The following is a 57,671-nucleotide window of genomic DNA, read 5'->3' on the forward strand; positions in this document are numbered from 1 at the left end:
GTTTTCGTTGTTTCGCAAAAACTACCCCCGCGGTGGGGCAATAACCCACCCCGTTCCCCCGGGCCCCTCCCCCCGCCCCCCCCACCCGCCCCCCCCCCGCCGGGTGGGGGGGCCAGGCCGGTTCTCAGGACGTATGCCCCGGTGCGGGAGCGGCGGTGGCCGCTCCCGCACCGGGTCGGATCACGCCGCTTCGGTGGGCAGCTCCGCGCGGATCTCCCGCGCGGCGGCGACCAGGTTCTCCAGGGAGGCCCGGGTCTCGGGCCACCCCCGGGTCTTCAGGCCGCAGTCGGGGTTCACCCACAGGCGCTCGGCCGGGATGGCCTCAAGTCCCTTGCGGAGGAGGGCCGCTGCCTCTTCGGTGCTCGGGATGCGCGGGGAGTGGATGTCGTAGACGCCGGGTCCGGCCTCACGGGGGTAGCCGTGGGCGGCCAGTTCGCGGGCGACCTGCATGTGCGAGCGGGCCGCCTCCAGGCTGATGACGTCGGCGTCGAGGTCGTCGATGGCCTGGACGATGTCGCCGAACTCCGCGTAGCACATGTGGGTGTGGATCTGGGTGTCCGGCCGCACCCCGGAGGTGGCGAGGCGGAAGGACTCCGTCGCCCACTCCAGGTACGCGGCGTGCTCGTCGGCCCGCAGCGGCAGCGTCTCACGCAGTGCGGGCTCGTCGACCTGGATCACCGAAGTGCCGCTCGCCTCCAGGTCGTCGACCTCGTCGCGCAGGGCGAGTGCCACCTGGCGGGCGGTCTCGCCGAGCGGCTGGTCGTCGCGGACGAAGGACCAGGCGAGCATGGTGACCGGGCCGGTGAGCATGCCCTTGACGGGGCGCTCGGTGAGCGACTGCGCGTACGTCGTCCACCGCACCGTCATCGGCTCGGGGCGCGAGATGTCCCCGGCCAGGACCGGCGGCCGGACGTAGCGGGTGCCGTACGACTGCACCCAGCCGTGCTGGGTGGCGAGGTAGCCGGTGAGCTGCTCGGCGAAGTACTGCACCATGTCGTTGCGTTCGGGCTCGCCGTGCACCAGGACGTCCAGCCCGGCCTTCTCCTGGAAGGAGAGGACCTCGCGGATCTCGTCCTTGATCCGCTCCTCGTACCCGTCCTCGTCGATCCGGCCCGCGCGCAGATCGGCGCGGGCGGTGCGGAGTTCGGTGGTCTGGGGGAACGAGCCGATCGTGGTGGTCGGCAGCAGCGGCAGCCCGAGGTGGGTGCGCTGGGCGACGGTCCGCTCCGCGTACGGCTGGGAGCGGCGGCCGTCGGCGTCGGTGATGGCCGCCGTACGGGCCCGGACGGCCGGGTCGCGGGTGATGACGGCGTCGGTACGGGAGGCCAGGTCGGCCCGGTTGGCGGCGAGTTCGGCGGCGATGGCCTCGGTGCCGCCGGACAGGCCGCGGGCCAGGACGACGATCTCCTGGATCTTCTGCTGGGCGAAGGCGAGCCAGCGGGCGATCTGCGGGTCGATGTCACGCTCGGCCCGGGCGTCCAGCGGGACGTGCAGCAGGGAGCTGGAGGCGGAGACGTCGACCCGGTCCGCGAGGCCGAGGAGGGTGCCGAGGGTGGCGAGCGACTTCTCGTAGTCGTTGATCCAGATGTTGCGGCCGTTGACGACGCCCGCGACCAGCCGCTTGCCGGGCAGTCCGCCCGCCGCCGCGAGGTCGGCGAGGTTGGCTGCGCCCGACTCGGTGAAGTCCAGCGCGAGCCCCTCGACCGGGGACTTGGCCAGCACCGGCAGGGCCTCGCCGAGCCGTCCGAAATAGGAGGCGACCAGCAGCTTGGAGCGGTCGGTGAGGGAGCCGAGCTCGCGGTAGGCGCGGGCGGCGGCGTTCAGCTCGGCCGGGGTGCGGTCCTGGACGAGGGCGGGCTCGTCCAGCTGCACCCACTCGGCGCCCGCGGCCCGGAGGTCGGCAAGGACCTCGGCGTACACGGGCAGGAGCCGGTCCAGCAGGGTCAGCGGCTCGAAGTCGGCGGCCACCCCGGGCGCAGCCTTGGCGAGCAGGAGGTAGGTGACGGGTCCGACGAGGACCGGGCGCGGGGTGTGCCCGAGCGCGAGGGCCTCCTTCAACTCGGCGACCTGCTTGGCGGAGTCGGCGGTGAACACCGTGTCCGGGCCCAGCTCGGGCACCAGGTAGTGGTAGTTGGTGTCGAACCACTTGGTCATTTCGAGCGGGGCCACGTCCTGCGTACCGCGGGCCATGGCGAAGTAGCCGTCGAGGGCGTCGGTGCGGACGGCCTCGCGGTGCCGCTCGGGGACAGCGCCGACCATGACACTGGTGTCCAGAACGTGGTCGTAGTACGAGAAATCACCGGTCGGCACTTCGTGGACTCCGGCCTCGGCGAGCTGCTGCCAGGTTCCCCTGCGCAGTTCGGCGGCGGTCTGCCGGAGGGTGTCCGCGTCCACGCGGCCCTTCCAGTAGCCCTCGATGGCCTTCTTCAGTTCACGGTTCTGACCCTGGCGGGGGTAGCCGTACACGGTGGCCCGTGCTGCCGCGGCTGCGGGCTTCGCTGTCACGTGACTCTCCTTCGCGAGCATGGATCCAGCTGATCCCGGGACGGGACGCGGACGCGAAGGGGTGACGAATCGGGCGGAAAGCCGACACGTTGACCGTGTCCGTCCACCCGACGGTTACGCCGACCCGCCCACGAGGTCACCGGGAACTCCGCACACGAACGGTCGCGTGCGGGCAACGGGCAGGTCTTCGGACTCGCGGGCACGCCTGCCGGGGCAGACACCTACTGGCCGTCGCTTCCCAGGCCCGGCCGGGCCCAGTGCGTATGACGGCGGTCGTTCCCACTCACCGCTGCGGGGCAGTCCCGGATTCCCACCGGGTTCCCTCTTACGACACCCTGCCTGGCGGACAGGGCGAACCAGCTGCACCGGTCACCCTAAGGGGGCGACCGCCGGGCGCACACCGTTGTTCACACTTCGGACGGTGATATGAGACACGACCTCCGAACGGGTGACGCGGGTTCCGCTCCTCTTCGCCGGTTCGCTGACTTGCGGTCAGTTCGTGCGGGCATGGTGACCCAGATGTAACCGAATGGCGTAGGCGAGCCGGAACCACAGAGCGTCACAGGCCGTTCTTCTTGCCAATACCCGGCCGCCGACCCGCGGCGGCGACGAATGAGGGAAGCGCCATATGAAGAAGACAGTCGGGTGGGCCCAGGACGGCGACGACTGGACGATCACCGTGAACGGCACCCTGTACCGGGCCGTCGAGCGGCCCACCGATGGGCGCGTGCACAACTATCTGGTGCGGGGCAACGACCTCACCGCCGAGTGCCCGAGCCTCGGGCACGGGCTCGGCGTGATCAGGGCGCACGAGTCCCGGAGCTGACCTCCGGCCGGGTCCGACGACGAGGTGCGGCGGCCGCCCGCGCCTCGCCCGGCCCGCCACTCCTTGTCCGGGCCCCCGCTCACGGGCCGGGGCCCATCAGCGGCCGACGCCGCCCGCGCCTCCGGGGTGCCCGGCCGGGCAGGCCGCAAGCGCCGCCCGCGCCGCCTGAGGCGTAGGCGCCCTCAGGCCCCCGCGCCGCCCGGCGTCCCCGGGCCCTGGCGCAGCAGGTACGTGTCCATGATCCAGCCGTGCCGTTCGCGGGCCTCGGCGCGCACCCGGCTGATCCGCCCGGCGACCTCGTCGAGCGGTCCGGAGACCAGGAGTTCGTCCGGGGTGCCGATGTAGGCGCCCCAGTAGATCCACAGGCCCCGGCCCGTCAGATGGGTGAAGGTCTCGTGGCCGTCGAGCATCACGACGATGTCGCCGTCGTCGTCCGGGAACCCCTCGGCGAGCCGTCTGCCGGGGGTGATGTGGATGGGGCGGCCGACCTGGTTCAGGGAGGTGCGGTGGCGGGCGGCGAGCGCCGAGACGCTGCTGATGCCGGGGATCACCTCATGGCCGAATTCCACCGTCCCCCGGTCCCGGATGTCCTCCAGGATCGCGAGGGTGCTGTCGTACAGGGACGGGTCGCCCCACACCAGGAACGCCCCGCACTCCCCCGGCGCCAGCTCCTCGATGATCAGGCGTTCGCAGATGTCGGCGCGGCGGTGGCGCCAGTCGTGCACCGCCGTCGTGTAGCGCCCGCGGTCGTCCTGGGTGCGGTCCCGCCAGGGGTCCTCGGCCTCCACGACCCGGTAGGGGCCGGTGAGGTGCTCGGCCAGGATGTCCCGCCGCAGCCGGGTCAGGGAGTCCTTCTCCCGGCCCTTGCCGAGTACGAAGAAGACCTGCGCCCTGCGCATGGCCTTGATCGCGGCGAGGGTCAGATGGTCGGGGTCACCGGCACCCATGCCGATGACGAGGATGTGGCGTGGTGGTGGCGCGTCGCTCATGTCGGCCGATCATGCCAGGGGCGGGCGCCCGATCGGGCCAGGGGGCGGGGCGGGCGAGCGCGCCCGGGGCGAGGCGGGGTGGACTTACTAGGACGTCCAACTATATGTTCGTGAGCAGAGGGGTGACCGGCCTGGAGCCGGGCACCTCAAAGGCCCGTGGTGTCAGGGAAGCCGGTGCGATTCCGGCGCGGTCCCGCCACTGTGACCGGGGAGTCCGTCCTCGCAGGACACGCCACCGACGGTGAAGGCGCCGTCGGGAAGGCATGAGGGCGCGCGCTGATCCGGGAGTCAGGATACCGGCCGCGGGATGTTCCGTGTTTCCACGAGGATGGAGCAGACACGCATGGCACCGGTCCGCACCCACGGCCCCGCAGGCCCGTTCCGGCGAGCGGTTCCCCCCGCCCCCTGACGGCCCCCGCCCTCCGCGTCCCCCTCGGCGGCAGCCCTTCCGCGCCTCCGCGCACCCGACCGGTGCGTGGGCCGGTGGCAGCCGTGCGCCATCCCCGGATCTCTCCTGACGATCTCACCGACGAGAGCAGGCTTCCATGGTCCGCGAACTCACCCACTTCATCGGCGGCAAGCACACGCCCGGCACCTCGGGCACGTACGGCGATGTCTACGACCCCAACACCGGACAGGTCCAGGCCCGGGTGCCGCTGGCCGGCCGGTCCGAGACCGAGGCGGCCATCGCCGACGCGGCCGAGGCGCAGCTCGAATGGGGCGAGTGGAACCCGCAGCGCCGCGCCCGGGTGCTGCTGCGCTTCCTCCAGCTGGTCGAGAAGGAGAAGGACGCCCTGGCCCGGCTGCTCTCCTCCGAGCACGGCAAGACCGTCGCCGACGCGCACGGCGACATCGCGCGCGGGCTGGACGTGGTGGAGTTCGCCGCGGGTGTCCCGCATCTGCTGAAGGGTGAGTTCAGCGACAACGCGGGCTCCGGGATCGACGTGCACTCGCTGCGCCGGCCGCTCGGCGTGGTCGCGGGCATCACCCCGTTCAACTTCCCGGCGATGATCCCGCTCTGGAAGGCCGCGCCCGCTCTGGCCTGCGGTAACGCCTTCATCCTGAAGCCGTCCGAGCGGGACCCGTCGGTGCCGCTGCGGCTGGCCGAACTCTTCCTGGAGGCCGGTCTTCCGCCGGGGGTCCTGAACGTCGTCAACGGCGGCAAGGAGGCCGTGGACACCCTGCTGGAGGACCCCCGCGTCAAGGCGCTCGGCTTCGTCGGCTCGACGCCGATCGCCGCGCACATCTACGCCACGGCCGCCGCCCACGGCAAGCGGGCGCAGTGTTTCGGCGGGGCCAAGAACCACATGATCGTGATGCCGGACGCCGATCTGGACCAGGCCGTGGACGCGCTGATCGGCGCCGGTTACGGATCAGCGGGCGAGCGGTGCATGGCGATCTCGGTGGCCGTCCCGGTCGGTGAGGAGACCGCCGACGCGCTGGTGGCCAAGCTCACCGAGCGGATCGCCGAGCTGCGGATCGGCCGCTCGGACGACCCGGACGCCGACTTCGGGCCGCTGGTGGGCCGGGACGCGGTCGACCGGGTGCGCGGCTATGTCGACCTCGGGGTGGAGGAGGGCGCCGAACTGGTCGTGGACGGGCGGGACTTCACCCTGGAGGGGCACGAGGAGGGGTTCTTCGCGGGCGCCTCGCTCTTCGACCGGGTCACCCCCACCATGCGGATCTACCAGGAGGAGATCTTCGGGCCGGTGGTCTCCGTGGTGCGTGCGGCGGACTACGAGGAGGCCCTGCGGCTGCCCTCGGAGCACCCGTACGGCAACGGCGTCGCCCTCTTCACCCGGGACGGCGACACCGCCCGCGACTTCACCCGGCGGGTCGACACGGGCATGGTCGGCGTCAACGTGCCGATCCCCGTTCCGGTGGCGTACCACACGTTCGGCGGCTGGAAGCGGTCCGGTTTCGGGGACCTGAACCAGCACGGGCCGGACGCCATCCGCTTCTACACCCGTACCAAAACCGTCACTTCGCGCTGGCCCGCCTCGGGGATCCGGGACGGCGCGAGCTTCACGATTCCGACCATGGGGTGAACGCCATGACCACCCTGCTCACCGACGACCAGCTCGCGGTCGTCGAGACGACACTCGACTTCGCCCAGGAGCACCTGGCCCCGCACGCCGTGGCCTGGGACCAGGACAAGCACTTCCCCGTCGACGTCCTGCGCAAGGCGGCGGGGCTCGGCCTCGGAGGTGTGTACGTACGGGAGGATCTGGGCGGCTCCGGGCTATCCCGCTCCGACGGGGTCCTCGTCTTCGAGGCCCTGGCCACCGGCTGCCCCTCGGTCGCGGGCTACCTCTCGATCCACAACATGGTGGCCTGGATGGTCGACCGGTACGGCACCGAGGCCCAGCGCGGCCGGTATCTGCCGGAGCTCTGCACCATGGAGCAGTTGGGCAGTTACTGCCTGACCGAGCCGGGCGCGGGCTCCGACGCCGCCGCGCTGCGCACCCGCGCGGTGCGCGACGGCGACCACTACGTGCTGACGGGGACGAAGCAGTTCATCTCCGGGGCGGGCTCCACGCACCTCTACATCGTGCTGGCCCGGACCGGCGAGGACGGGCCCGGCGGGATCTCCGCGTTCCTCGTCAAACGGGACGACCCGGGGCTCTCGTTCGGGGCCAACGAGAAGAAGATGGGGTGGAACGCGCAGCCCACCCGGCAGGTCGTGCTGGACGGGGTGCGCATCCCGGCCGACCGGCTGCTGGGAGCGGAGGGCGAGGGCTTCCGGATCGCGATGAACGGCCTCAACGGCGGCCGACTCGGTATCGCGGCCTGCTCGTTGGGCGGTGCGCAGAGCGCGCTGGACCGCTCGCTCGCCCATCTCGCGGACCGGGAGGCGTTCGGCTCGCGACTGCTGGACGCGCAGGCGCTCCAGTTCCGGCTGGCCGACATGGCGACCGAGCTGGCCGCCGCCCGGGCGCTGGTGCGGCAGGCCGCCGATGCGCTGGACCGGAAGGTGGGCGGGGCACCGGAGTTGTGCGCGATGGCCAAGCGCTTCGCCACCGACACCGGCTACTCGGTCGCCGACCGGGCGCTCCAACTGCACGGCGGCTACGGCTATCTGGCCGAGTACGGCATCGAGAAGATCGTCCGGGACCTGCGGGTCCACCAGATCCTGGAAGGGACCAACGAGATCATGCGCGTCATTGTGGCCCGGAGCCTGACGGGAGCCCTGCGATGACCGAGGAGCTCGTACGGGTGCGCGTCGAAGGGCGTACGGGGGTGGTGACCCTGAACCGGCCCAAGGCCCTCAACGCCCTGACCCACGCGATGGTGGAGACGATCGCGGCGGCTCTGGACCGGTGGCAGCACGACCCGGAGGTGACGACGGTCGTCATCACCGGGGCCGGGGAGCGCGGCCTGTGCGCGGGCGGGGACATCCGGTCCATCTACGAGGACGCCCGCGCGGGCGGCAGGGCCTCGGCCGCGTTCTGGCGCGACGAGTACCGGCTGAACGCCCGGATCGCCCGCTATCCGAAGCCGTACGTGGCCATCATGGACGGCATCGTGATGGGCGGCGGGGTCGGCGTCTCGGCGCACGGCAGCGTCCGGATCGTCACCGAACGGTCCAAGGTGGCCATGCCGGAGACCGGGATCGGCTTCGTGCCGGACGTCGGCGGTACCTATCTGCTGGCGCTGGCCCCCGGTGAGCTGGGCACCCATCTCGCCCTGACGGGCGCGGTCGTGGGGGCGCGGGACGCGCTGCTGTGCGGGCTCGCCGACCACTTCGTACCGGCGGACGAGCTGCCCGCGTTCCTCGCCGGGCTGCGGACGGAACCGCCCGCCCCGGTCCTCCAGCGCCATGTCCAGGAGGCGCCTCCCGGCACCCTGGAGGCCAACCGGGCCTGGATCGACCACTGTTACGGCGCCGACACGGTCGAGGAGATCGTGGAGCGGCTGCTCGCCTCGGACGCCCCTGCGGCCGGTGAGGCGGCGAAAACGATCCTGGGCCGCTCGCCCCTCGCACTGAAGGTCACCCTCGCCTCACTGCGGCGGGCCCGCGAACTCGGCCCGCTGGAACGGGTGCTGGAGCAGGAGTACCGCGTCTCGTACGCGGCCCTGGCCTCCGCCGATCTGGTGGAGGGCATCCGGGCCCAGGTGATCGACAAGGACCGGACGCCCCAGTGGTCGCCCGGCACGCTCGTGGAGGTCACGGACGCGGACGTGGCCCGGTACTTCGCTCCGACCGGCGACGAGGGGCTCTCCCTCGCCGCAGCCGACTCACCGCAGGAGGTGCCCTGGTGACCACCACCACGACCGTCGCGTTCATCGGCCTCGGCCACATGGGCGGCCCGATGGCCGCCAACCTCGTTCGCGCCGGACACCGGGTCCTCGGCCACGATCTGGTGGAGAGCTGTCTGGCGACCGCCGTGGAGAGCGGGGTCGAGCGGGCGAAGTCCGCCGCCGACGCCGCGTCGGTGGCCGATGTGGTGATCACCATGCTGCCCGCCGGACGCCATGTCCTCTCCCTGTACGGGCCGGAGGGGCTGCTCGAAGCCGCCCGCCCCGGCACCCTGTTCGTCGACTGCTCCACCATCGACGTGGCCGACTCCCGGGCCGCCCACGCGGCGGCGGCAGCGGCCGGTCACCGCTCGCTGGACGCCCCGGTGTCCGGCGGGGTGGTGGGGGCCGAGGCGGGGACGCTCACCTTCATGGCCGGGGGCGAGGAGGCCGCGTTCGCCGAGGCCGAGCCGCTGCTCTCCGTGATGGGGAAGAAGGCCGTGCACTGCGGTGCGGGCGGCGCCGGGCAGGCGGCCAAGATCTGCAACAACATGATCCTCGGCGTCTCGATGATCGCCGTCAGCGAGGCGTTCGTCCTCGCGCAGAGCCTCGGCCTCTCCGACCAGGCGCTGTACGACGTGGCGTCGGCGGCCTCCGGCCAGTGCTGGGCGCTCACCGTCAACTGCCCCGTCCCCGGGCCGGTCCCGACGAGCCCGGCGAACCGCGACTACCGCCCCGGCTTCGCCGCCCCCCTGATGGCGAAGGACCTCGGACTGGCCGCCAACGCCCTGCGCGCGGGCGGCATCGACGCCGAACTGGGGCTGCGGGCAGCCGAGTTGTACGCCCGTTTCGCCGAAGGCGCCGGGGCGGACCAGGACTTCTCCGGCATCGTCCAGGCCATCCGGGCCGCCTCTTCGAGCACCACCGCCGCACCCCAGAAGGGCAGCACCCCCGCATGAGCGAGCACAGCGACAAGGCGTCCACCCCGGGCCCGTACGGGACCATCCTGGTCGAGCGCCGGGGCCGTACCGCCCTGCTCACCCTGAACCGCCCCAAAGCGCTCAACGCGCTGAGCCTGGAGGTCATGCGGGAGACGGTCGAGGCCACCGAGGCGCTGGACCGCGACCCGGAGATCGGCTGCATCGTCATCACCGGCAGCGGGGAGAAGGCATTCGCGGCGGGGGCGGACATCAAGGAGATGCAGCCGCAGAGCTACATGGACATGTACCTCAGCGACTGGTTCACCGCCTGGGACCGGCTCGGCCAGCTCCGTACGCCCACGATCGCCGCCGTACGGGGCTACGCCCTGGGTGGCGGCTGCGAGTTGGCGATGCTCTGCGATCTGGTGATCGCCTCGGAGTCGGCCGTCTTCGGGCAGCCGGAGATCCGGCTCGGGGTGATCCCGGGCATCGGCGGCTCCCAGCGGCTGACCCGGGCGGTCGGCAAGGCCAAGGCGATGGACCTCTGTCTCACCGGCCGGAACATGGACGTCCAGGAGGCGGAACGGGCCGGGCTGGTGTCCAGGATCGTCCCGGACGCGGATCTCCTGGCGGAGGCGCTCAAGGCCGCGGACACGATCGCCGGTATGTCGGCGCCCGTCGCGATGATGGCGAAGGAGGCGGTGAACCGGGCCTTTGAGACCACCCTCGCCGAGGGCGTCCGCTTCGAACGCCGCCTGTTCCACGCGGTGTTCGCGACGGCCGACCAGAAGGAGGGCATGAAGGCGTTCACCGAGAAGCGGCCTGCGGAGTTCATCCACCGCTGATCTCCGTGGGCGGTTCGGAACGGCCGTCGGCCTCCACCGGGTACGGCACATGGGTGCGCCGGTCGGGGTCGACGGCCAGCCGGCCCCCGGCCGGGGGCCGGGCCCGCTGGGCGCAGTCCTGCCGCTCGCAGATGCGGCAGCCCAGCCCGATGGGGGTGGCCGAGCGGGGGTCGTCCAGGGCCAGGCCCTCGGCGTACACCAGGCGGTGGGCGTGGCGGAGTTCGCAGCCGAGGGCCACGGCGAAGTCGGCCCGGGGCGCCCGGTGGCCGAACCCGCCGCGCGTCACGGTCCGGGCCACCCAGAAGTACCTTTTGCCGTCGGGCATTTCGGCGACCTGGGTGAGGATGCGGCCGGGCGCGGAGAACGCCTCGTACACCGTCCAGAGCGGGCAGGTGCCGCCGAGCCGGGAGAAGTGGAAGTCGCTGGCGGACTGGCGCTTGGAGATGTTGCCCGCCCGGTCGACGCGGAGGAACGAGAACGGCACCCCCCGGTCGCCGGTCCGCTGGAGGGTGCTCAGCCGGTGGCAGACGGTCTCGAAGCCGACGCCGAAGCGGGCCTGGAGCAGCTCGATGTCGTACCGCAGCTCCTCGGCGGCGCGGTGGAAGGCGGTGTACGGCATGAGCAGCGCACCGGCGAAGTAGTTGGCGAGGCCGATCCGGGCGAGCCCCGCCGCCTGTTCGGAGGCGAGTTCGCCGCCCGCGACGAGGGTGTCGAGCAGCGATCCGTGGTCCAGCAGGGCGAGTTGGGTGGCGAGCTGGAAGGCGCGCTGGGCCTCGCTGAGCCAGGGCGAGAGCAGGAGGAGGCCGCTGTCGGGGTCGAACCGGCGGGCGTCGGCGGCCCGTTCGGGGCCGGTGGTGACGACGGTGATGCCGTGGCGGGCGGCGAGGCGGTCCTTGAGGGCGTCGGCGGTACGGCCCGCCGAGCCGGTGCCGAGGGCGGTCGCGGTGCGTTCGGCGACGGCGTCGAGGGCGCCGAAGTGGTTGTGGTGGGCGTAGAAGAAGTCCCTTACCTCGTCGTGGGGTTCGGCCGTCAGCAGGGACTCGCCGTCCTGCGCCGGGGCGAGCGCGACGACCCGTTCGGCGGCGTCCCGGTAGCGGTGGTGCAGGGCGACCAGGGCGCGCGCCACCTCCGGGTGGTCCCGGGCCACGTCGGCGGCCTCCTCCAGCGGGACCGGGGACCCGCACGCCTCGTCGCCGAGGGCGGCGCGGAGGTCGGTGGCGAGGCGTTCCTCGTCGGCCTCGGAGAAGAACTCCGGGTCGACACCGAAGACCTCGGCGATCCGCAGCAGCACGGGGGCGGTCAGCGGGCGGCGGCTGTGCTCGATCTGGTTGAGGTAGCTGGTGGAGAGGCCGAGCGAGCGGGCCAGCTCGACCTGGTTCATCCCGCGCTCGCGGCGCAGCCGCCGCAGCTTGGCATGGGCGTAGATCTTGCGTCCGGCAGGCCGTCCCATGGCGCGCGACTCCTCTCCCCCGCCCCTGCCTCCGCTCTGAGGCTTTCTGCGAAACTAGCATCCGCATCTTTCGCAACATTCGCAGATTCGCAGCTCAGGGCTGTACGGATTGTGCACAGTGGACCGGTCGCATCGGGCGCCGGAGCGGGGAAGGCTCCTCTCGTACGGCACAGCGGAGAACCCGCGCAGCCCGTACCGCACAGCGGGAAACCGCACAGCCGAGAACCGCGCCACCGACGTCCGCGAGGAGCCCCGTGATCGACCACCACGTCCGCGTCCACCCCAGCGCCGACCGGCTGCCCCGTGAGGAGCAGCTCGCCTGGAAACTGGCGGCCGTCGCCACCGGCACCCAGGACGCCCCCGGCCTCGACCCGCAGGCGGCCGCGATGGCCGTCAACCGGGTCGTCGACAACGCCTCCGTCGCCGTGGCATCGCTGCTGCGCCGGCCGGTCGCGGTCGCCCGCAGCCAGGCGCTGGCCCACCGCGCCGCCCCGGGTGCGGCCGTCTTCGGCGCGGCCCCCGGTGTACGGGTCTCCCCCGAGTGGGCGGCCTGGGCGAACGGCACGGCCGTACGGGAGCTGGACTTCCACGACACGTTCCTGGCCGCGGACTATTCGCACCCCGGGGACAACATCCCGCCGCTGCTCGCCGTGGCCCAGCACACCGGGCGGAGTGGCGCGGAGCTGCTGCGCGGGATCGTCGCCGCGTACGAGATCCATGTGGCGCTGGTCCGGGCCATCTGCCTGCACGAGCACCGCATCGACCATGTGGCCCACCTGAGCGCCGCCACCGCGTGCGGGCTCGGCGCGCTGCTGGGGCTGGACACGCCGACCACGTACCAGGCAGTCCAGCAGGCGGTGCACACGACGACGGCGACCCGGCAGTCCCGCAAGGGCGAGATCTCCAGCTGGAAGGCGTTCGCCCCGGCGTTCGCGGGCAAGGCGGCGATCGAGGCGGTGGACCGGGCGATGCGCGGCGAGGGGTCGCCGTCGCCGGTCTACGAGGGCGAGGACGGGTTCCTCGCGCGGATGCTGGACGGCCCGGACGCGGCGTACACGGTGGGGCTGCCTGAGCCGGGCGAGGCGCGGCGCGCGATCCTGGACACGTACACGAAGGAGCACTCCGCCGAGTACCAGGCGCAGGCGGTCATCGACCTGGCGCGGCGGCTGCGGGAGCGGACGGGCCCGACGGAGGAGATCCGGTCGATCGTGCTGCACACCAGCCACCACACGCACCAGGTGATCGGTTCCGGTTCGGGAGACCCGCAGAAGTACGACCCGGAGGCGAGCCGGGAGACGCTGGACCACTCGGTGCCGTACATCTTCGCGGTGGCGCTGGAGGACGGGGTCTGGCACCACGAGCGGTCCTACGCCCCCGAGCGGGCGCAGCGGCCGGGGACGGTCGAGCTGTGGCAGCGGATCTCCACGGTGGAGGACCCGGAGTGGACCCGGCGCTACCACGACCCGGACCCGGAGCGGCGGGCCTTCGGCGGGCGGGCGGTGGTGACCCTGGTGGACGGCACGGTGATCGAGGACGAGCTCGCGGTGGCCGACGCGCACCCGGCGGGGGCCCGCCCCTTCGACCGTACGGGGTATGTGGCGAAGTTCCGCACACTGGCGGAGGGCGTCGTGGCCGCCGGGGACCAGGACCGTTTCCTGGCGGCGGCCGAGGGGCTCGCGGAGCTGCCTGCGGACGGGCTGGACGCGCTGTTCCCGGTCGTGGACACGGAGGCGGTCGCCGCCTTCGACGCGGGGCTCCCGAAGGGGCTGTTCTGATGCTGCACACCCGCACCACCCCCGCCGATCGCCGCCGCGCGTTCCGCGAACAGCTCGCTTCCGGGCGGCTGTTGCGGATGCCGGGTGCGGTCAACCCGTACTCGGCGCGGCTGATCCAGGAGGCCGGGTTCGAGTCGGTGTATCTGTCGGGGGCGGTCCTGGCCGCCGAACTGGCCCTCCCCGACCTCGGGTTGACGTCGTCGACCGAGATCGCCGCGCGGGCCCAGCAAATCGCGCGGGTCACGGATCTGCCCGCGCTGATCGACGCGGACACCGGGTTCGGGGAGCCCATGAACGCGGCGCGCACCGTGCAGTTGATGGAGGACGCGGGGCTCGCGGGGCTGCATCTGGAGGACCAGGTCAACCCCAAGCGGTGCGGCCATCTGGACGGCAAGACGCTCGTGGGGCGCGCGGAGATGGCCCGCAAGGTGCGGGCCGCCGTCGACGCCCGCCGCGATCCGGAGTTCCTGCTGATGGCCCGCACGGACGCCCGGGGCCCCGAGGGGCTGGCGGCGGCGATCGACCGCGCGAAGGCGTACGTGGACGCGGGCGCCGATGCCGTGTTTCCCGAAGCGCTCGCGGACGAGGGCGAGTTCGAGGCGTTCCGGGCCGCCGTCGACGTACCTCTGCTGGCCAATATGACCGAGTTCGGCAAGGGCCCGCTGCTGGACACGACGACGTTGGAGAACCTCGGCTACAACATCGCCCTGTATCCGGTGACCTTCTTCCGCCTCGCCATGGGCGCGGTGGAGGACGGGCTGCGCACGCTGGCGGCCGACGGCACCCAGCGGGCCCTGCTCCCCCGGATGCAGACCCGCTCGCGGCTGTACGAAGTGCTCGGTTACGAGGAGTACGGCACGTTCGACTCGGCGGTCTTCGACTTCACGCTGCCGCCGGGCGCCTGAGCCGCCGCCCGGAGAACCCTGAGCCGCCCGGCCGGCCACCGGCCCGGCCGGGCGGCACCCCACCCCGCACGCCATCCCTCCCTTCCGTATGCCCGGAGGTTCACCATGTCCGCACCCGCACCCACCGCCACCACCACCCCCGAGATCCACCGCGGTCTCGCCGGGGTCGCCGTCGACACCACCGCCATCTCCACCGTCATCCAGGAGACCAACTCCCTGACCTACCGGGGCTATCCGGTCCAGGACCTGGCCGCCCGCTGCTCCTTCGAGGAGGTCGCGTACCTGCTCTGGTACGGCGAGCTGCCCGACGCGGCCGAGCTGAGCTCGTTCGAGGCGCGCGAGCGGGCGCTGCGGCCGCTGGACCGCACCACCGCCGAGCTGCTGGCCCGGCTGCCCGAGACCTGCCACCCGATGGACGTGCTGCGGACGGCGGTGAGCTTCTTCGGCTCCGAGGACCCCACCGAGGAGGACGGCAGCTCCGCCGCCCACCACGCCAAGTCCCTTGCCCTGCTGGCCAGGTTGCCGGTCGTGGTCGCCGCCGACCACCGCAGGCGGCACGGGCTCGCCCCGATCCCGCCGGACCCGACGCTCGGCTACGCGGAGAACTTCTTCCACATGTGCTTCGGGAGCGTGCCGGACCCCGAGGTGGTGCGCTGCTTCGAGGTCTCGCTGATCCTCTACGACGAACACAGCTTCAACGCCTCGACGTTCACCGCCCGGGTCGTCACCTCCACCCTCTCCGACCTCTACAGCGCGGTGACGGCGGCGATCGGGGCGCTGAAGGGGCCGCTGCACGGCGGGGCCAACGAGGCCGTGATGCACATGCTCAACGAGATCGGCGATCCGGACCGGGCCGAGGAGTGGCTGGACGAGGCGCTGGCGGCCAAGCGGAAGATCATGGGCTTCGGCCACCGGGTCTACCGGCACGGCGACTCCCGCGTACCGATCATGCAGGAGACCACCGACCGGCTGGTGGCGCGGGCGGGCGATCCGGAGGTGACCCGGCTGGCCACGCTGCACGCCGCGCTCCGCCACGCCATGATCGGCCGCAAGGGCATCCACCCCAACCTGGACTACCCCGCCGGGCTCGCGTACCACCTGATGGGGTTCGACATCGCGGCCTTCACGCCGATCTTCGTGATGAGCCGGATCACCGGGTGGACGGCCCACATCAGCGAGCAGCTGGAACACAACGTGCTGATCCGCCCGCTCGGCGTCTACAACGGTCCCGACCAGCGCACGGTGCCCGCGCACCCACCCCAGGCCGGCTGACGGCGGTCCGGTCAGTCGGGCTGCCGGTCGGCCTGTCAGTCGGACAGTCGGCCGGTCAGTCAGTCAGTCGGTCGGTCGGCTGGTCAGCCGGTCAGCCGGTCAGTCGCCGCCCGAACCGCATCCGCCACCGCCGCCGTCGTCGCCACCGCCGCCCCACGAACCGCCGCCGGACCCCGACGAGCCGGTGCTCCGGGGCGCCCGCCGGATCGGTGGGGGCGGGACGAGCTTCGGATAGCGGCGGTGGAGCACGGATGTCCCGTGCAGGGCGATGCTCCGTGCGAAGGCGTCGGCGTCGTCGGTGTTCCGCGCCGGATGCTGCTCGGCGGCCTCCCTGACCAGCCGCCCCGAGGTCCTGATCGACGGCGGGGTGAACGACACGGCCATGACCGCGGCGACCGTCGTGGCGAGGACCAGCGGGATCGGATTGCCGCGCCCGGCCGTGAACGCCGCGACGATCCCTACCCCCGTCAGAAGGGTGAGCGGGAGCAGCCCTCTCCGGAACCGGGCCCGCGCGGGGGGTCCGTCGAGCAAGCCGTCCCGGTGCAGTGCGTCGCGGATCTGTGCCAGCTCCGCCTGGACAGAACGTGTCCCGGCCAGCGAGCGGATCGACTGCGGCGGCTCGGCGTACAACCGCCCGCGACGGGCCTGCCGGTGCGCCCGTGCCTCGGCCATGACCGCACGGTCCAGCGGCTTCAGCAGCCTGTCGGGGATCGGCTCGCGAGCAACGATGGCACCGCCCCTGATGATGATGTCGTTGACGGTGATGCCCCCCTCGCCGGCCTGGAGCTCCTCGCACATGAGCAGTCGGCCCACACTGGCCGCCACCGCCCCGGTTGCCCGCTCCCGCAGATAGCCCAGCTCGTAGGCATCGAGTTCACGCTCGGGAACGGGCGGGTTCGCCACGGCGGCCCGGACCCGCCACGCCGTCCATCCCGCCCCTACCACTGCGACGCAGTACGCACCGAAGACAAGCCAAGGGACCATACGTAAGAGGAGGGCCGGGACGGACCGTTCGGTTCCCGGGACCGGCAGCCTGCCCGGCTGATCACAGGGAGCCGAGGCGGCGGGCACGAGCCGTCCGGGAACGAGTCCTACCGGGAGTCCAGGCACGATCCCCACCGGGAGTCCGGGGATGATCCCCACCGCGATGCGCGTTGTATCCGGTTGTGTCCGGCCCGTCCGTCGAGCCGGGCCCTCGCAACGGACATCAGGAGCTGGAGGCGGCGCTGTGCACGGTGAGTACAAGGTTCCCGGCGGCAAGCTGGTCGTGGTGGATCTGGACGTGGAGGGCGGGGCGCTGCGGAACGTCCGGGTCGCCGGGGACTTCTTCCTCGAACCCGACGAGGCGATCCTCGCGATCGACGCGGCGCTGGAGGGCGCCCCGGCCACCACCGACACGGCCGGGCTCGCGGCCCGGATCGAGGCGGCGCTGCCCGGCTCCACGGTGATGCTGGGGCTGAGCGCGGAGGGCGTCGCCACCGCCGTACGCCGGGCGCTGGCGCAGGCCACAGAGTGGAGCGACTACGACTGGCAGCTCATCCACGAGGCCCCTCAGTCGCCCGCGCTGCACATGGCGCTGGACGAGGTGATCACCGCCGAGGTCGCGGCGGGGCTGCGGCCGCCGACGCTGCGGGTCTGGGAGTGGGACTCCCCCGCCGTGATCATCGGCAGCTTCCAGTCGCTGCGCAACGAGGTCGACCCGGCGGGGGTGGAGCGGCACGGCGTGAACGTCGTACGCCGGATCTCCGGCGGCGGCGCGATGTTCGCGGAGCCCAGCTCCACGATCACGTACTCGCTGGCCGTCCCGCAGGCGCTGGTGTCCGGGCTCTCCTTCGCCGACAGCTACGCCTATCTGGACGACTGGGTTCTCGAAGCCCTCGCGGACATGGGCATCAAGGCCTGGTACCAGCCGCTCAACGACATCGCCACCGAGGTCGGCAAGATCGCCGGGGCGGCGCAGAAGCGGGTGGTGGGGCCGGACGGGGGCCCGGGGGCGGTGCTGCACCACGTGACCATGGCGTACGACATCGACGCCGACAAGATGCTGGAGGTTCTGCGCATCGGCAAGGAGAAGATGTCGGACAAGGGCACCCGGTCGGCGAAGAAGCGCGTGGATCCGCTGCGGCGGCAGACCGGGCTGGCCCGGCAGGCCGTGATCGAGCGGATGATCGACTCCTTCCGCAAGCGCCACGGTCTGACCAGGGGCAGCGTGACCGACGCCGAGCTGTCGCGCGCCGAGGAGCTCGTACGGACGAAGTTCGCCACGCCGGAGTGGACGGCCCGGGTGCCGTAGGGCCTCCTCCACGGGCCCGCTCCCCACAGGCCCGCATACTGGAAGGCATGGACAGAGCACAGCCAGGCTCCGGGATACGGGAACGGCTCGGCCGGGGCCTGTTCGCCCGGGTGGCGGGTCCCTCGGGGCCGGAGAACCGGGCCCGGATCCACGGCACCCCCGGCCCCCGCTGGTTCGGCCCGGACCGGCCGGTGCGGCGGGTGCACGGGGACGCGTCCATGTTCATCGGCGGGCTGCGCGCCCTGCTCCTCCAGTCGCTGCACCCCCTCGCGATGGCCGCCGTCGCGGGCCACTCGGGGTTCCGGGGCGACCCGTGGGGGCGGCTCCAGCGGACCAGCACGTTCCTGGCGGTGACCACGTTCGGGACGGCCGAGCACGCGCAGGAGGCGGTGGACCGCGTACGGTCCGTGCACGAGCGGGTGCGGGGGTTCGCGCCCTCCGGTGAGCCGTACCACGCGGCCGATCCGCACCTGCTGTGCTGGGTGCACATCGCCGAGGTGGACAGCTTCCTCCGCGCCCATCAGCGGTACGGGGCACGGCCGTTGGACGGTGCCGGGTGCGACGGGTACATCGACGACATGGCGACCGTGGCCCACGCCCTCGGTGTCCCCGACCCGCCGCACGACCGTGCGGAGCTCGCCGAACGCATCGCCGCCTACCGCCCGGAGCTGCGCGCCACCCAGGAGGCCCTGGACGCGGCCCGCTTCATCCTGCTGCGCCCGCCCCTGCCCTGGGCGGCCCGTCCCCCGTACGCCGTACTCGCCGCCAACGCCGTGGCAGCGCTGCCGCCGTGGGCCCGGGAGCCGCTGCGGCTGCCCCGGGTGCCGGGGGTCGAGGAGGTCTGCGTACGCCCTGCGGGGAAGGCCCTGACCCGGACCATCCGGTGGGCGATGACCCCGCCGCCCGCACCCGGGACGGGGCGGGGCGGGGCGGGGGCCTGAGCCGCAACGGGGCCGGGTGACCGGTTACTTGGGCATCAGCACCGTGTCGATGATGTAGACGGTGGCGTTGGCGGTCGGAACGTTGCCACAGACCACGTCGGCCGTGTCGTTGACCTTGTACGACTCACCGGAGCCCGCGGTGGTCAGCGTGCTCTTCTCCAGCGTCTCGAAGGTGCCGCTCTCCAACTGCTGCGGGGTGAGCTTCTCGCCCACGACGTGGTAGGTGAGGATCTTCGTCAGCATGGCCTTGTCGTTGAGGACCGCGTCCAGATCGGCCTTCGGGATCTTGGCGAAGGCGTCGTTGGTCGGCGCGAACACCGTGATGTTCTCCGCGCTGTTGAGGGTGTCGACGAGACCGGCCTTCTGCACGGCGGTGACCAGCGTGGAGAGCTCCGGGTTGTTGGAGGCGGCGGTGGCGACCGGGTCCTTGGCCATGCCGTCGAAGCTGCCCGCCCCGTCCTTGGGGACGGTGGCACAGGCGGGGCCGAAGGGCTGACCGGTCGTGGCGTCGTCACCGGCGGCCGGCTTCGACTCCTCGGGAGTCGACCCGGCGGCGGAGGAGCTGTCGGACGCCTGGTCCGAGCCGGAGTCCGAGCCGGAGTCCGAGCAGGCGGTCAGCGTGAGGGGCAGCATCACGGCGGCGACGACGGCGACGGCCGCACGGCGGTGGCGAAGGGCGTTCATGGGGTTCTCCTGGATCGTTGGTGGAGGAAACGGGATGAAGTGGTGCTACGGATAGGTCTGTTGGGGGAGGTCAGTCGACGGTGACCACGACCGAGTGCCAGCCGCTGGCCCCGTCCGGGACGGTCTTGGTGCGCTTCTCGGTCTGCACCTCGCCCGTGCCGTCGGTGGCGCGGACGGTGAGGGTGTGGCCGCCGGGGGTGGCCTTCCAGGGGTAGGACCACTGACGCCAGGTGTCGACGGTGTCCTGCTCGGCCAGTTGGGCCGGGCGCCACGGGCCGTCGTCGACGCGGATCTCGACCTTGTCGATGCCCCGGTGCTGGGCCCAGGCCACTCCGGCGACCATGACCGTGCCGGACCCGGGCCGCCCGAAGGGCTTGGGGGTGTCGATCCGGGACTGGGTCTTGATGGGGGCCCTGCGGGCCCACTTGCGCTTCACCCAGTACGCGTCGTAGGCGTCGAAGGTGGTGAGCTCGATGTCCTCGATCCACTTGCAGGCCGAGACGTACCCGTACAGGCCCGGGACGAGCATGCGGACGGGGAATCCGTGGACGAAGGGGAGCGGTTCGCCGTTCATGCCGACGGCGAGCATGGCGTCCCGGCCGTCCATGACGTCCTCGACGGGGGTGCCGAGCGTCATGCCGTCCACCGAGCGGGCGATGATCTGGTCCGCCTTTCCACCCCGGGACGGCGGCTTGACGCCCGCCTCCTTGAGCAGATCGGCCAGGCGTACGCCGATCCACCGGGCATGGCCGATATAGGGGCCGCCGACCTCGTTGGAGACGCAGCAGAGGGTGATCTCGCGTTCGATCAGGGGGCGGTCCAGCAGGTCCTGATAGGTGAGCTCCAGGTCCCGGCGTACGCCCCTGCCGTGGATGCGCAGCCGCCAGGTGGTGGCGTCGACCTTGGGGATCACCAGGGCGGTGTCCACCCGGTAGAACGTGTCGTTGGGGGTGGTGAACGGGGGGAGGCCGGGTACCCGCAGCTGTGCCCCGGCCGGGATCGGCCGCGCGGGCGAGGCCGGGGCGGGGAGCGTCGCGGCGTTGCGGGAGGCTACGGCGTCCTGGGCACTGCGGCCGTTCAGGGCCCGGCCGACCGCTCCCGCCACTGTGGAGGCGGCGGCAGCGGCGGTGGCGGCGATCAGGAAGCCCCGCCGGTCCCAGCCGCCCCCGTCGTGCGCCTCCTGTTCCTTCCCCGAGGCCTGTTCCTTCCCTGAGGCCTGTTCCTTCCCCGGGGTCTGTTCCTCCCCCGCGATCCGGCGCGGGCGGGTGAGCCTGCCGACGAGGACGTACAGGAGGAACGCCCCGGCGACCGCGCCGACCAGCGAAGGGAGCCCGTCGGCCGCCCCGGTGGAGTCCGGGCGGCTCACGGCCGCGGCCGCGCCGACCACGCCGAAGGCCAGGACGGCGGCGGAGCCCGTACGGCGGTGGCGCAGCGCCAGCACGCCGACGGCGAGGGCGAAGAGGGCGAGAGTGGTGACGATGCCGAGTTGCAGGACGAGCTTGTCGTTCTCGCCGAAGGTCCGGATCGCGAAGTCCTTCACCCCGGCGGGGGTCCGGTCGATGGCGGCCCCGCCGACCGCGGTCACGGGGCTCGACTCGGGCCTGACGGCGGCCGAGACGAGTTCGGCGACGGTCAGGGCGGCGAATCCCGCCAGCAGTCCGCTCAGGGCGGCGAGCGTTCCGCGGGTCAGGGCTGTCCGGGTGATCCTCACGGTCGTCATTCGGAGCCGTGGGGCGGGCGGATTGGTCGTTCACCCGATCACGTGAAACCCAGGGATCCGCCTGCGGTGGGTGCGTGTACCGGCGTACGGACAGAACGCGAACCGCCCCGGCGGGCGCGGGGCCTGCCGGGGCGGAACGGTGGACGGGGGGAGGGTGCCCGCCCTCACATCAGGTCAGGCGAGGCTCGCGATCGCCTTGTTGAACGTGGCGGACGGGCGCATGATCGCGGCGGCCTTGGCCGGGTCGGGCTGGTAGTAGCCGCCGATCTCGGCCGGGGAGCCCTGCACCGCGATCAGCTCGGCGATGATGGTCTCCTCCTGCTCGGCCAGCGTCTTGGCGAGCGGCGCGAACGCCTCGGCGAGCTTGGTGTCGTCGGTCTGCTGGGCCAGCTCCTGGGCCCAGTAGAGGGCCAGGTAGAAGTGGCTGCCGCGGTTGTCGATGCCGCCGAGGCGGCGGCTCGGGGACTTGTCCTCGTTGAGGAACGTGCCGGTCGCCCGGTCCAGGGTGTCGGCGAGGACCTGGGCCCGCGCGTTGTCCGTGGTGGTGGCCAGGTGCTCGAAGCTGACCGCGAGGGCCAGGAACTCGCCCAGGCTGTCCCAGCGCAGGTAGTTCTCCTTGACGAGCTGCTGGACGTGCTTGGGGGCCGAGCCGCCCGCGCCGGTCTCGAAGAGGCCGCCGCCGTTCATCAGCGGGACGACGGAGAGCATCTTGGCGCTGGTGCCGAGCTCCAGGATCGGGAAGAGGTCGGTGAGGTAGTCACGGAGCACGTTGCCGGTGACGGAGATGGTGTCCTCGCCGCGGCGGATGCGCTCCAGGGAGAAGGCGGTGGCCTCCTCCGGGGTCTTGACGGAGATGTCCAGGCCGTCGGTGTCGTGGTCGGCGAGGTACGTGGTGACCTTGGCGATCAGGTTGGCGTCGTGGGCGCGGCCCTCGTCCAGCCAGAAGACGGCCGGGTTGCCGGTGGCGCGGGCGCGGGTGACGGCGAGCTTGACCCAGTCCTGGATCGGGGCGTCCTTGGTCTGGCACATCCGGAAGATGTCACCGGCGCCGACGGCCTGCTCCAGCACGACAGCGCCGTTCGTGTCGACGACGCGGACGGTGCCGGTGGCGGGGATCTCGAAGGTCTTGTCGTGGCTGCCGTACTCCTCGGCCTTCTGCGCCATCAGACCGACGTTGGGCACCGAGCCCATGGTGGCGGGGTCGAAGGCGCCGTTGGCGCGGCAGTCGTCGATGACGACCTGGTAGACACCGGCGTAGCTGCTGTCCGGGAGGACGGCGATGGTGTCGGCCTCGTTGCCGTCCGGGCCCCACATGTGGCCCGAGGTGCGGATCATGGCCGGCATGGAGGCGTCGACGATGACGTCGCTGGGGACGTGCAGGTTGGTGATGCCCTTGTCGGAGTCGACCATCGCGAGGGCGGGGCCCTCGGCGAGCTCGGCCTCGAAGGACGCCTGGATCTCGGCGCCCACCGGCAGCGAGTCCAGGCCCTTGAGGATGCCGCCCAGGCCGTCGTTGGGGGTGAGACCGGCGGCGGCGAGCTGGTCGCCGTACTTGGCGAAGGTGTTCGGGAAGAAGGCGCGGACCGCGTGGCCGAAGATGATCGGGTCGGAGACCTTCATCATGGTGGCCTTGAGGTGCACGGAGAACAGCACGCCCTCGGCCTTGGCGCGGGCGACCTGCGCGGTGAAGAACTCGCGCAGCGCGGCGACGCGCATGACGGCCGCGTCGACGACCTCGCCCTTGAGTACGGGTACGGACTCGCGGAGCACGGTGGTGGTGCCGTCGTCGCCGTGCAGCTCGATCCGGAGCGAGCCGTCCTCGGCGATGACCGCGGACTTCTCGGTGGAGCGGAAGTCGTCGACGCCCATGGTGGCGACGTTCGTCTTCGAGTCGGCCGTCCAGGCGCCCATGCGGTGCGGGTGGGCCTTGGCGTAGTTCTTGACGGACGCGGGGGCGCGGCGGTCGGAGTTGCCCTCGCGCAGCACCGGGTTCACGGCGCTGCCCTTGACCTTGTCGTAACGGGCGCGGACGTCCTTGTCGGCGTCGGTCTGCGGGTCGTCCGGGTAGTCCGGGAGCGCGTAGCCCTGCTCCTGGAGTTCGGCGATGGCCGCCTTGAGCTGCGGGATGGACGCCGAGATGTTCGGCAGCTTGATGATGTTCGCGCCGGGCGTCCTGGCCAGCTCGCCGAGCTCGGCGAGTGCGTCATCGATACGCTGCTCGGCCTTGAGGTGCTCCGGGAAACCGGCGATGATCCGTCCCGCGAGGGAGATGTCACGGCGCTCCACCGTGACGCCTGCGGTCGAGGCGTAGGCCTCGATCACGGGCAGGAGGGAATAGGTCGCCAGGGCAGGGGCCTCGTCGGTGTGCGTATAGATGATGGTCGAGTCAGTCACCGGGTGCTCCGCTCCACGTCTGCAACATTGCTTGACATCAAGATATCTCGTTGCCGCCCGTGGCTCCACAAGGCCCCCGCACGGCTTCACGGTCCGTACGGGTTCCGGTGAGCGTCACTTCACTCCGGGTTACGGGGCCGGGGGCCGGTGCTCGTACCAGCGCAGGTCGTCCTCCAGCTGGGCGGCCAGCGCGATCAGCCGTTCCTCGCCGCGGGAGGGGCCGAGGAGCTGGGCGCCGACGGGGAGGCCGGAGCGGGTGAGCCCGGCCGGGACGCTGATGCCGGGCCAGCCGAGGACGTTCCACGGCCAGGCGTAGGGGCAGGCGGCCGCCATCGTGACGTCGGTGCGCCACGCGCCGAGGTGGTCGAAGGTGCCGATACGGGGCGGGGGTGCGGCGGTCGTCGGGGTGAGGAGGACGTCGTACGTGTCGAAGAGGGCGCCGATCCGGCGGTGCTGCCGTACCTCGCGGGCGCGGGCGGCCCGCACCACCCGGCCGCCGAGCCGCGTCCCGGTCCGCAGGGCGCTGCGGGTGCGCGGGTCGAGGAGGGCCGGTTCGGGGTGGCGGGCGGCGAACTCGGCGATGCCGGTGGTGGCGCGGGGGACGAAGGCGAGGCCGATCAGCCCGTACCGGGGGCGGGCCTCCTCCACGTGGTGGCCGAGCCGGGCCAGGGTCTCGGCGAGCGCGGCGACGGCCCGGCGCACCTCGGGGTCCGGTCCGGTGCCGGTGAGGGTGAGCGGGGGCCGCCAGGCGAGGGCGATACGGAGGCGGCCCGGGTCGCGGCGGGCGGCCTCGGAGGCGCGGACGGCGGGCGGGCGGTGGAGGTCGTCGGGGTGCGCTCCGGCGGCCGCGTCCAGCAGGAGCGCGGCGTCGGCGACCGTACGGGCGAGGGGGCCGTTGACGGTGAGGCCCTGGAAGGCGTCGTGGTGCGGGTGGACGGAGACCCGGCCGCGCTGGGGCTTGATGCCGACGAGGTGGGTCCAGGCGGCGGGGATGCGGACGGACCCGGCGCCGTCGGAGCCGAGGGCGGCGGGGACGAGCCCGGCGGCGACGGCGGCGGCCGATCCGCCGGAGGAGCCGCCGGGGGTGTGGTCGGTGTTCCAGGGGTTGCGGGTGGCACCGAAGGCGGGCCCTTCGGTGAACGGCCACTGGCCCAGTTCGCAGGAGTTGGTCTTGCCGACGACGATGGCCCCGGCGGCGCGCAGCCTGCGGACGGCCTCGCTGTCGGTGGTGGCCGGGGGCCGTTCGCCGTCGCAGCCGAAGTGGGTGGGCAGGCCCGCCACGTCGGTGTCGTCCTTGACGGCGACCGGGACGCCGAGGAGCGGCAGCCGCTCCCCCGCGGCCAGCCTGCGGTCGGCGTCGGCGGCCTCTGCGAGGGCGGCCTCGGCCCGCAGATGGCGGAAGGCGTTGAGGGTGGTCCGGCTCGCCTCGATCCGGGCGAGGGCGTCGGCGACAAGTTCGGTGGAGGTGGTGGTGGAGTCCGCGAGCCAGCGCGCGCTCTCCTCCAGGCCGGGCATGGGCGCCGGGGGCGGGGTGGGCCCGGGGTGCGGCCGCAGGGCCGGTCCGGTCTGCTCGGTGGGCTCCGCTGAGGACATGGGCGTGCCGCCTCCCTCGTGGCCGTGGGACCGGCCGGTCGTCCCGGCCACCGCCCACAGGTACTTACTGGAGGGTAACGAGGAGTGCGGGGCCGCTCAAGCGTTCCGGTGAAGCGGGTGACCGGCGGCGGGTTCCGCGGCTTTCCGTGACCGGCAGACCGCCCCTCCGTGACCCTCCGTAGGCGTACGGGCGCCGCCCACTCCCCCGGCGTACGCTCGGAGGAACGGACGGCAGGTCCGGAGCGCGGGCCCGGAACAGGCCCGTACGGCCCTGACGGAGGAGGCGACGTGAGCGGACACCGTTGGGCCGCACGGGCGGCCGCCGGGGCGGCGGCGATCGCCCTCACCGTGACGGGCGGCGCGGTCGCCCAGGCGGACGACGACATCGCCTCGCTCAGCGCCGAGCAGATCGCGGACCGCTCGCGCGAGGCCCTGCTCGGGGTCTCCTCCCTGCACCTGAGCGCGCGGGGAAGCCTCGGCGGCAGCGGCGACCGGATGAGCATCGACCTGACGCTCGACCGGGAGGGCAACTGCGTGGGCGGGGTCGACACGGGCGAGGACGGCTCCGTGGAGATCGTGAAGCGCGCCGACGACGTCTGGCTGAAGCCGGACAAGGCGTTCTGGGAGACCCATGTACCGATCGGCGGCTCCACCTTCGACGCGATCCTCGACGGCCGCTACATGAAGGCGAAGGCCGACGACCCCCGGCTGCTGACGGTGACCGAGGTCTGCGATCTCGACACCTTCCGCGAGCTGATCGAGGACAACGCCGACGCCCCCGGCCGGGGCACGCTGGCCAAGGGCGAGGAGACCGAGGTGAACGGCGCTCCCGTCATCCCGGTGGTCCGCACCCAGGGCGACGAGCGGCTGACGGTGTACGTGGCCACCGAGGGCGAGCCCTACCCGGTGCGGATCACGGCGGACGGACCGGACGAGAAGGGGACGGTGAGCTTCTCCGGCTTCGACCGGCCGGTGCCGGCCGAGACTCCGTCGGCGGACGAGACGGTGGATGTGACGGCTCTGCTGGGGCGTAGCGTCAAGCCGGTGTGACGGCGTCACAGGAGTACAGGGGCGGGCGTCAGCCGGTCAGGGCGGGGATGATCTCGGCACCGTACGCGTCGATGGTCCTCTCGCGGGCGTCGTGCATGTTGTAGACGGCGAACTGGTCGACGCCCAGGTCCTTCAGATGGCGCAGCTTCTCGATGTGCGCCTCGGCGGGTCCCAGCAGACAGAACCGGTCGACGATCTCGTCGGGGACGAAGGCGGTGTCCGGGTTGCCGGTGCGCCCGTGGTGGCTGTAGTCGTAGCCGGAGCGCCCCGCGATGTACGCGGTGAGCGCCTCGGGGACCAGGCCGGAGTGCTCTCCGTACCGGGCGACCAGGTCCGCCACGTGGTTGCCGACCATGCCGCCGAACCAGCGGCACTGCTCGCGGGCGTGGTCGAGGTCGTCGCCCACGTAGGCGGGGGCGGCGACGCAGATGGTGACGGAGTCCGGGTCGCGTCCGGCCTCGGCCGCCGCGTCCCGTACCGCCTTGATCATCCACTCGGTGAGGAAGGGGTCGGCGAGCTGGAGGATGAAGCCGTCCGCCTTCTGTCCGGCCAGCGCCAGGGCCTTGGGCCCGTACGCCGCCATCCAGACCGGCAGCCGCCCGTCCTTCACCCACGGGATCTGCACCGGCTGCCCGTCGACCGTGGCCTCCCGGCCCTCGGCGAGGTCCCGGATGACGTCGATGGCCTCGCCGAGGCGGGCCAGCGTGTTGGGCCTGCGGCCCGCGACCCGCATCGCGGAGTCTCCGCGTCCGATCCCGCACACCGTGCGGTTGCCGTACATGTCGTTGAGGGTGGCGAAGGTGGAGGCGGTGACCTCCCAGGTGCGGGTGCCCGGGTTGGTGACCATCGGGCCCACGGTGAGGCGGTCCGTGTGTTCCAGGATGCGGCTGTAGATGACGAACGGCTCCTGCCAGAGCACCGCCGAGTCGAAGGTCCAGCCGTAGCGGAACCCGTTGCGTTCGGCGCGGCGCATCAGGCCGACGACGGCGGAGGCGGGCGGGTCGGTCTGGAGGACGAGTCCGAAGTCCATGGCGGGATCTCCTAGTCCAGGGGCTCACGCACGCGTCGGCATCGGCCTCGCGGGCGCTGACCTCGTATGACGCGCTGCCGGCGATCCTTCCACACCGGGGCGTGCCGGGCCTTGTCCCGCCACGCCCCCGGACGCGCGTCGTGCGAGGGGCACAATCCTGGAGCACTTCCCGGGCCGGGGGAAGACCGCCGGGCCCATCAGCCGCCGTTCCCGGGAAGTCGTACGGGCCACGGCAGTTGGGGATCTTGGAGTCGTTGACCGGACACCCCCTCCCTCCGGCGTCGGATGAGGCCGCCCCTTCCAAACCTGCCAATGCAAGGGTAGGCTCACCTAAGTTGATCATTGTGTGGGGTGGAGGAGATCGTGATCGAAGCGCGCTCCGCGCTCCGGGTCCCCCTGGAGGGTCGACCGGCGCGGCAGCGGCTGACGGGAGCCGGCGGCCAACGCCGCTGGGCCGGACTTCTGGTGCTGCTGGGGGTGGTGGCGCTGGCCGTGCTGCTCTCCATCGCCCTGGGGTCCAAGCCGCTCACCCCGGGCCAGGTCTGGCACGGCCTGTGGAGTCCGACGGGCCTGGAGGCGGACATCATCGTCCGGGATCTGCGCCTCCCGCGCACCTGGCTCGGGCTCGTGGCCGGTGCCGCGTTGGGGGTGGCCGGCGCGCTGATGCAGGGTCATACCCGCAACCCCATCGCCGATCCGGTGGTTCTGGGCATCAGTGCGGGAGCCGGGATGTGTGTGGTCGTCGCCGTCTTCCTGCTGGGCGTCTCCGGCCTGTACGGCTATGTGTGGTTCGGGTTCCTCGGTGCCGCCGCGGCCAGCCTGCTGGTCCACATGGTGGGGCGGCTCGCCCGGGGCGGCGCCACTCCTGTCACCCTGGCACTGGCGGGTGCTGCCGCGCATGCTCTCTTCACGGCACTCACCGCGGGCGTCGTACTGATCGACCGGCAGGCCCTGGAGGTCTACCGGTTCTGGACGGTGGGCACTCTCTCCGGCCGCCCGCTGGACCTCGTCGTGCAGATGCTCCCCTTCATCCTGGTGGGTCTGGTGCTGGCCGCCGCCAACGCCGGCGGGCTGAACGCCCTGTCACTGGGGGAGGACGTGGCCCGGTCGCTGGGCCTCCGGGTGGGACTCACCCGGGCGGTCGGCATGGTGGCCATCACCGTGCTGACCGGCACCGCGGTCGCCGTCTGCGGGCCGATCGGCTTCGCCGGGCTGGTCGCCACGCACATCGCGCGGTACTTCACCGGGCCCGACTACCGCTGGATCCTCGTCTACTCAGGTCTCCTCGGTGCCTCCCTGGTGGTTCTCGCCGACACCCTCGGCCGTCTGGTCGCCCGGCCCGGAGAGCTTCAGGTCGGCATCATGCTCGCGCTGATCGGCGCCCCTGTCTTCATCTACCTGGTGAGCCGCCGGAAGCCGGTGAGGCCATGACCCTCCCCATCGCGCCGGGACCGCGTTCTCCGCTGCCTGCGGAAGCGGCGCCCACGGAAGCGGAAGCCGCCGTCGTCGGCGCCGAGCGGAACGGCACCCGATCCGGTCGCCGGCCGGCCGTTCTCGGCCGCCGGCCGCTGCGCGCCGGTCCGCTCTCCCTCGGCTGGCGCCCCCGGCAGGTCCTGGTTCCGCTGTTGATCGCCGCGGTCCTCTTCACTGCCGTCGTCATGAGCACCGCCCGCGGCAGCAGTTCCCTCTCCGCCTGGGAGGTGGCCCTGCGGCTGCTGGGCGGCGGCACCTCCGACCACGACTTCGTCATCTTCGAACTGCGCCTGCCGCGCGCGCTGATCGGCGTCCTGGTGGGCGGCGCGCTCGGACTGGCGGGAGCGATCATCCAGGGCATCGCGCGCAACCCACTGGCCAGCCCCGACATCCTCGGGATCACCAGCGGAGCGGGGGTCGGCGCCGTCGGCGTGATCGTCCTGGGCGGTTCCTACGGCATTCTCGACGGCCCGCTGGCCGACATCGGCGTCCCCACCGCTGCCGTGGGCGGCGCTCTGGCCGCCGCCCTGGCCGTCCATCTGCTCTCGGTGCGGCGGGGAATCTCCGGCTACCGGGTGCTGCTGGTCGGCGTCGGCGTGAACGCGGTCCTCGGCAGCGTGCTTTCCTGGCTGCTGGTCAGGGCCGACATCGTGGACGTCGGGCGGGCGCTGGTCTGGCTCAACGGCAGCCTCGACCAGGGCACCAGCTGGTCCGTCGTCCGGACCACCTCCCTGGTACTGGCCGTGCTGTTGCCCGTCGCTCTGGTGCTCTCCTTCACCTTCGGGGCCCTCGTCTACGACGAGGACACCGCGCGGGGCCTCGGGGTGCGCATGACCGGAGCCCGGGTGGCCCTGCTCCTCATCGCCGTACTTCTCACCGCCACCGCGACCGCGGCGGCCGGGCCGGTCGCCTTCGTCGCGCTGGCCGCACCCCAGCTGGCCCTGCGGCTGGCCCGCACCGGTACACCGCCGCTGCTCGCCTCGTGCCTGCTGGGGGCGGCCGTCACGGTGTGGGCCGATGTGCTGGGCCGTACCGCCTTCGGCGACATCCAGCTGCCGGTCGGTGTCGTGACGGCCGCGCTCGGCGCGCCCTATCTGCTCTACCTGCTCGTCCGAAGCGGAAAGGCACGTACCTCATGACCGGGACCACCAAGCTGGGCAAGGCGGCGGAGCTGTCCGCGTCGCGGGGGCGGGAAGCGGCCGGAGCGGATCCCGCCGCCGTACGGCTGCGTGCGCGGGGTCTCACTCTGGGCTATGCGCAGCGCCCGGTGATCGAGGGGCTCGACCTGGAGATCCCTCACGGTTCGTTCACCGCGGTCATCGGACCCAACGGCTGCGGCAAGTCCACTCTGCTCCGGGCCTTCGGGCGGCTGATGAAGCCACGCGCCGGTGAGGTGCTGCTGGACGGCGCCCCGATCCACCGGATGCCGACCCGTCAGGTCGCGCACCTGGTCGGCCTGTTGCCGCAGTCCCCCGTGGCACCCGAGGGAATCAGCGTCGCCGACCTGGTCGCCCGGGGGCGGCATCCCCATCAGAGCTGGTACCGGCGCTGGACCAGCGAGGACGAGGTGGTCGTGGCCCGGGCGATGCGGGCCACCGGCACCTACGAGCTGGCCGAGCGGAACCTGGACGAACTCTCGGGCGGGCAGCGGCAACGAGCCTGGATCGCCATGGCGCTCGCCCAGGACACCGAGCTGCTGCTGCTGGACGAACCCACCAACCACCTGGACCTGGCGCACCAGGTGGAGGTGCTGGACCTGGTGCGGACGCTGCACCGGGACATCGGGCGCACCGTGGTGCTGGTGCTGCACGATCTGACGCTGGCGGCCCGCTACGCCGATCGTCTGGTGGCGATGAAGGAGGGGCGCATCGTCGCGGAGGGCGCGCCGCGGGACGTGCTCACCGAGGAGATGCTGGCAGAGGTCTTCGGGCTGCGCGCCCGGGTCCGGCACGACGAGGAGACCGGTTGCCCGCTGGTGATCCCGCTCAGCCGCTGTGCGGAACAGGACGGCTGAGGGAGCAACGTACGAACCGGGGCCGAGGCGATGGAGCGGCCGCGCCCGTACCCCGACCGGCGGCGGCCCGGCCGGGGTGCGGGCCTGAAGCGATGAACCGGGCGCGCCCGGCCCGGCCGTCGGCGGACCCGCCGGATGCGGGTCCCTGAGGTACGGGCGAGAACGTGTCTGTACGGTCGCGAGTCCGGGGGGGGGATGCCGATACGGCACGGGGGCCCGCTCCTGCCAAAGGGGCGAGTACGGCACGGGGGCCCGCTCCCGCCGAAGGGGCGAGGCGGGCCGCACGCGAACTCCTGCGGTACAGCGCGCCGTTTCAGTCGGCGGCGATGTCGGCCGACGCCGTCCGGACGGGCTGTCCGATCCGGGGCAACGGCCGCCCGTCGCGGACCCGTGCGTACAGCGCGATGTGACGGTGGCGCACCCGCACCTCGCCCAGCAGCGAGGCGCCGTTGTTCTCGATCATCTTGCGGGAGGCGGAGTTGGCCGCGTCGGGTTCGAACACCACGGCGTCACAGGCACGGTCCCGGTCCAGGAACTCCTCGGTGATCTCACCGATGATCCGGGACCCCAGCCCCCGGCCGGTGTCGGCCGGGTCCGCGATGGCCAGGTGGACGCTGAGGTCGTGCGGCCGGGCCTCGTAGTGGTGGCCGACGATGTCCTGGGCCATCCGGTAGAACTCCATGTAGGCGATGGGACGGCCGTGCTGTTCCACGACGACGGGCCGTGAGTAGCCGGTGCGCAGCTGGGCCTTGATGTGGGCGTCCCAGCGCTCCAGCGGCCAGTCGTACTCCCAGCCCTTGGCGGTGTGCGGCCGGTTCATCCACTCGCAGATCATCTCGATGTCGCCGTTGTCCGTGCGGGCCTCACGGAAGTGCAGTTCACCGTGGTGGAAGCCGGTGGGCGGCGGCGGGACGGCGAGCCAGGAGGCGGGCAGCCCGTCGATGGCATAGCGGGGCAGTACAGGGGCGGTGGCATTCACGGGAGTGGCTCCATGGAGAGGGGCGGGTGTCCGAGGTGCGGGGCTCCTGCGCGGGACATCTACGCCTGCCGGTCCGCCGGCTGCGTTCCGTCCGCCCTGCGAAGTACGTGGCGCGAGCCGGGCTCGGGACCACGCGGGCGGTCACTCAGGACGGGGCCGGACGTCGTGAAGCGACTGCCGGGGATTCTTCAGTACGGGGGAGGCGGAAGCAAGCGCGCCCCCACGAGACGGAGATCACGTTCGGCCGCTCCAGGGGGTGCCGACGCCCTCGGCGCCAGCGACGAGTGGGGCTGCGGCCCGTGATTCCGCGGTGGTACCCGCGAGTTGGGACGTTCACCCAAAGAATGATCAACTTAGGTAAGGCTTGCCAAAGTGGCGATCGGTCTATTAGCGTCCTGAATCAGTCAACTCGACCACTCGAAATGCGAGTTGACGGGGGGAAACACGTGCTCCTGCGCCACGTCATCCTCCGGAACGGGCCCTATGGGTGCCCGTGCCGTTCCGCACGGAGGGTCGGCCGGACCCAAGTCCGTGATGCCAGACGCCGCCCCGGACGCGCGACCACAGCGCTGACTGAGGGCAGACGCTCCCCGTCCGCCCCGCGCGGCCACCGACCCGTGTCAGAAAGGGTGTTCTCCACGTGCGATCGCACATCCTCGGACAGATAGAACTCGATGACCGCCGGCTTGCCCCGGACCTCGCCTACCTCGCCTCCGTGCCTCGTGGGGAGGAGGGCTACGACGAGTTCAGCAACGGGTACTGGAAGAACCTCCCGCTGTGGAACGCCAGCGGTGACGCCCAGGACGACCTGTACCGGGACACCACCTCGCCCACCCAGCTCACCGAGCACGGCAAAAGGACCGGCTACCTGCGGGAGCTGGTGGAGAACATCTTCGACACCGACCGGATCACCATGGTCCGCACCCGCAACCTGGTGGACGCGGTGGTGATTCCCCACCGGGACTTCGTCGAGCTGGAGCGGGACGCCGACCAGTACTTCCGGGTGCTGATGTTCCTGGAGCCCAACTCCGCCGCCCTGCACTCCGAGGACGACACCGTGCTCAACATGCGCCCCGGGGAGATCTGGTTCCTGGACGCCGGGGCCGTACACGCCGCCGCGAACTTCTCGGCGGACAGCAGACAGATGCTCTGCGTCGACTTCGCCTTCGACGGTCCGTACGAAGAGGCTGACATCTTCCGCGACAAGTCCTACCACCGGCCCGGTGGCGAGCCCCGGATCATCGAGCGCCCCCAGCTCCCCGCCGAGCGGCGGGAGGCGATCCTGAAGCTCGGTGAGGTCGTGGACCGCTCCAACTTCAAGGAATTCCTCTTCCTCCTCTCCAAGGTGCACTTCCGCTACGACGTGCCCGCCGAGGAGACCTACGGCTGGCTCCGCTCGATCGCCGAGTCCTCCGGGGACGACCTGCTGGTGCGCAACGCCCAGGAGCTGCGGGACTACGCCATCGGCGCCCGCACGCTGAGCGAACGCTTCTCGCTCAACTCCTGGTCCTGAGGGATACGGACGTCATGGGGTGCGGACCGGCACCCCATGACGGACCGCAGGGCCGCGGGGCCGCACACGGCGGCGACGGGACGGATGCCCCACTGCTGGGGGAAAGAGCGATGAGGAGAGGCACGATGGGCCCGACGGACACCGCTGCGGCGGAGCGCGACCGCAGACGCAGACTGGCGGCGCTGCGCAAGCGCATGGCCGAGAGCGGCGGCGCGGCAGGAGGAGGAGCAGAGCCCGAGCGCATCGCCTTCGCACCCGGAGCCGAGACTCCGGCGAGCCCCGCGCAGCAGCGGCTGTGGCTCCAGCACGCCGCCGACGCCACCGGTGCCGCACTCAACGTGGGCACCGCCCTCACTCTGCGCGGGCCCATCGACACCACCGCCCTGACCGCCGCCGCCCGCGCGGTCGCCGGCCACCACGAGATCCTGCGGACCCGCTACACCCTGAGCGACGCGGGCGAACTGCTGGCCGTCCCCGACCTGACGGCCGACACCCTGCCGGTGACCGTCACCGACGCCCGGGGCAGCGACCTGGACGCGCTGATCGCCGCCGAACTGCGCACCCCCTTCGACCTGGAGACCGCGCACCCGGTACGGCTGACCCTCTACGCCGAGGGCCCCGAGCAGCACACCCTGTTGCTGGTCGCCCACCACATCGCCTGGGACGACGCCTGCTGGGCGATCTTCTTCGACGACCTCGCCGCCGCCTACCAGGGGCACGCCCTCGCCCCGGCGGTCCGCTACGCGGAGGCCGCCCACGCCATGCGGCTGGAGCACACGGCGGCGCTGCCCGCCCTGCGCCGGCACTGGGCGAAGGCCCTGGCGGACGCGGACCCGGCCACCGGGCTCGGCAGCGCCGTGGCCCAGGACCACACCGGCGTCTGCCGCTCCCACGAAGCGGCCCTGGACGCGTCCCTGTCCAAGGTGGTCGAGGAGCTTGCCCGGCAGCGTTCCACCACCCCCTTCGTCGTCCTGCTCACCGCCTTCGCCGCGGGACTGCGCCGCCACACGGGCAACGACCGGGCCGTGATCGGGACCCCCGTGACACAGCGGGACAGCGAGCTGTGCGCCCGCTCCCTCGGCTACTTCGGCAACGTCGTGCTGCTCCCCCTCGACATCCCCGCCGGCCACGGCCTGGGCGGGCTCACGGAACGCACCGGACGCACCGTCACCGACGCCCTCCAGCACCAGGACCTTCCCTACAGCGAAGCGGTACGGCTGCTGGGCGCCGCCGGACGGCCCCGGCCGGTCGAAGTCAGCTTCGGCATCGAGGACGCCGGAGTCCATCTGGCCCTGCCCGGCGTGACGGTCGAGGCCCGTGCGGCGCGCGGCGGAATCGGCCAGGTCCCCCTGTCCGTGATGGTCCGCCGCGACCCGGACGGCCGCTGGGTGCTGCGCTTCGAATACCTGGAGGACGCTTTCCCCGACGGCCGGATCAGCTCCCTCGCACAGACCTCCCTCCGGGTGCTGCGAGCAGCCCTGCTGGACCCCGAGACCCCCGTCACCGAGCTCCCGCTGGTCACCGAGAAGGAACGCGAACTGCTTCTGGGCCGGGGAACCTCCCCGGCGTTCATCGGGCCCTGGCGCTCCGCGATCGACCGGATCGAAGCGCAGGCCGCCGCCCGACCGGACGCGGTCGCGCTGCGCACGGCCGGGTCCACACTGACCTACCGCGAACTGAACGACCGCGCGGCAGCCGTCGGCCGCTGGATCGCCGCCCGGGGCATCGGCCCCGAGGACCTGGTCGCCTGCGCCCTGGGACGCACCGCCGACAGCGCCGTCATCGCGCTCGGGGTCCTGAAGTCCGGTGCGGCACTGCTGCCCCTCGACGTCGCCCACCCGGCCGACCGCCTGGCACGCCTGCTGGCCGAGGCGGCCCCCCGCCACCTGTTCACCAGCGCCGCCACCGACGACCGGGTACCCGCGAACGCCGTCCCGCGGACCGTCGTCGACTCCCCCGCCTGGCACACCGAGCTGGAACCGTTCTCGGGCCGGGGCGAGCTGACCGACCGCGACCGGGTGCGCCCGCTGCGCCCGCAGAACCTGGCGTACGTCATCTACACCTCGGGGTCGACCGGCGCGCCCAAGGGAGTGGGCACCACCCACGCCGCCCTCGGTGACCATCTGGAGTGGCTGACCGGCCACTTCCGGGACACCCACGACGAAGGCGAGAGGGTCCGCTGGCTCCAGCTGGCCTCGCCCGCCTTCGACGTCTCCCTCGGTGAGCTGCTGGGCCCGCTGTGCGTCGGCGGCGAAGTGCTGGTGCCCCGGACCGGCGCCGAGACCGACCTCGACCTGCTCTTCGCCGAGGTGGACGCTCTGCGGGCCACCGTCGTCCACGCCGTGCCGTCCTTCCTGAACTACCTCGCGGCGGCGGCGCCGGACAAGCCGCTGGCCTCGCTGCGCTGGCTGCCGGTCGGCGGCGAGGCGCTGCCCGGCGAGCTGGCCGACCGGGTACGCGCCCGGTTCGGCAACGGCGGCAGGCTCACCCTCGGCAACTACTACGGCCCCACGGAGACCACCCAGTCCGTCACCGGCTACCGCGTCGAGGGCCCGCAGGGGCATCGCACGGTCCCCATCGGGCGGCCCAAATGGGGGAACACCGCACTGCTCCTGGACTCCGCGCTCGGCCTCACCCCGCCCGGCGAGACGGGAGAGCTCTACCTTGAGGGCAGCTCGCTGGCCCGTGGCTACCTGGGCCGCCCGGCGCTCACCGCCGAGCGCTTCGTGCCCAGCCCGCTCACCCCCGGCCACCGGCTCTACCGCACCGGGGACCTGGCTCGCTTCGGCGCGGACGGTGAGCTGGAGTTCGCCGGCCGGGCGGACGACCAGGTCAAGATCCGCGGCTTCCGGGTGGAACCGGGCGAGATCGAGGTGGCGCTGCGCGCCCAGAACGGCGTGGAGCAGGCCGTCGTCGTCGCCCGGGAACAGGCGGAGACCGGAACCGGGCTGGTGGCCTACCTCACCCCGGCGGAAGGCCAGGAGATCGACCTGCCGGAGCTGCGCGCCCGGCTGGCCACCGCGCTCCCCGCACATATGGTGCCCGGCTCCTTCGTCGTACTGGAGAAGCTGCCGCTGACCCCGGCCGGGAAGACCGACCGCCGCGCGCTGCCCGAGGCGCCGCCCGAGGAGACCGCCGCCTTCCGCCCTCTCGACGACGCCCTGGAGCGCGAGATCGCCGCGCTCTTCGCCGAACTCCTGGCACCGGCCGGTGAACCGGCCGCCGAGCCGTCGGGCGAGTCGGCGGGCGAGGGAGCGCCGACGGTCGGCGGACGCCGGGTCGGCGCCGACACCTCCTTCTTCGAACTGGGCGGCCACTCGCTGCTGCTCACCCGCCTGCTGTCGCGGATCCGCCACAGTTACGGCACCGTCGTCTCCGTACGGGACGCCTTCACCCGCTCCACCCCCGCGGGGCTCGCCCGGCTGGTCCGCGAGGGCGCCGGGGGCGACCGGGACTCCGGCTCCGCTCCGCCGCTGACCGCCCGGAACCGCCCGGAGACCGTCCCCCTGTCCTTCGCCCAGCAGCGCATCTGGTTCGTGGACCGGGTCGAGACGGACAGCACCACCTACAACGTGCCCATCGCCCTGGACCTCGTCGGCCCTGTCGACACCGACGCGCTGCGCGGCGCTCTCGGTGATCTGCTGCTCCGCCACGAGAGCCTGCGCACCGTCTTCCCCGACCACGAGGGGGTCGGCCGGCAGGAGGTCCTGGACGACCACCACGTCGAGCTGCCGGTGACCGGGACGGACTCCGAAGAGCTGGAGTCCGCCCTCGCCGGGACCGCCGCGCACCCCTTCGACCTCACCCGCGAACGGCCGCTGCGCGCCGCGCTGTTCCGCGTGTCCGATGAGCACCATGTGCTCTCCCTGCTGCTCCACCACATCGTGTGCGACGAGGTGTCGGCACGCCTGCTCGTCGACGACCTCACCCGCGCGTACGCGGCCCGGCTGGGCGGCGGGGGCGGCTCCCCGGTCCTGCCCCCGCTGCCCGTCCAGTACGCCGACTACGCCCTGTGGCAGCGGGAGCGGCTGGACGCGGCGGACGGCACGGCCGACCGGCTGGCGGAGTTCTGGCGCGGCTACCTGGCCGATCTGCCGCAGGACACCGCCGTAACCCCGGACCGTCCCCGCCCGGCCCGGCCCGACCCGGCCGGTGGCGTCGTCCCCTTCTCCTTCGACGCCGACGTCCGCGCGGGCGTCGAACGGCTCGCCGAGGCCACGGGCGCGACGCCGTTCATCGTGCTCCAGGCGGCCGTCGCCACCCTGCTGTGCAAGCTCGGCGCAGGCGACGACGTGCCGCTCGGCACCCCCGTCGCCAACCGGCCCGACGAGGCGGTGACCGAGGCCGTCGGACTCTTCGTCAACCTGCTGGTGATACGCAACGACCTCACCGGGGACCCGACCCTGGAGGAGATCGTGCGCCGCACCAGGGCACGTGCCGTGGACGCCTACCACCACGCCGAGCTGCCCTTCGAGCGGATGGTCGAAGCCGCCGGGGCCGAGCGTTCGCTGAGCGTCAACCCGCTCTTCCAGGTGCTGGTCCAGCTGCGGGACGAGGAGGACCTGACCCGGGCGGCCGGGGGACTGCGCTGGCGCTCCCTGCCCCAGCACACCACCACCGCCAAGTACGACCTCTCCGTCAACTTCGAGCCCAGCGGGCAGTCCGGCGGCTGGACCGGAGAGCTGATCTACCGGCGCGACCTCTACGACGAGGCCACCGTGCGGCAGCTGGCCGACCGGCTGGGCCTGGTGCTGCGGACCATGGGCCGGGAGCCCGGACGCCGGCTGCACACCCTGGAGCTGGTCACCGAAGCGGAGCGGCGGCTGATCCTGGACGAGTGGAGTCGCGGGCCCGAGGCGGTTCCCGAACGCGCCGAGACCCTGCCCGAGCTCATCGAGCGGTCCAGGGCCGCACTCGACCTGCCCGGCGCCGCCGAGCGGACCGCTGTGGAGTGCGCGGGCCGCACCATCGGCTACGCCGAACTCCACCGGCGCAGCGACCGGCTGGCCCGGCTGCTGCTGGCGCGCGGCGCGGGACCGGACCGCTTCGTCGCCATCGCCGTACCCCGCTCCATCGACATGGTGGTCGCGCTGCTCGCGGTCGTGAAGACCGGAGCCGCGTACCTGCCGCTGGACCTGCGGCTCCCGGCCGAACGACTGGAGTACATGATCGGCGACGCCGCCCCCGTCGCCGTACTCACGCGCTCCGACGCCCTGGCCGGTCTGCCCGGCACCTGTGCGACGCCGCTGATCGCGCTGGACGGTGCCGAGGCGGTTGCCGAACTCGCCGCGCAGCCCGGCGAACGGCTGCCCGAGGAGGTGTCCCGCCGGGCCCGGGGCGAGAACATCTCGTACTTCCTCTACACCTCCGGGTCCACCGGTGTGCCCAAGGGCGTGATCGGCACCCAGCGGGCCTACGCCGCCCGGCTGACCTGGCAGCCCGTGCACTACCCGGTGGCGGAGCCCGACGTCCGGCTCTGCCAGGGCTGGCTGAGCTTCCACGACGGCGGCTGCGAGATCCTCGCCGGGCTGATCGCCGGGGCCCGGCTGATCGTCGCCGACGAGGCCGAGGCCCGTGACGTGGGCAGCCTGACCGGCCTGATCGAGAACAACCCGATCGGGCAGGTCACCGCGGTCCCCACCGCCATCAACGCGCTGATCGGCGTCTCCCCGGAGGCGGTCCGCTCGGTGCCCCGCTGGATCAGCAGCGGCGAGCCCATGACCGTACCCCTGCTGCGACAGCTGCGGGCGGTCGCACCGGACGCGGAGATCGTCAACAACTACGGTGCCACCGAGCTGAGCGGCGGCGTCGTGCGGGGGCCGATGCACCGTCACGGGCTGCATCTGGGCACCCCCGTGGCCGGTGCCCGGGTGCTGGTCCTGGACCGCCACCTCAACCTCTGCCCGCCCGGGGTGCCCGGCGAGGTGTACGCCGCGGGCCACCAGCTGGCCCGCGGCTACTGGAAGCGTCCCGGCCTGTCCGCCGCCCGCTTCCTGCCCGACCCCTACGCCGACGTCCCCGGCGCCCTGCTGTACCGCACCGGGGACCGGGCCCGCTGGAGCCGGGACGGCCGGCTGCTCTTCGACGGCCGCACCGACCACCAGGTGAAGCTGCGCGGGATCAGGCTGGAACTCGGGGAGATCGAGGCCGTTCTCCGCCTGGCGCCCGAGGTGGCGCTGGCCGCCGCCCGTATCCACCGGGAGAACGACTCCACCCTGCTGGCCGGATACGTCACCCTGGCCGACCGGAGTGCCGACCGGGACGCGGCGCTCGCCTCCGTCCGCGCGCACCTGGCCCGGGAACTGCCCGTCTATCTGCATCCGTCGGTGCTCACCGTGCTGGACGCCATGCCGCTGACGGGTTCCGGCAAGCTGAACCGGCCCGCCCTGCCCCTGCCCGACCCGCGTACCTCCGGTACCCGGCAGCCCCCGCGCGGCGCCACCGAGGAGGCCGTCGCCGCGCTCTTCGCGGATGTGCTCGGCGCGGCGGACATCGGGCGCGAGGACGGCTTCTTCGCCCTCGGCGGGGACAGCATCATCTCCGTCCAGCTCGCCAGCCGGGCCCGGGCCAAGGGGCTGCGGGTCACCGCGCAGATGGTCTTCGAGAACCCCACCGTGGCCGAACTGGCCGAGGCGTGCGAGCGCGCCGAGGCCGACGACGCCCGCGGCCGTGCGGCCGCTCCGGGCGGGCCGGCTCCGGACACCGAGGTCTCCGGCCTCGACAAGGACACCCTTCAGGCGCTGCTCGGCAACTGGAAGCGAGCCTGACATGCCCGCCGTGACACCCCCCAACACCCACGCAACCCCGCCCCCGGCGGGACCGTACGGAAGCTGGAGCACCGAGCCGATGGAGTCGCTGTCCCTTCAGGACGCCGAGCAGCGCTTCGGCGCCGGGAGACCCGAGACGCGCGGGCTGATCTGCGTCGTCGGCGCGGGCCCCAAGGCGCTGGCCACCGCGGCCAAGAGCCAGGTGCTCAGAGAGCTGGGCGTGGACGCGCCTCGCGTGCTCGTCGTCGAACCCTACGATGTCGGGGCCAACTGGACGGCCGTCGGCGGCCGTACCAACGGCCGCCCCCGGCTGTCCACCAGCCCGGAGAAGGACCTCGGATTCCCCTACGCCTCCCGGGGGCACGGCGCCGGGATCGACGCCGCGGTCAACACGCGGATGCAGGAGTTCTCCTGGACGGCGTTCCTGGTCTCCACCGGCCGCTATGCGGCCTGGGTCGACGCCGGACGGCCCAGCCCACGCCACGCGGACTGGGCCGCCTATCTGCGGTGGGCCGCCGAGAACATCGACTTCCCCCTGGTCAGCGGCTGGGTGCGAGGGCTGGAGACCTCCGGCGGCCAGTGGGAGATCACGGTCGAAGGCAGCACCGGAGGATCCGCCGTCCTGTGGGCCGACCGCGTCATGATCAGCGGCCCGGGCCCGCACGACGGCCGGCTGGCGAGCGACGCGGTCTGCAGCATCGAGGAGTTCTGGCGGCTCGGCCTGGACACCACGCTGGTCGACCCCAGCGTCGCCGTGGTCGGGGGCGGGGAGACCGCCGCCGCCGTCGTCGAGGACCTGATCCGGCAGCACTCCGGCCGGACCACCGTGATCAGCCCGTACCCCGTGGTCTACAGCCGTGGCGAGGGCTTCTTCGAGAACGCCCTCTACTCCAGCCCCGAACGCTGGCGCGAACTGCCGGAGCGGGACCGCCGCGAGGTCATCGCCCGTACCGACCGGGGGGTGTACTCGCCCCGTGCCATCGAAGCCATCGCGACCGAGGCGGCGGTACTGCACCAGCAGGGCACCGTCACCGCCGTGCGCCACGCGGGCGCCCAGGTGGAACTGACGCTGCACAACCCGGGCCGTACGGAGCACACGTGCCGCTTCGACGTGGTCATCGACGCCACCGGAGCCCGCCCCGACTGGTTCCTGGACCTGCTGGGGAACCGGGCCCGCGCCGCCGTCGAGGAGATCGTCGGCGACGCCCCGGAGACCGCGGAGGCCCTGGAACGGCACATCCGCACGGACCTCTCCGTCGACGGCCTGCTGCCCAAGCTGCTGCTGCCCACCCTCGCCGCCTACGCGCAGGGCCCCGGGTTCGCCAATCTGAGCTCCCTGGGGCTGCTGTCGGACCGCGTCCTGGCGGAGACCCGGAACGCTCCCGCGCCCGCCGCACGGCCACAGGTCTCCCTGCCGGAGGGCGGCAAGCCGGTATGACACACCCCGAGCAGGGGGCCCCGCCGCGGGGCCCCCGGGAAGAAGACGCCCCGCGGCGGGGCGGCCAGGACATCGCCGTCGTCGGCCTCGCCTGCCGGGTGCCCGGCGCCGACAGCCCCGACGAGCTGTGGCACCTGCTGGCCGAGGGCCGCCGTGCCGACGGCCGCGCGCCCGAAGGCCGCTTCGCGGCCGGGGAAGTACCGGCCGATGTGCGCACGCGGGTCGGGCAGGGCTCCTACCACCCGGACGCCGGGCGCTTCGACGCCCGTCTCTTCGGCATGTCCGACCGGGAGGCCGCCGCCGTCGACCCCCACCAGCGGTGGACCCTGGAGCTGGCCTGGACCGCCCTGGAGGACGCCGGCCAGGATCCCTCGGCACCGCGCGAGCGTGGCCTCGGCGTCTTCGTCGGCTCCATGGGCGCCGACTGGGCGATGGAACACGCCGCCCGCCGCCGCGGCGCCATCGGACCGGGAACCCTGGCCGCCACCGCGCCCTCGATGATCGCCGCCCGGGTCTCCCACGCCTTCGGGCTGCACGGCCCCAGCCTCGTCGTCGACACCGGCCAGTCCTCCGGGCTGGTCGCCGTCCACCACGCCGCGCAGGCCATCCGGGCGGGCGACTGCGCCGGAGCGCTGGTGACCGCCGTCAACCTCAACCTCTCCACCGAGAACGCCACCGCCACCGCCGCGTTCGGGGGCCAGTCGCCCTCCGGCCGCGCCACACTGTTCGAGGACGACGCCGACGGTTACGTACGCGGCGAGGGCGGCGCGGCCGTCCTGCTGCGCCCCCTCGCCGACGCGCTGCGCGACGGGGACCGCGTCCACGCCGTGCTCCGGGGCAGCGCCGTCACCCACGACGGCTCCGGCACCCTGCTGGTGCCGGACCCCGCGGCGCACGCCCGGACCATCCGGCGGGCCTGCGCCGCCGCGGGGGCCGACCCCTCGGCCGTCGGCTTCGTCGAACTCCACGGCACCGGCACCCCGGTCGGCGACCGCGCCGAGGCCGACGCCCTGAGCCAGGTCTTCGCCCGCTCCGGTGGCCCCGGACCCGCTGTCGGCTCGGTCAAGACCACCGTGGGCCACCTGGAGGGTGCGGCCGGACTCCTCGGCCTGGTCAAGGCGGTGCTGGTGGTCGCCCGGGGATCGGTGCCGGGCACGGCGGGGCACCGGGGCGGCGCACTGGCCCGCCGCCTCGCCGACGACGGCATCACCGTGCCCACGTCCCCCGTGCCGCTGCCGCCGGGAGCCCTCGCCGGTGTCAGCTCCCTGGGCATGGGCGGTACCAACTGCCATGTGGTGCTCGCCGCACCGCCGGTGCCCGGGGATCTCTCCTCCGGGCGCCCGGGTGACGGCGCGGAGACACCCGCGCCCGAGGCCGTCCCCGTAACCCTGTCCGCGGCCTCCCCCGAGTCGCTGCACGCCACCGCCGCCGCGCTGCGCGACTGGGCCGGGGCACAGGGCGAGCTGCTGGACCGGCCCGGAGCCCTGGCCTCCGTGGCCCGCACCCTCACCACCCGGCGCGCCCCGCTGTCCCGGCGCGCCTCCTTCACCGCCCGCTCGGCCGCCGAACTCACCGGCCGCCTGGACCGGATCGCGCGGGGCGTCCCGGGGCGCGCCGTGCACACGGGCGCCGGGCCCCGTCCCCGTACCGCCTTCCTCTTCCCCGGACAGGGCGCCCAACGGCCCGGCATGGGCAGCGGGCTTCTCGAACTGCCCGGCTACTCCGAGCGGTTCGACGCCGTGGCGGCACACGCCGACCCGCTGCTCGACATCCCGTTGCGCGAGCTGACCCGGGTCCGCGACGGAGCGGCGGAGGACCATCCGCTGCACGACACCCGCTACACGCAGATCGCGCTGTTCGCCCACGGGGTGGCGCTCAGCGGCTGTGCCGAGGAACTCGGCGTCCGTGCCGACGTCCTGGGCGGCCACTCCGTCGGAGAGCTCACCGCCGCCCATGTCGCGGGCGTCCTCGAACTGGCCGACGCCGTACGGCTGGTGGTCGCGCGTGGTGCCGCCATGGCCGGGGCCGAGCCCGTCGGCGCGATGGTCTCGGTACGGGCCGGGGAGAGCCAGGTGCGCGAGACGATCGCCGCCCTGCGCTCCGAGGTGGAGATCGCCGCTCTCAACGGCCCCGCCTCCACCGTCATCTCCGGAGACCGCACCGCCGTGCTGGCCTGCACCGAGGCTCTTCGCGCCCGTGGCTACCGCACCCGGCCTCTGCCGGTCCGCCACGCCTTCCACTCCCGGCACATGGATCCGGTGCTGGCGGAGTTCCGCGCCACCGCCGCCACGATCACCTACCGCGAACCGGCGCGACCGGTGCTGTCCAACCTGAGCGGGCGGTTCGCCGAGGGCGAGGACCTGATCACCGCCGACTACTGGGTACGGCACATCCGCCACACCGTCCGCTTCGGCGACGGCCTCGCCACGCTGCGGGCCGACGGTATCCGGCTCTGCCTGGAACTCGGCCCCACCCGCACGCTCACCCCCTTGGTGAGGGCCGCCGAGGCGGACGGCCCCGAGCCGGCCGCCGCTTCCTTCGGGCACGAGGAGGAGTCCGAGTACGTCGCCTTCCTGGACGCGCTGACGCTCGCCCGGTCCCACGGCCACGCGGTCCGGTGGCAGGCGCTGCCGGGTCTGGACGGCCCCGGCTGGACCCCGCTGCCCACCTACCGCTTCACCGGACGCGACCACGGGGCCGGTGAGCGGGCCACGGCCGGTCCCCGCCCGTCCGGCGGAACGGCCGGGGCCCCGGAGCAGGCGGCGGAGGCGCTGCGGGACCCGCTGGCCCTGGTGCGTACGGCGATCGCCGAGGTGCTGGACATCGCCGACGCCCACGTCCGGTCGGCCGACACCCCGCTCGCCGACCTGGGAGCGACCTCGGTCGGCGGCCTGGAGCTGCGCGCCGAACTGGCCTCGCGCACCGGTCTGAACCTCGCCGCGTCGCTCGTCTACGACCACCCCACTCCCCGGGCGCTGGCCGAGCACATCGCGGCCCTCCTCCGGCAGCGCCCCGGCGGACCGCCGCGCCTCCCGGCCCCCGCGCGACCGGTGCGGCACTCCGGCGGCTCCGGGCCGGAGCACGATCCGGTGGTCGTCGCGGCGGCGGCCTGCCGCTATCCCGGCGCGGTGTCCTCCCCCGAGGAACTGTGGCGGCTGGCGTCCTCCGGGCCTTACGCCGTCGGGGGCTTCCCCGAGGACCGGGGGCAGCACTGGTCCGACGAGCGGATACAGGTGCGGTCCGGTGGATTCCTGGCCGACGTGGCGGGGTTCGACGCCCCGTTCTTCGGCATCTCACCGCGCGAGGCCCGCGCCATGGACCCGCAGCAACGCATCATGCTCGAACTGTGCTGGGAGTCGCTGGAGCGGGCCGGGATCGATCCCCGCTCCCTGCGCGGCACCGAGACGGCGGTATTCCTCGGGGCCATGGCGGGCGACTACGCGCAGGCCGCCCACGAGGCCGGTGACGAGCTCGGCGGACACGAACTGACCGGCACCTCCAGCGCGGTCCTCTCCGGGCGCGTCGCCTACCACCTGGGCCTGACCGGACCGGCGCTGACCGTCGACACCGCCTGTTCCTCCTCCCTGGTCGCCCTGCATCTCGCGGTGCGCTCGCTGTTGCAGGGAGAGTGCGGCATCGCCCTGGCCGGCGGGATCACGGTGATGTCCACCCCCAGGATGTACCGGGACTTCCAGCGGCTGGGCGGACTGTCCGCGGACGGCCGCTGCCGCCCCTTCTCCGCCGACGCCGACGGCACGGTGTGGAGCGAAGGGGCCGGTGTGGTGGTGGTGACCCGCCGCTCCGAGGCGCGCCGCCGGGGCCTGCCGGTGCTGGCCGTCGTCGCGGGCAGCGCCGTCAACCAGGACGGGGCCAGCAACGGCCTGACGGCACCCAGCGGCACCGCGCAGCGGCGGGTCATCGAACGGGCGCTGGCCGACGCCGGGCTGCGCCCCTCGGACATCGACGCCGTGGAGGCGCACGGCACGGGAACCGTGCTGGGCGACGCCGTCGAGGCGCAGGCACTGATCGACAGCTACGGCACCGGCCGGGCCGACCCGGACGACGCCCCGGGCCCCCTCCGTATCGGCTCCCTCAAGGCGCTGACCGGGCACACCCAGGCCGCCGCGGGAATCGGCGGGGTCATCACGGTCGTCGAAGCGCTCCGCCACGCCGAACTGCCGCCGACTCTGCGCGGCACCGAGCCGACGCCCAAGGTGGACTGGCCGTCCGACGCCGTACGTGTGCTCACCGAGCCGGTCCCGTGGCCGCGAGGGGGCCGCACCCGCCGGGCCGCCGTCTCTTCGTTCGGCATGAGCGGCACCAACGCCCACCTCATTCTTGAGGATCCGGGTCCGGGCACGGGCACTGTCACGGGTACGGGCACAGGTTCGAGCACGAGCCCGGACCCGGGCTCGGACGCTGTCACGGGCACGGCCCCGGGTCCGAGCACGAGCGCGGGCTCGGTCCCGGGCTCGGTCGCGGCCCCGGACCCGGACCCGGTCCCGGCCCAGAATCCGGAACTCCCGCCGGGAACCGGCCCGTCCCCGGCCTCTCTGCCGTTCGTCGTCTCCGCCGCCTGCCGGGAGGCGCTCGAAACCCAGCTGGGCCGGCTGCGCGGGGCCCTGGCCGAGCCCGGCCCGGGGCTGCCGGAGGCCGCCCGTACCCTGGCCACCCGCCGGGCCGCGCTGCCGCACCGGGCCGCCGTCGTCGCGCACGACCGCGCCGGGCTGCTCGCCGGTCTGGAGGCGGCACGGACCGGGGCGCCTCTGGAGGGAGTGTCGCGCGGCACCGCGCACGGCGAGTACGCCGTGGCCTTCGTCTACCCCGGCCAGGGGTCCCAGTGGCCCGGGATGGGCCGGCGGTTGCTGCGGGAGGCCCCGGCCTTCGCCCGCGAAGTGGACCGCTGCGCGGACGCCTTCGCTCCCCATGTGGGCTTCTCCGTCGTGCGTCTGCTCGCCGGGGAGGAGCCGGCCGGTGTCACGGACTCCCTGGAGGGCGTCCAGGTGGCGCTGTTCACGATGATGGCCGGGCTCACCGCCCTGTGGCGGAACGGCGGAGTGGAGCCGGACCTGGTGCTCGGCCACTCCCAGGGGGAGGCGGCGGCGGCCTACGCGGCCGGGGCTCTGTCCCTTGAGGACGCGGCTGCCGTGGTCGCCACCCGGGCGCGGCTGCTTTCCTCCCTGGCGGGTACCGGCGCCATGACCGTGCTCGGCCTGGACGAGGACGACACCAGACGGCTGCTGGCCGGGCGCCGTGACGCCTCCGTGGAGGTCGCCGTCTGCAACGGCCCGGGCAGCACCGTGGTCTCCGGACCGCCGCAGGCCGTCGCGGAGCTGGCCGAGCACTGCCGGCGCGCCGGGATCCGCACGGTCGCGGTCGCCGTCGACTACGCCTCGCACTCCGCGATGGTGGAGCCGGTGGCCCGTGCGCTGACCGAGGGGCTCGCCGGGATCGTGCCGCGCCCGGCGAGCGTCCCGTTCTTCTCCACCACCCGGGCCGACTGGCTCACCGGTACCGAGGTGGACGCGGGGTACTGGTACGAGAACCTGCGCGGTACGGTCCGCTTCGCGGACGCGGTGGCCGCCATCAGCGACACCCGCCCCGCCGCGTTCGTCGAGGTCAGCCCGCACGAGGTGCTCACCGCGCCGATCACCGCGGTGCTGGACGGCCGTGGGGAGCGGCCCGCGCCCGTCGTCGGCAGCCTCCGCCGTGACCAGGGCGGCTACCGCGACTTCCTCGCCCGGCTCGGCCAGGCCTGGACCCAGGGCGTCCCGGTGCGCTGGGACGGCGCGTTGTCCGGGGCGCCGGGAGCGGATTCCGGGGACGGCGCGGGGAACGAGGAGGCCGCCGACCTGCCGCCCACGCCCTTCCGGCACCGGCGGTACTGGATCCGGACGGACACCCCGGCCCCCGCCCGGCCGGTCCCCCCGCCGCCACCCGCCGCAGCGTCAGCCCCGGCAGACACGGAGGCTGCGGGCGCGGAGGCGGCGGACGCCGAGGCGGCCGTGCTGGCCCGGGTCACCGAGGTGCTCCAGCTCCCGCTCGGCCGGGCGGCCGAGGAGGGCGACCGGTCCTTCCGGGAACTGGGGCTGGACTCGCTGACCACGATCGATCTGCGTCGCCGCATCCGGGATTCGCTCGGTGTGGTGGTGCCGGTCGATGTCTTCCGGACCCATGACACCCCACGGCGGCTCGCCCGCTGGGTGCGGGACCACCTGACCACCGAGGAGGAGCGGCGCGATGCCTGAGAAAGCACCACGATGGACCGGACTGACCGCGGCCGACGCCGCGTTCACCGAGGAGCGGCTGCCCGGTCTGCTCGGTCGGCTGGCCGAGTACCCGTTGGCCGAGCTGGAGTCGTCCACCAGTCCGGTACTGCCCCTGTTCCGTGAAGCGGGCGGCCCCGGGCTGCTGATCCCCGCCCGCCACGGCGGCCTGGGCCTGGACTGCGGTCAGGCGCTGCGGGTGCAGTCCGCGCTCGCGACCCGCTCTCCCTCGCTCGGCGTGGGCACGATGATGCACCACCTGGCGGTTGTCTCCTTCGTGGAGTACCTGCGCGTCCATGTGGGTGACGACGCGCCCCAGTGGTCGCTGCTGGCCGCCGTCGCCCGCGACCGCCGGCTGCTCGCCTCGGCCTCGTCCGAGGCCCGTCGCGGCGACGACGCCCTGGTGCCCCGGACCACCGCCACCGCCGTCGCGGGAGGGGAGGAGTTCCTGCTGAGCGGCGCCAAGAAGCCCTGCAGTCTGGCCCGTTCCATGGACATCCTCACCACCAGTGTCCGGGTGTGCTCCGAGGACGAGCGGGACGGCACGGTCGCCCTGGCGGTCATCCCCGCCGGTCTGGACGGCATCCAGGTCCGGCCGTTCTGGAACAGTCCCGTGCTGGCCGCGGCCGAGAGCGAGGAGATCGTCCTCGACGACGTGCGGGTGCCCGCCGTGATGCTGCTGCCCGGCGGGCACCCGGAGCGCGGCATGGACGAGCTCCAGACCCGGGCCTGGATCTGGTTCGAGATCCTTGCCTGCGGTACGTATCTGGGCACCGCCCAGGCGCTGTTCGACCGGGCCGCCCACGCCCCGCGCGCCGATCGCCGGGCTCTGGGGGAGGCCGCCGCCGATCTGTACGCCTGCCGGGCCGCCTGCGCCGCCGCGGCCGGGACCTTCGACGCGGGCGCCTCCGCCGAGCAGGCCATGGCCGCCGCGCTGCTGGCCCGGCTGCACGTGGAGGAGCGGCTGCCCGAGCTGTGCTCCCGGCTCGCCCGGCTGCTCGGCGGACTCGCCTTCGTCACCGGCCCGGACCCCGCCTATCTGCTGTCCGCCGCCCGGGCCCTGGCCTTCCACCCGCCCGGCCGGGTACCCGCCGCCGAATCCGTCGGCAGGCACCTGGCCGGCGAGCCACTCGACCTTTCCATTTTCTGAGGAGCACGACTGTGTCACGTCATCGTTCGGAGGCGGAGTGACCATGGGGATGCCGATAGCCCACCTGGTGCTGCGGATCCGGGGCGAACTGCCCGCCGGGCGCTGGGCGACCGCCCCTGACGGGGACGGCCGCCCCGCCGCGTACGCCGCCACCGCCGACCTCTCCGGGAAGGAACCCGCGGCCGCCCTGGCCGCCTTCCGGGAGTTGCAGCGGGAGCAGTGGCACGACGCGCTGTCCCGCCCGGACCGCGACTGGACGCTGCGCGTCGCGCGGATGCCCGCCGGTCCCGCGGAGCCCCGGGAGACGCATCTGGTCTCGTTGGCCGCGCCCCGGTCGGCGGCCACCGCCCACCTGCCGTACGCGGCGGCCGCCGCCCTGTGCGCCGGACTCCGGGACGGCTCGCCCGCCCCGGCGCCGGACGCGGTCCAGGGCGCTCGTACCGGCTCCGACGCCGGTTCCGCGCCGCGCCCGAGGTTCGCCGACCGGCGCCGCGTCCAGGCCGCCGTACCCGGCCGGATCCCGGAGGAGGGCCTGCGCCCCTGGCTCTCCGCCCTGCTGTCGGCGGCCTCGCCGGGAAGTGTCCGCGACGCCGTTGAGGGCCCCGCCGACGCGCCCTGGCACACCGCGCACGCGCCCGACCCCGAGGGCGGGTCCCTGCTGCTGGTGGACCGGGCCTGGGTCCTGGACCTGCCCGAGGACGCCGCGGGTCCTGGCCGTACGGTCACCATCGAGGAGCACAGCGAGGACCCCCGGCACGCCTACCCGCTGGCCGTCGAGGTGCGCACCGGGGACGACGGCGTCCGTACCGCCGTCGTCGACCACGACGTCACCGCCGTCCCCCGCGCCGACGCCGACCGGCTGGCCGCGCGCATCGGCCGGGGCGAGTCCCTGCCCTCGCCGGACGGCACCGCGCTGCCCGTCCGTATCGCCCGCCGTATCGCGGGCACGCCCGATGCCCCTGCCGTCGTCCGGGGCGAAAGCAGCCTGGACTACCGGACGCTGGGTGAACGCTCCGCCGCGCTGGCCGGGCTGCTGCGGCGGCACGGCCAGGGGCGCGGCAGCGTCATCGGAGTAGCGCTGCCCCGCTCGGCCGACGCCGTCGTCGCGATCGTCGCCATCCTCCGTATCGGCGCCGCCTACCTGCCGCTGGACCCCGCCTACCCGCGCCACCGCCTCAGCTACATGGCCGAGGACTCCGGAGTGCGGACGGTGCTGGGCAACCGCTCCACCCTGGCCGCCTACCCGGAGCTCACCACCATCGCGGTGGACGCACCGGACTCCGCCACGGAGGAGAGCGCGGCCGGGACCGGCGAGCAGTGGGCGCAGACCGGGCCCGACGACGCCCTGTACGTCCTCTACACCTCCGGATCGACCGGTACTCCCAAGGCCGTGGTGCACACCGTCGGCGCCATCGGCAACCTGGTGGACTGGCACGGCCGTACCGCCACCGCCGAGGCGGACGGCCGGGTCCTGCAGTTCGCCAGCCTCAACTTCGATGTGGCCAGTCAGGAGATACTCACCGCCCTGGCCGCCGGAAAGTGCCTGGTGCTGCCGGAGGACGAGGAGCGCACCGACCCCGAGGCGCTGGTGCGGCTGCTGGCCCGGCAGCGCGTCACCGAGTACTTCTGCCCTCAGGTGATGCTCCAGGAGGTGTGCCGCGCCGCGCGGGAGACCGCCACCGCGCTGCCCGACCTGCGGCACGTCTACCAGTCCGGTGAGCCGCTGGTGATGAACGACTGGATCGCCCGCTTCCTGGACGCCAACCCCCGGGTCACCCTGCACAACCACTACGGCCCCACCGAGACCCATGTCATCACCGGTTTCCCGCTGGCCCGGGGCGGGCGCGGCCATGCGCACGGCCCTGTACGCCTCGGCCCGCTGCTCGACACCTGTACCGCGTATGTGCTCGACGAAAAGCTGCGGCCGGTGGCGGCGGGTGCGGTCGGGGAGCTCTACGCCTCCGCCCGGCAGCTCTCCCGTGGCTACCTGGGCCGCGCGGCGATGACCGCCGAACGTTACGTCGCCGACCCGTTCGGGCCCCCCGGTTCCCGTATGTACCGCACCGGGGACCTGGTGCGGCTGCTGCCGGACGGGCAGCTCTCCTATGTCGCCCGGGCCGACTTCCAGACCAAGATCCGCGGCCACCGGGTGGAACCGGACGAGGTCACCGCCCGTCTGCTGGACGCCCCGGAGGTGGCGAACGCCGCAACGGCGGCCCGTACGACCGCCGGTGGTGCCAAGGTGCTGGTGTCGTACGTGGTTCCGGCGGCCGGTTCCGCCCCGGACCTGGCCGACCGGCTGCGCGACCGGCTGGCCGCCGCGCTCCCCCCGTATCTGGTGCCGTCCGCCGTGGTGCTGCTGACCGCGCTGCCGCTGACCCCCAGCGGCAAGGTGGACAAGGCCGCGCTGCCCGAACCGGAGTCCGTCGCCCGGCCGTCGGCTCTCGCCGACGCGGGCGGGACCGTCGGGGAGATCGCCCGCATCTGGGCCGAGGCCATCGGGACCGGTGAGCCCGGCCCGGACGACGACTTCTTCCAGGCGGGCGGCAGCTCGCTGGCCGCCATCGCGGTCGTCGCCGCCGTGCGCGGACGCTTCGGGGTCCGTATCGGCGTCCGGGACATCACGGCCCACCCGCGGCTGCGGAACTTCGCCGCCCTGGTGGAGGACCGCGCCCGGGGAGTCCGGGAGGAGGACGGCGGGCTGACCCTCGTCGCACGCCCCGACCTGCGCTTCGAACCCTTCGACCTGCTCGACCAGCAGCAGGCCTACCTCATCGGCCGGGGCAGCGACATCGAGGGCGGTGGCGTCGCCTGCCACCTCTATCTGGAGTACGAGGGCCGCGAGGCGACCGGCCCGGGCGACCCCGACGGCCTGAACGTCCAGGACGCGGAGCGGGCGCTGCGCGAGGTCATCGAGGCCCACGACATGCTGCGTACCGTCTTCGACGAGAACACCATGACGCAGCGGGTGCTCCCCGCCGCCGATGTGCCGCCCTACCGCTGCGAGACGGTGGACGCGGTCGCCGACCCCTCGGCAGCCGATCGGGTGCGCCACCGGCTCTCCCACGAGACCCGTCCGCCCGGCGTCTTCCCGCTGTTCAGCGTGGTCTTCGTACGGCTGCCGGGCGGACGGCTGCGGATGTGCGTGAGCATCGACGCGCTGCTGGCCGACGCGCGCGGGGTCCAGGTGCTGTTCGACTCCTGGGGCGCCGCGCTGCGCGGTGAGGCCGCCGCCCTCCCCGGGACACCCTCCTTCCGCGACTACGTCACCGCCGTCGCCCGGATCCGTGAGACCCCGGAGTACCGGCGGGCCGCCGCCTACTGGACCGAACGGCTCGGCTCGCTCCCCGAGGGCCCCCGGCTGCCGCGCCGCAGCGGCCCGGACGTGTCCGGCACCTCCCCCGTCTTCGTCAACCGCCGCCATGTCGTCGGCGCGGAGAGGTGGTCCCGGGTGTCCCGGGCCGCCTCCGAACGCGGGCTCACCCCCACGGCGGTGGTGCTGGCCGCCTACGCCTGGGCACTGGCCCAGTGGGCCGACGAGCCGCGCTTCGTCCTCAACGTGCCGCAGATGAGCAGGCACCCCGTCCACCCCCGGATGGACGACGTCCTGGGCGAGTTCGCCTCCTTCACCCTGCTGGAGGTCGACACCGCGGGGGTCTCCTCCTTCGAGGAGCTCGCCGCCCGGATCCGCGACCGGCTGGTGAGCGACCTGGACCACCGCCATTTCAGCGGCATGGACGTCACCCGCGAGCTGATCCGCCGCCGGGGCGGTGTCACCGGCGCGCTCGCCCCGGTCGTGATGACCAGCGAACTCGGCGTCGGCGACGGCGTGGACCGGATCCTCGACGGCCGGCTCCACGAGACCTTCGCGCTCAGCCAGACCCCGCAGGTCTGGATGGACCTGCTGCTGCGGGAGCGCGAGGGGGCCCTGGTGCTCAACTGGGACGTGGTCGAGGAGCTGTTCCCGGTGCCCGTGGTGGACGGTGTCTTCCGGCTGCTCACCGGGCAGTTGGAAGCACTGGCCCGCGACGGCGCCGCCTGGTCGGCCCGGCCGCTCCCCGCCGTCACCGCGGAGCAGGCCGGGGAGCGTGACCGGGGGCCGCACCGCGAGCCCACCGGTATCTGGCCGCACACCGCGATCGCCGAACTGGCCGCAGCCGACCCCGGCGCACCCGCCCTCGTCGACGGCGAGCTCACCGTCACCCGGGGCGGGCTCGCCGCCGCCCGCCGGACCGTGGCCGAGGCCGTCGGCGCGGCGCGCGGCGGTCCCGCCTCCCCGGCCGAGCCGGTCGCGGTGCTGCTGGAACGCGGCTGGCGGCAGTACGCCGCCTGCCTCGGTGTGCTGGAGGCCGGACACCCCTATCTGCCCCTCGGCGACGACCTGCCGCCCGACCGTATCGCCGCGGTCCTGCGCCGGGCCGGCGTCCGCCTGGTCATCACCGACGCCTCGACCGCCCGGACCGCCGCGCTCGCCGCACCGGAAGGGGTGCGGACCGTGGACGTCTCCGAGGTGCGGCCGGACGCCGCACCGCCGTCGAGCCCCCCTCCGGCCGACGGGCGCGGGCCGGAGGATCTGGCCTACGTGCTCTTCACCTCGGGGTCGACCGGCGAGCCCAAGGGCGTACCGATCACCCTCGGCGGGCTGGCCAACTGCGTGGAGCACACCGTCGATTCCTTCGGGCTGACCGCCGCCGACACCTCACTGGCCCTCGCCTCGCTCCACCACGACCTGTCGCTGTTCGACCTGTTCGTGGTCCTGGGCTCCGGCGGCACGGCCGTCCTGGCCGGGCGGGGCTGCGCCACCGACCCGCAGGAGTGGGCCCGGGCGGTCGCCCGCCACCGGGTGACGGCGCTGTGCGCGGCACCCGCCGTGGTGGAGATGCTGCTCGACGGTACGGGAACCGGCGAGTCCCTGAAGTCCCTGCGGCTGGTCCTGACCGGCGGCGACTGGGTGCCCCGGCCGGTGCTGCGCCGACTGCGCCGGGCCGCCCCCGAGGTGCTGCCGGTGAGCATCGGCGGCCCCACCGAGACCACCGGCTGGAACATCTGGCACCCCGTCCCCGACCCGGACGCCGATACCGGTGAGTGGGCCACGGTCCCCTACGGCCGCCCCATCTCCCGCACCCGCTACCGGGTCGTCGGCGACGGTCTGGCGGACCGCCCGGAATGGGCGACGGGCGAACTGCTGGTCTCCGGGATCGGGGTGACGCCCGGGTACCTGGCCGACCCCCGGGACGCCCGCCGTCGTCACTGCACGGACCCGGCCACCGGGGAGACCTACTTCCGTACCGGCGACCTGGGCCGGTGGCGCGACGGCGTCATCGAGTTCATCGGCCGCAGGGACGACCAGGTCCAGATCCGTGGTCACCGGGTCGAGCCCGGGGAGCTCGCCGCCTTCCTCAACGGCTGTCCCGGGGTACGGCGGTCCGCCGTGCTGACCCTGCCGCCGGGTGAGCGGCACGCCGTCCGGGGGCTGGCAGCCTTCGTGGTGGTCGACGGCGACGCCGGCCACCACGAAGCGGCCGAAGCCGTCCGGGCCGAGACCTTGCGGGGACTGCCCTCACACCTGCGCCCGCAGCGGGTGATCGTCGTGGACACACTGCCCACCACCCGCAACGGGAAGGTGGACCGCGAGGCGCTGGCACGCCGGTACGAGGAGGAGCAGGACCGGGCCGGTTCCGCCGCCGCCCCGGAGGGGACCCCGGCGGAACCGGAGGACGCCCTGCGGTGGCTGGTCCGTGAGATCTGGTCGCGCCATCTGGACGGCGTACCGGTCGGCCCCGAGGACAACTTCTTCGCGCTGGGCGGCGACTCCCTGTCCGTCTCCCGTGTGGTGGTGGAGCTCCGGGAAGTGCTGGCCGGTGCGCGGATCCGCCCCGGCGGCATCTTCGCCACCCGCAGCGCCGACGAGTTCGCCGCCCATCTGCGCCGTACGGAGGAGGACCCCGGCCGGCTGGCGGAGATCGCCGAGCTGTACCGGGAGGTCTCCACGATGACCGACGACGACCTGGACGCCTATCTGGAGGAGGGCTCCCATGCCGGCGACTGACCCGGCGCCCGCGGCACGCGGGACCCGGCCGCTCGCCCTGATCACCGGGGCCAGCTCGGGTCTCGGAGCGGCCTTCGCCGACCGGCTGGCACGGGACGGACACGATCTGGTCCTGGTCGCCCGCGACGCCGGGCGGCTGGCGGAGGTCGCCCGGCGGGCCGAGGAGCGCCACGGGGCGAAGTGCGCCGTGCTCGTCGCCGACCTCACGGCCGCCGCCGACCGGCGGAAGGTCGCCGAGCGCATCGAGGAGGGGGTGGACTTTCTGGTCAACGGCGCGGGCTTCGGTGTTTCGGGGAGCTTCTGGGAGCTGGACCGGGAGGCCCTGGCGGACCAGCTCGCCGTCAATGTGACGGCGCCTCAGGAATTCACCCACGCCGCCGTACGGACCATGCTCAAGGGCAGCGGCGGCACCGTGGTCAACCTGTCCTCCATCACCGGCCTGATTCCGGGCAGGGGATCCACCTACGCCGCCTCCAAGGCGTGGACCCGGTACTTCTCCCTGGGGCTGAGCGAGGCCCTGCGGGGGACCGGGACACAGGTGATGGTGCTGTGCCCGGGCTTCGTCCGCACCGAGTTCCACGCCCGTGCCGGAATCGATGTCCGCAAGGTCTCCGAAGGCTGGTGGATGGATCCGGGCGACGTCGTCGACCGGTGTCTCGCGGACGCGGCGCGCGGTCGGACGTTCTCGCTGCCGGGACCGCGCAACAAGATCTTCATCGCGGTGGTGTCCCGGCTCCCCAGACCACTGGCCCAACGGGTCAACCGGATGCTCGGCAACGCCGGCGCCCGGGCCTGACCGCACAACCGCCAACCGCCAACCGCCAACCGCCAACCGCCAACCGCCAACAAACTCAACCGACTCAACCGACTCAACCGACTCAACCGACTCAACCGCGGAAAACCTCTTGCCGCGCTCCGCGGCAACGCACCACGACGAAAGTGAAGAACCCCAGAATGAGAACTCGCCGAGCCTTCGCCGCAGTTGCGCTGGCCGCCCTTCCGATCCTGCTGACCGCCTGTGGCACCGATACCCCCGCGCCCGCCAAGGCTGCCAAGGGCCAGGCAGCCCCGGCCCTCCGCGAGATCACCCACGACCTCGGCACCGTGAAGGTGCCCACCGAGCCGAAGGCGGTCATCGCCCTCGACGAGGTCGCCGGACTGACCCTGCTCTCCTTCGGCATCAAGCCCGACGCGGTCTACCTGGCCAGCGCGCAGCCGCGTGCGCAGGAGATCCTCACCGCCAACGACGTGGAACTGCGCAAGATCGAGGTCGGCAAGACACCCGAGCTGGAAGAGCTCACGGAGGACACGCCCGACCTGCTGGTCGGTACCGGCGCGGCCGGGGCCACCGGGCAGAACTACAAGAGCCTCAGCCGACTGGCCCCCACCGTCGTTCTGCCCATCGAGGGCGAGTGGCGCGAGATCGTACGGCGGACCGCCGGCTTCTTCGGAAAGGAGGAGGTCGGCAAGCTCCAGATCACCGCGGCCGAGACCGTGCTGGGCACCGCCGCGGACGCGGTGAAGGGCAAGCGCACCCTCTCCCTGCTGGGCAACTCCTTCGGCGCCAACGACTTCACCATGCCGCCGCACGTGCCCATCTCCACGCTGATCGCGGAGGCCGGCTTCACCCGCCCCGCCTTCCAGCAGAAGAAGGCGGAGGGGTACTCGGTTCCGCTGTCGAAGGAGTACCTGCCGGAGCAGGACGCCGAGCTCATCGTCATCCCGCGCGGCGAGTTCTACACCCCGGACGCGCTGACCGACAACCCGGCCTTCACCGCCACCGGAAAGGTCGTCACCCCGGACGCCGACGTGTGGTTCGGCATGTCCGGCTTCGCCTTCTACGCCTCCGCCCACGACCTGCGCACGCTCGCCTCCGGCAAGGGCGAGCTCAGCTCCGCCGACAACATCCAGGACATCTGGGCCGCCTATGTGAAGGCCACCAAGTCCTGACTCCGGGAGCCGCTGCGCCGCAGCGGACACGCGGTGCCCCCGTGGCCACGGGGGCACCGCGCCACCAGCCGATACGACAGGCCGAGGAGACGATCAGCCGGCGATGGCCATCGACACGACGAAAAGGAAGAGCGCGGCGATCCCGCTGTGGCTCCCCGTGCTCTTCCTGACCATATTCACCTTCTACACGGACGACCATGTGATCGCGGGCATCCTGCCCGAGATCGCGGCCGGCCTCTCCGTCTCCGAGGCGATGGCCGGCCAACTGGTGACGGTCTTCTCCCTCACCATCGCGGTCGTCACTCCCGTGGCCGGTCTGCTGCTGGCATCCACCGCGCGCCGGACCGTGGTGCTCGCGGCCCTCGCCGTGTTCACCCTCGCCAACCTCGCCGCGACGGCCGTCGACCACTACGCCGCGATGGCCGCGCTGCGGGTCGCCGCCGCCCTGGCAGCGGCCGCCGCCACTCCGCTGATCTTCGCCGTCACCGTCGAACTCGCCCCTGAGGCCCGGCGCGGGCGCTACCTGTCCGCGCTCGCCGTCGGGGTCACCGGCTCCATCGCCTTCGGCGTCCCGCTCGGAAGCTGGATCGGCACCTCCTGGGGCTGGCAGGCCACCTTCGGGGCGATGGCGGCCTGCGGCG

At 73.2% G+C, this 57,671-nt stretch carries 34 protein-coding genes and 2 riboswitches (1 of these 36 running past the window's edge); of the genes, 24 read left to right on the forward strand and 10 right to left on the reverse strand.

The features are described from left to right. Nucleotides 1-180: 180 nt before the first annotated feature. On the reverse strand, nucleotides 181-2,505 hold the full coding sequence (gene metE / locus ACFW9Z_RS31445) for a 5-methyltetrahydropteroyltriglutamate--homocysteine S-methyltransferase (protein WP_384646063.1): 2,325 nt from the start codon (nucleotides 2,503-2,505) through the stop codon (nucleotides 181-183). Nucleotides 2,506-2,665: 160 nt separating this feature from the next. Then, a riboswitch (cobalamin riboswitch) is annotated at nucleotides 2,666-2,881 on the reverse strand. 252 nt (nucleotides 2,882-3,133) lie between these two features. On the opposite strand from metE, the gene ACFW9Z_RS31450 reads away from it, so the two are divergent. Beyond that, the gene (locus tag ACFW9Z_RS31450) at nucleotides 3,134-3,331 is read left to right on the forward strand and encodes a hypothetical protein (RefSeq protein ID WP_018514785.1); all 198 of its coding nucleotides are present in this window, start codon (nucleotides 3,134-3,136) and stop codon (nucleotides 3,329-3,331) included. A gap of 182 nt (nucleotides 3,332-3,513) precedes the next feature. Here the strand turns inward: ACFW9Z_RS31450 and cobF are convergent, their stop codons facing one another. Continuing rightward, a complete protein-coding gene (cobF, locus tag ACFW9Z_RS31455; protein WP_384646065.1) occupies nucleotides 3,514-4,320 on the reverse strand; it encodes a precorrin-6A synthase (deacetylating) in 807 nt (268 codons plus the stop codon). A gap of 140 nt (nucleotides 4,321-4,460) precedes the next feature. Further along, a riboswitch (cobalamin riboswitch) is annotated at nucleotides 4,461-4,640 on the forward strand. A gap of 225 nt (nucleotides 4,641-4,865) precedes the next feature. Between cobF and ACFW9Z_RS31460 the strand changes: the two genes are divergently transcribed. The 5 genes from ACFW9Z_RS31460 to ACFW9Z_RS31480 are packed head-to-tail and all read left to right on the forward strand — an operon-like array spanning nucleotide 4,866 to nucleotide 10,324. Further along, nucleotides 4,866-6,368 carry a CoA-acylating methylmalonate-semialdehyde dehydrogenase gene (locus tag ACFW9Z_RS31460; RefSeq protein ID WP_384646067.1) on the forward strand — a complete coding sequence of 501 codons (1,503 nt, stop codon included), beginning with the start codon at nucleotides 4,866-4,868 and terminating at the stop codon, nucleotides 6,366-6,368. 5 nt (nucleotides 6,369-6,373) lie between these two features. After that, nucleotides 6,374-7,519, forward strand: a complete 1,146-nt coding sequence (locus ACFW9Z_RS31465) for an acyl-CoA dehydrogenase family protein (protein WP_384646069.1) — start codon at nucleotides 6,374-6,376, stop codon at nucleotides 7,517-7,519. Then, the gene (locus tag ACFW9Z_RS31470) at nucleotides 7,516-8,583 is read left to right on the forward strand and encodes an enoyl-CoA hydratase/isomerase family protein (protein WP_384646071.1); all 1,068 of its coding nucleotides are present in this window, start codon (nucleotides 7,516-7,518) and stop codon (nucleotides 8,581-8,583) included. Before ACFW9Z_RS31465 ends, ACFW9Z_RS31470 begins: the two co-directional genes overlap by 4 nt. Then, nucleotides 8,580-9,518, forward strand: coding sequence for a 3-hydroxyisobutyrate dehydrogenase (gene mmsB, locus ACFW9Z_RS31475; RefSeq protein ID WP_384646074.1), 939 nt, complete (start codon nucleotides 8,580-8,582; stop codon nucleotides 9,516-9,518). Before ACFW9Z_RS31470 ends, mmsB begins: the two co-directional genes overlap by 4 nt. Beyond that, complete coding sequence (locus tag ACFW9Z_RS31480) at nucleotides 9,515-10,324, forward strand: enoyl-CoA hydratase (protein ID WP_384646076.1); 810 nt, start codon at nucleotides 9,515-9,517, stop codon at nucleotides 10,322-10,324. Before mmsB ends, ACFW9Z_RS31480 begins: the two co-directional genes overlap by 4 nt. On the opposite strand, the gene ACFW9Z_RS31485 is transcribed toward ACFW9Z_RS31480, so the two are convergent. Continuing rightward, nucleotides 10,311-11,774, reverse strand: coding sequence for a short-chain fatty acyl-CoA regulator family protein (locus tag ACFW9Z_RS31485; RefSeq protein WP_384646078.1), 1,464 nt, complete (start codon nucleotides 11,772-11,774; stop codon nucleotides 10,311-10,313). The genes ACFW9Z_RS31480 and ACFW9Z_RS31485 overlap by 14 nt on opposite strands. A gap of 254 nt (nucleotides 11,775-12,028) precedes the next feature. On the opposite strand from ACFW9Z_RS31485, the gene ACFW9Z_RS31490 reads away from it, so the two are divergent. The 3 genes from ACFW9Z_RS31490 (at nucleotide 12,029) to ACFW9Z_RS31500 (ending at nucleotide 15,726) form a co-directional block, all read left to right on the forward strand. Beyond that, nucleotides 12,029-13,549 carry an MmgE/PrpD family protein gene (locus ACFW9Z_RS31490; RefSeq protein WP_384646080.1) on the forward strand — a complete coding sequence of 507 codons (1,521 nt, stop codon included), beginning with the start codon at nucleotides 12,029-12,031 and terminating at the stop codon, nucleotides 13,547-13,549. Further along, the gene (gene prpB, locus ACFW9Z_RS31495; protein WP_384646082.1) at nucleotides 13,549-14,454 is read left to right on the forward strand and encodes a methylisocitrate lyase; all 906 of its coding nucleotides are present in this window, start codon (nucleotides 13,549-13,551) and stop codon (nucleotides 14,452-14,454) included. The genes ACFW9Z_RS31490 and prpB overlap by 1 nt, the downstream gene beginning before the upstream one ends. A gap of 105 nt (nucleotides 14,455-14,559) precedes the next feature. After that, on the forward strand, nucleotides 14,560-15,726 hold the full coding sequence (locus tag ACFW9Z_RS31500; protein WP_384646084.1) for a bifunctional 2-methylcitrate synthase/citrate synthase: 1,167 nt from the start codon (nucleotides 14,560-14,562) through the stop codon (nucleotides 15,724-15,726). Nucleotides 15,727-15,825: 99 nt separating this feature from the next. On the opposite strand, the gene ACFW9Z_RS31505 is transcribed toward ACFW9Z_RS31500, so the two are convergent. Beyond that, on the reverse strand, nucleotides 15,826-16,710 hold the full coding sequence (locus ACFW9Z_RS31505) for a TIGR04222 domain-containing membrane protein (protein ID WP_384646086.1): 885 nt from the start codon (nucleotides 16,708-16,710) through the stop codon (nucleotides 15,826-15,828). Between the two features lie 244 nt (nucleotides 16,711-16,954). Here ACFW9Z_RS31505 and ACFW9Z_RS31510 point away from each other — a divergent pair, with 244 nt between their 5' ends. Further along, the gene (locus tag ACFW9Z_RS31510) at nucleotides 16,955-18,019 is read left to right on the forward strand and encodes a biotin/lipoate A/B protein ligase family protein (RefSeq protein WP_384646088.1); all 1,065 of its coding nucleotides are present in this window, start codon (nucleotides 16,955-16,957) and stop codon (nucleotides 18,017-18,019) included. A 47-nt stretch (nucleotides 18,020-18,066) separates the two neighbouring features. Next, the gene (locus ACFW9Z_RS31515) at nucleotides 18,067-18,960 is read left to right on the forward strand and encodes an oxygenase MpaB family protein (RefSeq protein WP_384646091.1); all 894 of its coding nucleotides are present in this window, start codon (nucleotides 18,067-18,069) and stop codon (nucleotides 18,958-18,960) included. Nucleotides 18,961-18,984: 24 nt separating this feature from the next. On the opposite strand, the gene ACFW9Z_RS31520 is transcribed toward ACFW9Z_RS31515, so the two are convergent. From ACFW9Z_RS31520 to ACFW9Z_RS31535, 4 genes are all read right to left on the reverse strand, one after another. Continuing rightward, the gene (locus ACFW9Z_RS31520) at nucleotides 18,985-19,644 is read right to left on the reverse strand and encodes a fasciclin domain-containing protein (protein ID WP_384646093.1); all 660 of its coding nucleotides are present in this window, start codon (nucleotides 19,642-19,644) and stop codon (nucleotides 18,985-18,987) included. A gap of 70 nt (nucleotides 19,645-19,714) precedes the next feature. Then, nucleotides 19,715-21,364 (reverse strand): molybdopterin-dependent oxidoreductase, encoded by a 1,650-nt coding sequence (locus ACFW9Z_RS31525; protein ID WP_384646095.1) that lies wholly within the window; start codon nucleotides 21,362-21,364, stop codon nucleotides 19,715-19,717. A gap of 174 nt (nucleotides 21,365-21,538) precedes the next feature. After that, nucleotides 21,539-23,758 carry an NADP-dependent isocitrate dehydrogenase gene (locus tag ACFW9Z_RS31530; protein ID WP_384646098.1) on the reverse strand — a complete coding sequence of 740 codons (2,220 nt, stop codon included), beginning with the start codon at nucleotides 23,756-23,758 and terminating at the stop codon, nucleotides 21,539-21,541. Between the two features lie 129 nt (nucleotides 23,759-23,887). Then, complete coding sequence (locus ACFW9Z_RS31535; protein ID WP_384646100.1) at nucleotides 23,888-25,351, reverse strand: amidase; 1,464 nt, start codon at nucleotides 25,349-25,351, stop codon at nucleotides 23,888-23,890. A gap of 288 nt (nucleotides 25,352-25,639) precedes the next feature. Here ACFW9Z_RS31535 and ACFW9Z_RS31540 point away from each other — a divergent pair, with 288 nt between their 5' ends. Next, complete coding sequence (locus tag ACFW9Z_RS31540) at nucleotides 25,640-26,401, forward strand: hypothetical protein (protein ID WP_384646102.1); 762 nt, start codon at nucleotides 25,640-25,642, stop codon at nucleotides 26,399-26,401. Nucleotides 26,402-26,429: 28 nt separating this feature from the next. Here the strand turns inward: ACFW9Z_RS31540 and ACFW9Z_RS31545 are convergent, their stop codons facing one another. Then, complete coding sequence (locus tag ACFW9Z_RS31545; RefSeq protein ID WP_384646105.1) at nucleotides 26,430-27,431, reverse strand: TIGR03842 family LLM class F420-dependent oxidoreductase; 1,002 nt, start codon at nucleotides 27,429-27,431, stop codon at nucleotides 26,430-26,432. Between the two features lie 363 nt (nucleotides 27,432-27,794). Between ACFW9Z_RS31545 and ACFW9Z_RS31550 the strand changes: the two genes are divergently transcribed. From ACFW9Z_RS31550 to ACFW9Z_RS31560, 3 genes are read left to right on the forward strand one after another with little or no spacing between them, the layout of a single operon-like run. Then, the gene (locus ACFW9Z_RS31550) at nucleotides 27,795-28,862 is read left to right on the forward strand and encodes a FecCD family ABC transporter permease (RefSeq protein ID WP_384646107.1); all 1,068 of its coding nucleotides are present in this window, start codon (nucleotides 27,795-27,797) and stop codon (nucleotides 28,860-28,862) included. Next, complete coding sequence (locus ACFW9Z_RS31555; RefSeq protein WP_384646110.1) at nucleotides 28,859-30,043, forward strand: FecCD family ABC transporter permease; 1,185 nt, start codon at nucleotides 28,859-28,861, stop codon at nucleotides 30,041-30,043. The genes ACFW9Z_RS31550 and ACFW9Z_RS31555 overlap by 4 nt, the downstream gene beginning before the upstream one ends. Further along, a complete protein-coding gene (locus ACFW9Z_RS31560; protein WP_384646112.1) occupies nucleotides 30,040-30,918 on the forward strand; it encodes an ABC transporter ATP-binding protein in 879 nt (292 codons plus the stop codon). The genes ACFW9Z_RS31555 and ACFW9Z_RS31560 overlap by 4 nt, the downstream gene beginning before the upstream one ends. Before the next feature lie 313 nt (nucleotides 30,919-31,231). Here ACFW9Z_RS31560 and ACFW9Z_RS31565 read toward each other — a convergent pair whose 3' ends face one another. After that, entirely contained in the window at nucleotides 31,232-31,897 is a 666-nt protein-coding gene (locus tag ACFW9Z_RS31565) for a GNAT family N-acetyltransferase (RefSeq protein WP_384646114.1), read from the reverse strand. A gap of 640 nt (nucleotides 31,898-32,537) precedes the next feature. Between ACFW9Z_RS31565 and ACFW9Z_RS31570 the strand changes: the two genes are divergently transcribed. The 9 genes from ACFW9Z_RS31570 to ACFW9Z_RS31610 all read left to right on the forward strand — a co-directional run. Continuing rightward, nucleotides 32,538-33,410, forward strand: a complete 873-nt coding sequence (locus tag ACFW9Z_RS31570) for an aspartyl/asparaginyl beta-hydroxylase domain-containing protein (RefSeq protein WP_384646116.1) — start codon at nucleotides 32,538-32,540, stop codon at nucleotides 33,408-33,410. A 125-nt stretch (nucleotides 33,411-33,535) separates the two neighbouring features. Continuing rightward, nucleotides 33,536-40,177, forward strand: a complete 6,642-nt coding sequence (locus ACFW9Z_RS31575) for an amino acid adenylation domain-containing protein (RefSeq protein ID WP_384646119.1) — start codon at nucleotides 33,536-33,538, stop codon at nucleotides 40,175-40,177. Between the two features lie 79 nt (nucleotides 40,178-40,256). After that, nucleotides 40,257-41,615, forward strand: a complete 1,359-nt coding sequence (locus tag ACFW9Z_RS31580) for a SidA/IucD/PvdA family monooxygenase (protein ID WP_384646121.1) — start codon at nucleotides 40,257-40,259, stop codon at nucleotides 41,613-41,615. Continuing rightward, nucleotides 41,612-47,863, forward strand: coding sequence for a type I polyketide synthase (locus ACFW9Z_RS31585; RefSeq protein ID WP_384646123.1), 6,252 nt, complete (start codon nucleotides 41,612-41,614; stop codon nucleotides 47,861-47,863). The genes ACFW9Z_RS31580 and ACFW9Z_RS31585 overlap by 4 nt, the downstream gene beginning before the upstream one ends. Next, the gene (locus ACFW9Z_RS31590) at nucleotides 47,856-49,031 is read left to right on the forward strand and encodes an acyl-CoA dehydrogenase family protein (protein WP_384646125.1); all 1,176 of its coding nucleotides are present in this window, start codon (nucleotides 47,856-47,858) and stop codon (nucleotides 49,029-49,031) included. Before ACFW9Z_RS31585 ends, ACFW9Z_RS31590 begins: the two co-directional genes overlap by 8 nt. A gap of 43 nt (nucleotides 49,032-49,074) precedes the next feature. Beyond that, on the forward strand, nucleotides 49,075-55,080 hold the full coding sequence (locus ACFW9Z_RS31595) for an amino acid adenylation domain-containing protein (protein WP_384646127.1): 6,006 nt from the start codon (nucleotides 49,075-49,077) through the stop codon (nucleotides 55,078-55,080). Then, entirely contained in the window at nucleotides 55,067-55,876 is an 810-nt protein-coding gene (locus ACFW9Z_RS31600; RefSeq protein WP_384646129.1) for an SDR family NAD(P)-dependent oxidoreductase, read from the forward strand. Before ACFW9Z_RS31595 ends, ACFW9Z_RS31600 begins: the two co-directional genes overlap by 14 nt. A 158-nt stretch (nucleotides 55,877-56,034) precedes the next feature. Beyond that, nucleotides 56,035-57,030 carry an ABC transporter substrate-binding protein gene (locus ACFW9Z_RS31605; protein ID WP_384646131.1) on the forward strand — a complete coding sequence of 332 codons (996 nt, stop codon included), beginning with the start codon at nucleotides 56,035-56,037 and terminating at the stop codon, nucleotides 57,028-57,030. A gap of 103 nt (nucleotides 57,031-57,133) precedes the next feature. Further along, nucleotides 57,134-57,671, forward strand: partial view of an MFS transporter gene (locus tag ACFW9Z_RS31610; RefSeq protein WP_384646133.1) — the 5' end (the start) only. The gene runs 698 nt beyond the window's last position; 538 of the gene's 1,236 nt are visible here — the first part of the coding sequence; its start codon is at nucleotides 57,134-57,136; its stop codon lies off the right edge, out of view.

Source organism: Streptomyces sp. NPDC059452, assembly GCF_042750035.1.
GTDB lineage: Bacteria > Actinomycetota > Actinomycetes > Streptomycetales > Streptomycetaceae > Streptomyces.

Coding starts and splice junctions, on each gene's coding strand:
- ACFW9Z_RS31450 (WP_018514785.1), top strand. CDS start 3,134: ATGAAGAAGACAGTCGGGTGGGCCCAGGACGGCGACGACTGGACGATC.
- cobF (WP_384646065.1), bottom strand. CDS start 4,320: ATGAGCGACGCGCCACCACCACGCCACATCCTCGTCATCGGCATGGGT.
- ACFW9Z_RS31460 (WP_384646067.1), top strand. CDS start 4,866: ATGGTCCGCGAACTCACCCACTTCATCGGCGGCAAGCACACGCCCGGC.
- ACFW9Z_RS31465 (WP_384646069.1), top strand. CDS start 6,374: ATGACCACCCTGCTCACCGACGACCAGCTCGCGGTCGTCGAGACGACA.
- ACFW9Z_RS31470 (WP_384646071.1), top strand. CDS start 7,516: ATGACCGAGGAGCTCGTACGGGTGCGCGTCGAAGGGCGTACGGGGGTG.
- ACFW9Z_RS31480 (WP_384646076.1), top strand. CDS start 9,515: ATGAGCGAGCACAGCGACAAGGCGTCCACCCCGGGCCCGTACGGGACC.
- ACFW9Z_RS31485 (WP_384646078.1), bottom strand. CDS start 11,774: ATGGGACGGCCTGCCGGACGCAAGATCTACGCCCATGCCAAGCTGCGG.
- prpB (WP_384646082.1), top strand. CDS start 13,549: ATGCTGCACACCCGCACCACCCCCGCCGATCGCCGCCGCGCGTTCCGC.
- ACFW9Z_RS31500 (WP_384646084.1), top strand. CDS start 14,560: ATGTCCGCACCCGCACCCACCGCCACCACCACCCCCGAGATCCACCGC.
- ACFW9Z_RS31505 (WP_384646086.1), bottom strand. CDS start 16,710: ATGGTCCCTTGGCTTGTCTTCGGTGCGTACTGCGTCGCAGTGGTAGGG.
- ACFW9Z_RS31515 (WP_384646091.1), top strand. CDS start 18,067: ATGGACAGAGCACAGCCAGGCTCCGGGATACGGGAACGGCTCGGCCGG.
- ACFW9Z_RS31520 (WP_384646093.1), bottom strand. CDS start 19,644: ATGAACGCCCTTCGCCACCGCCGTGCGGCCGTCGCCGTCGTCGCCGCC.
- ACFW9Z_RS31525 (WP_384646095.1), bottom strand. CDS start 21,364: ATGACGACCGTGAGGATCACCCGGACAGCCCTGACCCGCGGAACGCTC.
- ACFW9Z_RS31535 (WP_384646100.1), bottom strand. CDS start 25,351: ATGTCCTCAGCGGAGCCCACCGAGCAGACCGGACCGGCCCTGCGGCCG.
- ACFW9Z_RS31545 (WP_384646105.1), bottom strand. CDS start 27,431: ATGGACTTCGGACTCGTCCTCCAGACCGACCCGCCCGCCTCCGCCGTC.
- ACFW9Z_RS31555 (WP_384646110.1), top strand. CDS start 28,859: ATGACCCTCCCCATCGCGCCGGGACCGCGTTCTCCGCTGCCTGCGGAA.
- ACFW9Z_RS31560 (WP_384646112.1), top strand. CDS start 30,040: ATGACCGGGACCACCAAGCTGGGCAAGGCGGCGGAGCTGTCCGCGTCG.
- ACFW9Z_RS31575 (WP_384646119.1), top strand. CDS start 33,536: ATGGGCCCGACGGACACCGCTGCGGCGGAGCGCGACCGCAGACGCAGA.
- ACFW9Z_RS31580 (WP_384646121.1), top strand. CDS start 40,257: ATGGAGTCGCTGTCCCTTCAGGACGCCGAGCAGCGCTTCGGCGCCGGG.
- ACFW9Z_RS31585 (WP_384646123.1), top strand. CDS start 41,612: ATGACACACCCCGAGCAGGGGGCCCCGCCGCGGGGCCCCCGGGAAGAA.
- ACFW9Z_RS31590 (WP_384646125.1), top strand. CDS start 47,856: ATGCCTGAGAAAGCACCACGATGGACCGGACTGACCGCGGCCGACGCC.
- ACFW9Z_RS31595 (WP_384646127.1), top strand. CDS start 49,075: ATGGGGATGCCGATAGCCCACCTGGTGCTGCGGATCCGGGGCGAACTG.
- ACFW9Z_RS31600 (WP_384646129.1), top strand. CDS start 55,067: ATGCCGGCGACTGACCCGGCGCCCGCGGCACGCGGGACCCGGCCGCTC.
- ACFW9Z_RS31605 (WP_384646131.1), top strand. CDS start 56,035: ATGAGAACTCGCCGAGCCTTCGCCGCAGTTGCGCTGGCCGCCCTTCCG.